This window comes from Pseudaeromonas sp. HNCC25DJ182 (assembly GCF_055413365.1).
This window is the reverse complement of sequence record NZ_JBVAYG010000011.1, coordinates 1-55,867: the sequence shown is the minus strand read 5'-3', so window position 1 is coordinate 55,867 and position 55,867 is coordinate 1. Positions and strand designations below refer to the sequence as shown.

57 protein-coding genes and 1 tRNA gene (1 of these 58 cut by a window edge) are annotated in these 55,867 nt (G+C 57.5%); 31 read left to right on the top strand and 27 right to left on the bottom strand.

Annotated features, from left to right (window positions below):
• From ACZYUB_RS10435 to ACZYUB_RS10425, 3 genes are all read left to right on the top strand, one after another.
• Positions 1-698 carry the 3' end of an AlkA N-terminal domain-containing protein gene (locus tag ACZYUB_RS10435; protein WP_463947691.1) on the top strand. It extends 796 nt beyond the left edge of the window, so only the last 698 of its 1,494 coding nucleotides appear in the window; the start codon falls outside the window, past its left edge; the stop codon is at positions 696-698.
• Positions 695-1,192: a methylated-DNA--[protein]-cysteine S-methyltransferase gene (locus ACZYUB_RS10430; RefSeq protein WP_463947690.1), complete on the top strand. Its 498-nt coding sequence runs from the start codon at positions 695-697 to the stop codon at positions 1,190-1,192. Before ACZYUB_RS10435 ends, ACZYUB_RS10430 begins: the two co-directional genes overlap by 4 nt.
• A 124-nt stretch (positions 1,193-1,316) precedes the next feature.
• Positions 1,317-2,240: a DMT family transporter gene (locus ACZYUB_RS10425; RefSeq protein WP_463947688.1), complete on the top strand. Its 924-nt coding sequence runs from the start codon at positions 1,317-1,319 to the stop codon at positions 2,238-2,240.
• Here ACZYUB_RS10425 and ACZYUB_RS10420 read toward each other — a convergent pair.
• The 8 genes from ACZYUB_RS10420 to ACZYUB_RS10385 all read right to left on the bottom strand — a co-directional run bounded on the left by ACZYUB_RS10420 (position 2,237) and on the right by ACZYUB_RS10385 (position 12,630).
• Complete coding sequence (locus ACZYUB_RS10420) at positions 2,237-2,821, bottom strand: sugar O-acetyltransferase (protein ID WP_463947686.1); 585 nt, start codon at positions 2,819-2,821, stop codon at positions 2,237-2,239. The two genes, ACZYUB_RS10425 and ACZYUB_RS10420, sit on opposite strands and share 4 nt — an antisense overlap.
• Before the next feature lie 319 nt (positions 2,822-3,140).
• On the bottom strand, positions 3,141-5,195 hold the full coding sequence (locus ACZYUB_RS10415) for an exoribonuclease II (protein ID WP_463947685.1): 2,055 nt from the start codon (positions 5,193-5,195) through the stop codon (positions 3,141-3,143).
• 74 nt (positions 5,196-5,269) lie between these two features.
• On the bottom strand, positions 5,270-6,775 hold the full coding sequence (gene menE / locus ACZYUB_RS10410) for an o-succinylbenzoate--CoA ligase (protein WP_463947684.1): 1,506 nt from the start codon (positions 6,773-6,775) through the stop codon (positions 5,270-5,272).
• A 24-nt stretch (positions 6,776-6,799) separates the two neighbouring features.
• Complete coding sequence (menC, locus tag ACZYUB_RS10405) at positions 6,800-7,729, bottom strand: o-succinylbenzoate synthase (protein ID WP_463947783.1); 930 nt, start codon at positions 7,727-7,729, stop codon at positions 6,800-6,802.
• Positions 7,729-8,586 (bottom strand): 1,4-dihydroxy-2-naphthoyl-CoA synthase, encoded by an 858-nt coding sequence (gene menB / locus ACZYUB_RS10400; protein ID WP_463947682.1) that lies wholly within the window; start codon positions 8,584-8,586, stop codon positions 7,729-7,731. The genes menC and menB overlap by 1 nt, the downstream gene beginning before the upstream one ends.
• Before the next feature lie 39 nt (positions 8,587-8,625).
• Positions 8,626-9,474 (bottom strand): 2-succinyl-6-hydroxy-2,4-cyclohexadiene-1-carboxylate synthase, encoded by an 849-nt coding sequence (menH, locus tag ACZYUB_RS10395; protein WP_463947681.1) that lies wholly within the window; start codon positions 9,472-9,474, stop codon positions 8,626-8,628.
• Entirely contained in the window at positions 9,455-11,287 is a 1,833-nt protein-coding gene (gene menD, locus ACZYUB_RS10390) for a 2-succinyl-5-enolpyruvyl-6-hydroxy-3-cyclohexene-1-carboxylic-acid synthase (RefSeq protein WP_463947781.1), read from the bottom strand. The genes menH and menD overlap by 20 nt, the downstream gene beginning before the upstream one ends.
• The gene (locus tag ACZYUB_RS10385) at positions 11,287-12,630 is read right to left on the bottom strand and encodes an isochorismate synthase (RefSeq protein WP_463947679.1); all 1,344 of its coding nucleotides are present in this window, start codon (positions 12,628-12,630) and stop codon (positions 11,287-11,289) included. Before ACZYUB_RS10385 ends, menD begins: the two co-directional genes overlap by 1 nt.
• A 172-nt stretch (positions 12,631-12,802) precedes the next feature.
• Here ACZYUB_RS10385 and ACZYUB_RS10380 point away from each other — a divergent pair, with 172 nt between their 5' ends.
• The 3 genes from ACZYUB_RS10380 (at position 12,803) to ACZYUB_RS10370 (ending at position 15,822) form a co-directional block, all read left to right on the top strand.
• Positions 12,803-13,708 (top strand): 1,4-dihydroxy-2-naphthoate polyprenyltransferase, encoded by a 906-nt coding sequence (locus tag ACZYUB_RS10380; RefSeq protein WP_463947677.1) that lies wholly within the window; start codon positions 12,803-12,805, stop codon positions 13,706-13,708.
• Positions 13,709-14,034: 326 nt separating this feature from the next.
• A complete protein-coding gene (gene rhtB, locus ACZYUB_RS10375) occupies positions 14,035-14,646 on the top strand; it encodes a homoserine/homoserine lactone efflux protein (protein WP_463947676.1) in 612 nt (203 codons plus the stop codon).
• A 6-nt stretch (positions 14,647-14,652) separates the two neighbouring features.
• Positions 14,653-15,822, top strand: a complete 1,170-nt coding sequence (locus tag ACZYUB_RS10370; protein ID WP_463947674.1) for an endonuclease/exonuclease/phosphatase family protein — start codon at positions 14,653-14,655, stop codon at positions 15,820-15,822.
• A gap of 229 nt (positions 15,823-16,051) precedes the next feature.
• Here ACZYUB_RS10370 and ACZYUB_RS10365 read toward each other — a convergent pair whose 3' ends face one another.
• The 4 genes from ACZYUB_RS10365 to ACZYUB_RS10350 all read right to left on the bottom strand — a co-directional run bounded on the left by ACZYUB_RS10365 (position 16,052) and on the right by ACZYUB_RS10350 (position 18,090).
• Positions 16,052-16,654, bottom strand: a complete 603-nt coding sequence (locus ACZYUB_RS10365; RefSeq protein WP_463947673.1) for a pentapeptide repeat-containing protein — start codon at positions 16,652-16,654, stop codon at positions 16,052-16,054.
• A gap of 73 nt (positions 16,655-16,727) precedes the next feature.
• Entirely contained in the window at positions 16,728-17,078 is a 351-nt protein-coding gene (locus tag ACZYUB_RS10360) for a GFA family protein (protein WP_463947671.1), read from the bottom strand.
• Between the two features lie 102 nt (positions 17,079-17,180).
• A complete protein-coding gene (locus ACZYUB_RS10355) occupies positions 17,181-17,654 on the bottom strand; it encodes an ASCH domain-containing protein (protein ID WP_463947669.1) in 474 nt (157 codons plus the stop codon).
• A gap of 97 nt (positions 17,655-17,751) precedes the next feature.
• The gene (locus tag ACZYUB_RS10350) at positions 17,752-18,090 is read right to left on the bottom strand and encodes a hypothetical protein (RefSeq protein WP_463947667.1); all 339 of its coding nucleotides are present in this window, start codon (positions 18,088-18,090) and stop codon (positions 17,752-17,754) included.
• Between the two features lie 200 nt (positions 18,091-18,290).
• On the opposite strand from ACZYUB_RS10350, the gene ACZYUB_RS10345 reads away from it, so the two are divergent.
• Entirely contained in the window at positions 18,291-19,874 is a 1,584-nt protein-coding gene (locus tag ACZYUB_RS10345; RefSeq protein WP_463947665.1) for a M14 family zinc carboxypeptidase, read from the top strand.
• A gap of 57 nt (positions 19,875-19,931) precedes the next feature.
• Here the strand turns inward: ACZYUB_RS10345 and ACZYUB_RS10340 are convergent, their stop codons facing one another.
• Positions 19,932-20,225, bottom strand: a complete 294-nt coding sequence (locus ACZYUB_RS10340; RefSeq protein ID WP_463947663.1) for a YebG family protein — start codon at positions 20,223-20,225, stop codon at positions 19,932-19,934.
• 163 nt (positions 20,226-20,388) lie between these two features.
• Between ACZYUB_RS10340 and ACZYUB_RS10335 the strand changes: the two genes are divergently transcribed.
• Positions 20,389-20,814: a DUF4124 domain-containing protein gene (locus ACZYUB_RS10335; RefSeq protein ID WP_463947662.1), complete on the top strand. Its 426-nt coding sequence runs from the start codon at positions 20,389-20,391 to the stop codon at positions 20,812-20,814.
• 107 nt (positions 20,815-20,921) lie between these two features.
• On the opposite strand, the gene ACZYUB_RS10330 is transcribed toward ACZYUB_RS10335, so the two are convergent.
• The 3 genes from ACZYUB_RS10330 to kefF are packed head-to-tail and all read right to left on the bottom strand — an operon-like array spanning position 20,922 to position 23,820.
• The gene (locus ACZYUB_RS10330; protein WP_463947660.1) at positions 20,922-21,314 is read right to left on the bottom strand and encodes a SirB2 family protein; all 393 of its coding nucleotides are present in this window, start codon (positions 21,312-21,314) and stop codon (positions 20,922-20,924) included.
• Positions 21,314-23,224, bottom strand: a complete 1,911-nt coding sequence (locus tag ACZYUB_RS10325; RefSeq protein ID WP_463947780.1) for a monovalent cation:proton antiporter-2 (CPA2) family protein — start codon at positions 23,222-23,224, stop codon at positions 21,314-21,316. The genes ACZYUB_RS10330 and ACZYUB_RS10325 overlap by 1 nt, the downstream gene beginning before the upstream one ends.
• Positions 23,224-23,820 carry a glutathione-regulated potassium-efflux system oxidoreductase KefF gene (gene kefF, locus ACZYUB_RS10320; RefSeq protein WP_463947658.1) on the bottom strand — a complete coding sequence of 199 codons (597 nt, stop codon included), beginning with the start codon at positions 23,818-23,820 and terminating at the stop codon, positions 23,224-23,226. The genes ACZYUB_RS10325 and kefF overlap by 1 nt, the downstream gene beginning before the upstream one ends.
• Positions 23,821-24,176: 356 nt before the next feature.
• Here kefF and ACZYUB_RS10315 point away from each other — a divergent pair, with 356 nt between their 5' ends.
• The 3 genes from ACZYUB_RS10315 to ACZYUB_RS10305 all read left to right on the top strand — a co-directional run bounded on the left by ACZYUB_RS10315 (position 24,177) and on the right by ACZYUB_RS10305 (position 28,263).
• Complete coding sequence (locus ACZYUB_RS10315) at positions 24,177-26,288, top strand: S9 family peptidase (protein WP_463947656.1); 2,112 nt, start codon at positions 24,177-24,179, stop codon at positions 26,286-26,288.
• A gap of 114 nt (positions 26,289-26,402) precedes the next feature.
• Positions 26,403-26,699 carry a DUF406 family protein gene (locus ACZYUB_RS10310; protein ID WP_463947654.1) on the top strand — a complete coding sequence of 99 codons (297 nt, stop codon included), beginning with the start codon at positions 26,403-26,405 and terminating at the stop codon, positions 26,697-26,699.
• 124 nt (positions 26,700-26,823) lie between these two features.
• Entirely contained in the window at positions 26,824-28,263 is a 1,440-nt protein-coding gene (locus tag ACZYUB_RS10305; protein WP_463947653.1) for an MltF family protein, read from the top strand.
• A 22-nt stretch (positions 28,264-28,285) separates the two neighbouring features.
• Here the strand turns inward: ACZYUB_RS10305 and ACZYUB_RS10300 are convergent, their stop codons facing one another.
• Positions 28,286-28,573 carry a hypothetical protein gene (locus ACZYUB_RS10300; protein WP_463947651.1) on the bottom strand — a complete coding sequence of 96 codons (288 nt, stop codon included), beginning with the start codon at positions 28,571-28,573 and terminating at the stop codon, positions 28,286-28,288.
• A 157-nt stretch (positions 28,574-28,730) separates the two neighbouring features.
• Here ACZYUB_RS10300 and ACZYUB_RS10295 point away from each other — a divergent pair, with 157 nt between their 5' ends.
• From ACZYUB_RS10295 to ACZYUB_RS10285, 3 genes are all read left to right on the top strand, one after another.
• Complete coding sequence (locus ACZYUB_RS10295; RefSeq protein WP_463947650.1) at positions 28,731-30,077, top strand: phospholipase D-like domain-containing protein; 1,347 nt, start codon at positions 28,731-28,733, stop codon at positions 30,075-30,077.
• A 73-nt stretch (positions 30,078-30,150) separates the two neighbouring features.
• A complete protein-coding gene (fabR, locus tag ACZYUB_RS10290; protein WP_463947648.1) occupies positions 30,151-30,762 on the top strand; it encodes an HTH-type transcriptional repressor FabR in 612 nt (203 codons plus the stop codon).
• A gap of 814 nt (positions 30,763-31,576) precedes the next feature.
• Positions 31,577-31,705, top strand: coding sequence for a hypothetical protein (locus ACZYUB_RS10285; protein WP_463947647.1), 129 nt, complete (start codon positions 31,577-31,579; stop codon positions 31,703-31,705).
• A gap of 181 nt (positions 31,706-31,886) precedes the next feature.
• Here ACZYUB_RS10285 and ACZYUB_RS10280 read toward each other — a convergent pair whose 3' ends face one another.
• Entirely contained in the window at positions 31,887-32,042 is a 156-nt protein-coding gene (locus ACZYUB_RS10280) for a hypothetical protein (RefSeq protein ID WP_463947645.1), read from the bottom strand.
• 216 nt (positions 32,043-32,258) lie between these two features.
• Between ACZYUB_RS10280 and ACZYUB_RS10275 the strand changes: the two genes are divergently transcribed.
• A complete protein-coding gene (locus tag ACZYUB_RS10275) occupies positions 32,259-32,501 on the top strand; it encodes a YecH family metal-binding protein (RefSeq protein WP_463947643.1) in 243 nt (80 codons plus the stop codon).
• Between the two features lie 97 nt (positions 32,502-32,598).
• Positions 32,599-33,183: a YhgN family NAAT transporter gene (locus ACZYUB_RS10270; protein WP_463947642.1), complete on the top strand. Its 585-nt coding sequence runs from the start codon at positions 32,599-32,601 to the stop codon at positions 33,181-33,183.
• An 80-nt stretch (positions 33,184-33,263) separates the two neighbouring features.
• Here the strand turns inward: ACZYUB_RS10270 and malZ are convergent, their stop codons facing one another.
• From malZ to ACZYUB_RS10255, 3 genes are all read right to left on the bottom strand, one after another.
• Positions 33,264-35,087: a maltodextrin glucosidase gene (malZ, locus tag ACZYUB_RS10265; RefSeq protein ID WP_463947640.1), complete on the bottom strand. Its 1,824-nt coding sequence runs from the start codon at positions 35,085-35,087 to the stop codon at positions 33,264-33,266.
• A 17-nt stretch (positions 35,088-35,104) separates the two neighbouring features.
• The gene (locus ACZYUB_RS10260) at positions 35,105-35,935 is read right to left on the bottom strand and encodes an HDOD domain-containing protein (RefSeq protein WP_463947638.1); all 831 of its coding nucleotides are present in this window, start codon (positions 35,933-35,935) and stop codon (positions 35,105-35,107) included.
• Positions 35,936-36,046: 111 nt separating this feature from the next.
• Positions 36,047-36,466: an META domain-containing protein gene (locus tag ACZYUB_RS10255; protein WP_463947636.1), complete on the bottom strand. Its 420-nt coding sequence runs from the start codon at positions 36,464-36,466 to the stop codon at positions 36,047-36,049.
• A gap of 753 nt (positions 36,467-37,219) precedes the next feature.
• Between ACZYUB_RS10255 and ACZYUB_RS10250 the strand changes: the two genes are divergently transcribed.
• The 7 genes from ACZYUB_RS10250 to rmuC all read left to right on the top strand — a co-directional run bounded on the left by ACZYUB_RS10250 (position 37,220) and on the right by rmuC (position 43,744).
• Entirely contained in the window at positions 37,220-38,317 is a 1,098-nt protein-coding gene (locus tag ACZYUB_RS10250; RefSeq protein ID WP_463947634.1) for an extracellular solute-binding protein, read from the top strand.
• A gap of 57 nt (positions 38,318-38,374) precedes the next feature.
• Entirely contained in the window at positions 38,375-39,505 is a 1,131-nt protein-coding gene (potG, locus tag ACZYUB_RS10245; protein WP_463947632.1) for a putrescine ABC transporter ATP-binding subunit PotG, read from the top strand.
• 9 nt (positions 39,506-39,514) lie between these two features.
• A complete protein-coding gene (gene potH, locus ACZYUB_RS10240) occupies positions 39,515-40,426 on the top strand; it encodes a putrescine ABC transporter permease PotH (protein WP_463947631.1) in 912 nt (303 codons plus the stop codon).
• Positions 40,423-41,274 carry an ABC transporter permease subunit gene (locus ACZYUB_RS10235; protein WP_463947629.1) on the top strand — a complete coding sequence of 284 codons (852 nt, stop codon included), beginning with the start codon at positions 40,423-40,425 and terminating at the stop codon, positions 41,272-41,274. The genes potH and ACZYUB_RS10235 overlap by 4 nt, the downstream gene beginning before the upstream one ends.
• A 176-nt stretch (positions 41,275-41,450) precedes the next feature.
• A tRNA-Pro gene (locus ACZYUB_RS10230) sits at positions 41,451-41,527 on the top strand.
• 399 nt (positions 41,528-41,926) lie between these two features.
• Positions 41,927-42,373, top strand: coding sequence for an Rrf2 family transcriptional regulator (locus ACZYUB_RS10225; protein WP_463947628.1), 447 nt, complete (start codon positions 41,927-41,929; stop codon positions 42,371-42,373).
• Between the two features lie 30 nt (positions 42,374-42,403).
• Positions 42,404-43,744 (top strand): DNA recombination protein RmuC, encoded by a 1,341-nt coding sequence (gene rmuC / locus ACZYUB_RS10220; RefSeq protein ID WP_463947626.1) that lies wholly within the window; start codon positions 42,404-42,406, stop codon positions 43,742-43,744.
• Between the two features lie 62 nt (positions 43,745-43,806).
• On the opposite strand, the gene ACZYUB_RS10215 is transcribed toward rmuC, so the two are convergent.
• From ACZYUB_RS10215 to def, 5 genes are read right to left on the bottom strand one after another with little or no spacing between them, the layout of a single operon-like run.
• Positions 43,807-45,249 (bottom strand): TrkH family potassium uptake protein, encoded by a 1,443-nt coding sequence (locus tag ACZYUB_RS10215; protein WP_463947624.1) that lies wholly within the window; start codon positions 45,247-45,249, stop codon positions 43,807-43,809.
• A gap of 1 nt (position 45,250) precedes the next feature.
• Positions 45,251-46,627 (bottom strand): Trk system potassium transporter TrkA, encoded by a 1,377-nt coding sequence (trkA, locus tag ACZYUB_RS10210; RefSeq protein WP_463947622.1) that lies wholly within the window; start codon positions 46,625-46,627, stop codon positions 45,251-45,253.
• Between the two features lie 7 nt (positions 46,628-46,634).
• Entirely contained in the window at positions 46,635-47,927 is a 1,293-nt protein-coding gene (gene rsmB, locus ACZYUB_RS10205) for a 16S rRNA (cytosine(967)-C(5))-methyltransferase RsmB (protein WP_463947620.1), read from the bottom strand.
• A 40-nt stretch (positions 47,928-47,967) separates the two neighbouring features.
• Positions 47,968-48,912 carry a methionyl-tRNA formyltransferase gene (fmt, locus tag ACZYUB_RS10200; protein ID WP_463947619.1) on the bottom strand — a complete coding sequence of 315 codons (945 nt, stop codon included), beginning with the start codon at positions 48,910-48,912 and terminating at the stop codon, positions 47,968-47,970.
• A gap of 11 nt (positions 48,913-48,923) precedes the next feature.
• Positions 48,924-49,436 (bottom strand): peptide deformylase, encoded by a 513-nt coding sequence (def, locus tag ACZYUB_RS10195; protein WP_463947617.1) that lies wholly within the window; start codon positions 49,434-49,436, stop codon positions 48,924-48,926.
• 100 nt (positions 49,437-49,536) lie between these two features.
• On the opposite strand from def, the gene ACZYUB_RS10190 reads away from it, so the two are divergent.
• The 8 genes from ACZYUB_RS10190 to ACZYUB_RS10155 all read left to right on the top strand — a co-directional run bounded on the left by ACZYUB_RS10190 (position 49,537) and on the right by ACZYUB_RS10155 (position 55,148).
• Entirely contained in the window at positions 49,537-50,610 is a 1,074-nt protein-coding gene (locus tag ACZYUB_RS10190; RefSeq protein ID WP_463947615.1) for a LysM peptidoglycan-binding domain-containing protein, read from the top strand.
• A 1-nt stretch (position 50,611) separates the two neighbouring features.
• Positions 50,612-51,715: a DNA-processing protein DprA gene (gene dprA, locus ACZYUB_RS10185; RefSeq protein WP_463947613.1), complete on the top strand. Its 1,104-nt coding sequence runs from the start codon at positions 50,612-50,614 to the stop codon at positions 51,713-51,715.
• 2 nt (positions 51,716-51,717) lie between these two features.
• Entirely contained in the window at positions 51,718-52,188 is a 471-nt protein-coding gene (locus ACZYUB_RS10180; RefSeq protein WP_460882261.1) for a DUF494 family protein, read from the top strand.
• Positions 52,189-52,237: 49 nt separating this feature from the next.
• On the top strand, positions 52,238-52,798 hold the full coding sequence (locus tag ACZYUB_RS10175) for a DNA topoisomerase family protein (RefSeq protein WP_463947611.1): 561 nt from the start codon (positions 52,238-52,240) through the stop codon (positions 52,796-52,798).
• A gap of 54 nt (positions 52,799-52,852) precedes the next feature.
• Entirely contained in the window at positions 52,853-53,356 is a 504-nt protein-coding gene (gene purE, locus ACZYUB_RS10170) for a 5-(carboxyamino)imidazole ribonucleotide mutase (protein ID WP_463947610.1), read from the top strand.
• Between the two features lie 65 nt (positions 53,357-53,421).
• Complete coding sequence (gene tsaC, locus ACZYUB_RS10165; RefSeq protein ID WP_463947778.1) at positions 53,422-53,982, top strand: L-threonylcarbamoyladenylate synthase type 1 TsaC; 561 nt, start codon at positions 53,422-53,424, stop codon at positions 53,980-53,982.
• Between the two features lie 84 nt (positions 53,983-54,066).
• Positions 54,067-54,888 carry a shikimate dehydrogenase gene (aroE, locus tag ACZYUB_RS10160; protein ID WP_463947608.1) on the top strand — a complete coding sequence of 274 codons (822 nt, stop codon included), beginning with the start codon at positions 54,067-54,069 and terminating at the stop codon, positions 54,886-54,888.
• Positions 54,885-55,148 (top strand): DUF1488 family protein, encoded by a 264-nt coding sequence (locus tag ACZYUB_RS10155; RefSeq protein WP_463947606.1) that lies wholly within the window; start codon positions 54,885-54,887, stop codon positions 55,146-55,148. Before aroE ends, ACZYUB_RS10155 begins: the two co-directional genes overlap by 4 nt.
• A 33-nt stretch (positions 55,149-55,181) precedes the next feature.
• Here ACZYUB_RS10155 and ACZYUB_RS10150 read toward each other — a convergent pair whose 3' ends face one another.
• Complete coding sequence (locus ACZYUB_RS10150; RefSeq protein WP_463947604.1) at positions 55,182-55,727, bottom strand: gamma carbonic anhydrase family protein; 546 nt, start codon at positions 55,725-55,727, stop codon at positions 55,182-55,184.
• Between the last annotated feature and the right edge of the window lie 140 nt (positions 55,728-55,867).

Below are 55,867 nucleotides of genomic sequence, written 5' to 3'. Positions count from 1 at the left end.
AGTTGCCCGCGCTGCTCTATCGGCTGCGGCGCATGTGGGATCTGGATGCGGATCCGTTGCCGATCCAGGCCCGGCTCTCGGCCTGTCCACGCCTGGCCGAACGCGTCGCCGCGACACCGGGCCTGCGCTTACCCGGTGGCTGGGATGCCTACGAGGTGTTGTTGCGCGCCATTATCGGCCAGCAGATTTCGGTCAAGGGGGCCATCACCCTGCTGGGCCGGTTGGTAGCACGGCGTGCGGCACGGTTTGGGTCTCCGGCGCTGCCGAGCCCGGAGGAGTTGTTGCAACTGGAGCTGGATGGCCTGGGGTTGCCGGGCAGTCGGGTCAAGACCCTGCAGGGGCTGGCATTGGCCTTAGTGCAGGGGATGTCGCTGGAGCGGGTCAGCGATGCGGAACTGTTAGCTCTGCCGGGGATAGGTCCCTGGACTGTGGCCTACTGGCGGCTGCGCTGCGGCGGGGATCCGGATGCCTTTCCGGCCGGGGATCTGGTGTTGCAAAAAGCTCTGGAGCCGGGACTAAGGCTGACGGCGAGCGAGTTGCTGGCGTGCGCCGAGGCCTGGCGCCCTTGGCGGGGATATGCCGCCAGCTGGCTGTGGCATTCGGCCGCAACCAGTGCGGCATCCACGACCAAGAATAAGCGCGAGGCCCAAAATCAGAGCCAAAATCAGACTCACCATCCGAGCAGGAGTACCACATGATCCGCTTTGCTGATTTAGCCACGCCACTGGGGCCCTTGCGTATCGCCATCGATGAGCGCGGTCTGCGCTATGTGGACTTTGTGGCGGGGCAACGACCGCCACCCACCACGGAGGACTGGGATCCGGATCCGCGGGCACTGGCACCCTATCTGGAGGAATTTGCCGCCTATTTCGCCGGCCGTCTGCAGGTTTTTTCAGTGCCCTGTGCCGCTGCTGGTACCCCATTTCAGCAGCGGGTATGGCAGCGGTTGATGGCGATCGGCTACGGTGCGACCCTCAGCTATGGCGAGCTGGCCGCCGAGCTCGGTAACCCGAACGCCAGTCGGGCAGTCGGTGCGGCGGTCGGACGCAATCCTTTGTCGATCATTATTCCCTGCCATCGGGTGATCGGTCGTGATGGTCGCCTCACCGGTTATGCTGGCGGACTCCCCATCAAGGCCGCTCTGCTCCAGCTCGAAGGCGTTGCTGCGCAATCGTTGCGTACACGCCGTTGACGCGGGCTCGCCGCCGCGACTCAGCGGTGGCGAGTGGCCCGGCTATCTCTGTAGTGCGGCAAGGGGTCGATGATTCATCCCCGCCGTGCTATTACTGCGAACGAACCCTTTCTGGAGCCCTATCATGCGTGTTGTGGATTACCTCCGATTGCTGCTGCTGGCGGCGATCTGGGGCAGCAGTTTCCTGTTTATGCGGATCGCCGTACCGGCGGTGGGTGCGGTCAATACCGCCTTTTTACGGGTGGTGCTGGGCGCCCTGGGGCTGGCGATCCTCGTCTGGGGAATGCGGGTTTCGCTGCGGTTCGCGGGCAAATTCCGTTCGGCGCTGGCGCTGGGAGTGATCAATTCCGGGATCCCCTTCTTGATGTATTGCCTGGCGGCGCAGTGGCTTCCTGCGGGCTATTCCGCCACCTTGAATGCCACCACGCCACTGATGGGTGCGGTGATCGGGGTCGCCGCATTTGGTGAACAGCTGACGCGGCGCAAATGGGCTGGGGTAATGCTGGGGTTCCTCGGCATCGCGGTGATCACCACCCGGGGCGAGGTAACGCTGAGTGCCAGCTTGGTGGCCGGAGTGCTGGCGTGTCTGCTGGCGACTAGCTGCTACGGTCTGGCCGGTTTCCTGACCCGGCGCTGGATCCTGGCGCGCGGCGGGCTGGATCCCATGCTGGTGGCGCTGGGCAGCCAGTTGGGGGCGGCGCTGTTTCTGTTGCCATTTTTCGGTGCAAGCCAGGTCTTGGCCCCCGTTGCGGACTGGTGGCAGTGGCAGGCCTGGGTCAGTCTGTTGGCGGTCGGCCTGCTGTGTACGGCGCTGGCCTATATTCTCTATTTTCGCCTGATCGCCGATATAGGTCCGTTGCGCTCGCTGACGGTGACCTTCCTGATCCCGCCGTTTGGTGTGCTATGGGGCTATTGGGTGCTGGGCGAGACCATCAGCCCTGGCTATCTGCTCGGCGCCGCCGTAGTCGGTGTGGCCGTCTGGCTGGTGGTCGGCACCCAACCGGCGTCCCCGCCCGCGGCGACCCTGCCTGTGGATATCCGGCGCTAGCCGTTGTTAGCAGAGGATGCCTCGTGGCTCTGGACTTGGCGCACCACCCGGGCCGGATTGCCGACCGCCACCGAGTCGGCGGGAATGTCGCGGGTCACCACGGCGCCGGCACCTATGATGCTGCGCGGGCCTATGGTGACACCGGGGCAGATGATGGCGCCGCCGCCGATCCAGACATCGTCGCCTATGGTGATCGCCTTGCCGTATACCGCCCAGCTGCGCCGCTGCAGAGCATCTTCATCATGGGTGGCGGTGTAGATCTGGACGTTGGGGGCGATCATCACGTTGTCACCGATGACAATGGGGCCGACATCCAGCAGGGTGACGTTGAAGTTGAGGTAACTGTGAGTGCCGATGCGGATGTTGCTGCCGAATTCGCAGCAAAACGGGGTCGAGACGATACTGCCGGGGCCAATATGCTCGAACAGTTCGCCGCAGATCTCCTGGTGGCGGCTATCTCCGGCCTTGAATTGATTCAGTTCGCGCAACAGGGTCTGCCCCCGATCCCGCAGCGCCATGATCTCGGCATCCCGCCCATCGAACGCCTCGCCACTACGCATCTTGTCCCGTTCACTCATCACGTCACCTCGCCATAACCGCTGGAATATCCGGCAGTTACGTTAACCAAGGCGAGGGCTGGATTCTGTGAGGGGCTTCCCAGCCCGCAATCCGTGGTGCTGATAGCGCTGAGAGGTTCTGCGACGGGTCTGGAATCTGGTCGAACGCAGACACGCCATGAACCCTTCCCTGGGGGCTCGATGGCGGCATCCCTGCCGCCAACGGTCTGCTTTTCGTCCAGCATCCAGCCCTCTGGTTTGCAACACCGAATGGGGACGTCGCCATAAAAATCAGGCCCTGCGAGCAGGGCCTGATGCGAGGAGCAGGGATGAGCGCGGCGACTTAGTCGACGCTGCTATCCACATCGCTACTGGTCAGCTCCAGATCGCTGGCCTGGGCTTCGCGCACTTCGTGCTCCAGCTCTTCCAGGCTTTCGCTCTGGGTGCGGGCATCCAGCGGCTCGGCCAGGGTGGCAACCAGGGAGCGGGTGGCTTCGATGGCATCCTTAAGCTTGACCTGGATCTGCTGCCCCAGCTCGAAGCGTGGCTCCTGATCCAGATAGACACGGCCATCGTCCCAGCTGCAGTTCAGACGCTTCTTGTCGGCGAAGATCTGGCCGGCCGGAATAAAGGCCACGGCACCGTTGTCCAGCAGACGGACCTTGAGGCCACCCCGTACCACATCGATGATCTCGGCGTTGAACGTCTGGTCGGTGCCGACCGCAGATTTCAGGAAGCGCACATAGAGCCAGTCACCGATGTCGCGCTCGGCGAAGCGGTTCTTGCGGCGGGCATCGCTCAGCAGCTGGGTCAGCTCTGGGCTGGATTCGGCCGGGCAATCGCCGCCACGCAGCAGTGCCTTGATGATGCGATGGTTGACCATGTCGCCGTATTTACGGATCGGCGAGGTCCAGGTGGCGTAGGCGCTCAAGCCCAGACCATAGTGCGGACCCGGTTGCGAGGTGACTACAGCAAAGGTCTGGAAGCGACGGATGCGGCTGTCGAGGAACGGGCTCGGCAGGCTGTCCATCCAGCGACGCAGCTGGCAGAAACCTTCCAGGGTGTTGATGCGTTCGTCGGCAATCGGCGCGTTGTGTGCGCTCAGCAGATCGATGGCGCCTTGCAGCTTCTCCGGATCGAACCCCGGGTGCACGTTGAAGATGCCATAGCCCGGCGTGCGGGTCAGGAACTCACCGGCACAGATGTTGGCGGCGATCATCGCCTCTTCCACCATGCGGTTGGCGATGCGGCGCGGCTCGATGTGAATGGCGACCACTTCACCGGCCTCATTCAGCTCGAAGGCGTAGTCCGGCTTGTCCTTGAACACCAGCGAGTGCTCGCTGCGCCAGTTGTGACGGGCGGCGGTGATGGCTTCCAGACCGCGGATCTGCTCGATGATGGTGGCGCTCGGGTTGAAGCCTTCGGCCTGGCCCAGCTCGAGGAAATCGGAGACCTGATCGTAAATCAGACGGCCCTGGGAGCAGATGGTGGCGGCGAAGAAGCGGAAGTCCGGCGCTATGCTGCCGTCGCGACGGATCAGCAGTTCGCAGCACAGGGTGTGGCGCGGCTCACCCTCTTTCAGGGAGCAGAGCTCGTCACTCAGGGTGCGCGGGATCATCGGAATATTGCGGCCCGGCAGATAGACGGTGAAAGCGCGCTTGGCGGCTTCTTCATCGATGGCACTGCCCGGTGCCACATAGGCGGTCGGATCGGCGATGGCGACGGTCAGCAACCAGCCTTCGGCATGGGGCGCCACATGCAGGGCATCATCCATATCCTTGGTCGAGGCCCCATCGATGGTGACGAAGGGCAGGGCGGTCAGATCGGTGCGGGGCAGATCTTCTTCCAGTGGCTGCCAGCTTTCAGCATCCGCCGGCGCGCTGCGCGGCAGATCGTGGCGACGCAGGACGACCCACCAGGGGGCTTCCGGATCTTCGCTGGCGGTGATGTGTTCGCTGATCTCGGCAAAGTGGCTGCCATCGGTCAGGCCGTGACGCTTGAGGGTAGCGATCACCCAGTCGCCTTCGGCGAACAGCTTTTCGTCCAGACCCTTGATCGGGCGGGCCTTGATCACGTCCTTGAGTACCGGATGATCCGGCACCACGTTCAGGCGATCCTTGATCAGCTTGATACGGCCGACGAAGCGGGTCAGAAACGGGGTGATCAGGGTTTCCGGTTCGGCTTGTTCTTTCTCGTTTTCGCTGCGGATCAGGGCTGTGATGCGGTCACCGTGCATCACCTTCTTCATCTGCTGTGGCGGAATGAAATAGCTCTCGCGGTTATCGGTTTCCAGGAAGCCGAATCCACGATCGGAGCCACGCACGACCCCCTCTTTTTTCGGGATATTGTCGCGGAGCTGCTGCTTGAGCTGCGCCAGCAGCGGATTGTCTTGAAACATAGTGATCACCCTGTCGAAGAAACGTGCCGACTATACGGATTTGTGGGGGTAAAACCAAGGAAAACGGCCCGGCCTCACGGACGGGCCAACTGCTGGCGCGCCTGTTCGGCTAGCTGCTGGCGACTGGGTTTCAGTCCGGTGCTCGCCTGTTGGGGCCAGGGTAACCAGTAACGGGGGATGAGATAAGCGGCCAGTCGTTGTCGCAGCCAGGGGGCCAGTTCGGTGAGTGCTTGCTCACTCCCGTGGGCGTGCTCTGCGGTTGGCTGCCAGTCAATAAAGGCCACCGGAGTCATACCCCATTCGGCATCGGCCAGCGGCACCACCAGCGCCTGCTGCACATCGGCATGCTGCAACAAGGCCTGCTCGATGAGCTCAGGCTGGATATTCTCGCCGCCGCTGATGAAGCGGTTATCCCGCCGTCCCAGTACCAGCAGATCGCCGTCGGCGCTGAACTCGCCCAGGTCACCGGTATGAAACCAGCCCTCGTCGTCCAGGGCGGGCTCAAGAGCTCCGGCGCGATAATAGCCGCAAAACAGGGTGGCGCCGCGCACGCAGATCTCGCCATCGACCAGTTTCAGCTCGCGGCCGGGCAGGGGGGTACCCACCGCCGATGAGTCCGTGGCGGCATAGCGGGTACAGACCTGGGTTGCCATCTCGGAGAGGCCATAGCTGACCTGGGGGCTGAGCCCCTGGGCCTGACAGGCGCCCACCAGTGCCTGGGGAATGGGCGCGCCGCCGAGCAGCAGGTGACGCAGGCGGGTCTGGCCGAAGCTGAACCCCGGAGTCTGCAACAGCCGGTACAGCTGAGTCGGCACTAATGAGAGGTGGGTGATGCTCCCCCCCAGTAAGTGCTCACTGAGTGAGCAATCCGGATCCGGAAGTATCAGGCTCGCCCCGGCCAGAAAGCAGCGCCAGGGAATGGCATAGCCGCCGACATGAAACAGCGGCAAGGAGAGCAACCAGCCATCAACCGGTTGTAGCGGGATGGCCTGGGCCGAGCCCTCGGCACTGGCCCAATGGGCGGCCAGGGTATGTGCCACGGCCTTGGGGGCACCGCTACTGCCCGAGGTGAGGATCAGATTGCTCAGCTGCCGGATATCCAGCCAGGCCTCGGTGTTCGCCGCCGGTTCCCAGGGATCCGCCGGGCTGAGCCCCGAGTCCAGCGCCAGGAGTGGGCAGGGCCAGGGCCGGTCCGGCTCGCCATCAGTTGCTGCACCAGGAGCGGCACGCCACTCCGGGGCTAGCCAGCAGGCCTTGGCGTCCAGTTGCTGCAGCTGGGCGTGCAATTGGGCCCGGGGTTGGCGGGGATTGAGCGGGCAGAACACCAGGCCAGCGCGCAAGCAGCCCCAGGCCAGCAGGATCAGCGCCAGCGAGTTAGCCCCTATGCTGGCCAGATGGTCGCCCGGTTGCAGCCCTGAGGCGGCAAGCTGCTGTTGTACCGCGTTGAGCTGACGGTCGAGCTGACGGTAAGTGAGCACTTGCCGGGGTGCGCGGATGGCGATCAGGTCGGGGGTGTGCAGGCTGTGCTGGCGGACCGGGCAGAGTCGCCGCGGTCCGGCCGTGTTCAAGGTTTTTGCCATAGGTTCAACTTTTTGGCCATATGCTCAACTTTGCCATAGCAGTTCCAGCTGCTGTTCATCGACGTGCAGGGTTTCGGCCTTGAGTACATTGGTGGTGAAGTAGCGCAGGGTGTCGAGGCCGGGGGCCTGCTCCGGTGCCCATTCGCTGGCCAGTTGTGCCAGTTGGCGATTGCCAAGCTGGGATTCATAGCAGGAGGAGAGGATCACCTTGAGCCCGGTCGCATGGGCCTTGTCGATCAACGCTTTGCAGCGGCTCAGGGAGCCGATCAGCGTGGGCTTGATGACGATGGCCTTGAGCTGGGGGAAGGGCTCCCAGTGCGGCTCCAGGCTCAGCAGCTCGTCCAGCGCCACCGGGATACCGGTATGGCTGGCTACGGCGCGGATATCCTCCAGCCGGGCGCAGGGATCCTCGATATATTCGATATTGGCGGCGTTGAGGTGGCTCATGAAGGTCCAGGCCTCTTCACGAGTCCAGCCGCAGTTGGCATCCAGGATCAGCTTGAGCTTGGGTGCCATGCGACACAGCTCGCGCACCATGGCCACCTCATCGCGCATCGGATGGCGGGCCACCTTGAGCTTGGCCTTGGCCGGATAGTCATACAGCCACTCGCGCCAGCCCCAGATGATCTCGTCCGGGCTGCCCAGTAGCAGGATATAGGGTGAGTGCGGGGCGTTCATCTTGGCCGGCCACTGCCGTCGGGCGCAGTCGAAACCAAATTGCACCGACGGCAACTGGGGCTCCAGAGGTCGTCCCATCTTCAACGCCTTGAGGCAGAGCAGAGCCTCCTCTTCGGCCTCGGCCAGGGTCTCCTTGGAGAAACCCGGTAGCGGGGCGATTTCGCCCCAGCTGGATTCCCATTTCAACAGCAGTCCCTCACGCACCGAGATCTGCTGATCATGGAACTGGATCGGTTGGCTGAGCGGCAGCCGGTAACGATAGAGACTGGCTTTCATCATGGATTCCGTTTGAATTTGGAGAAGTCGGGGCGACGTTTTTCGTTGAAGGCATTGCGTCCTTCCTGACCCTCTTCGGTCATATAGAACAGCATAGTCGCATTTCCGGAGAGCTCTTGCAGCCCGGCCTGACCGTCACAATCGGCATTCAGGGCTGCCTTCAGGCAACGCAGGGCCATGGGGCTGTGCTGCAGTATCTCCCGGCACCAGCGCACGGTTTCGCGCTCCAGCTCGGCCAGCGGCACCACGGTATTGACCAAGCCCATCTCCAGAGCCGCGGCGGCATCGTACTGACGGCACAGGAACCAGATCTCGCGGGCCTTCTTCTGGCCGACAATCCGCGCCATGTAGGAGGCACCCCAGCCGCCATCGAAGGAGCCGACCTTGGGGCCGGTCTGGCCAAAGCGGGCGTTGTCGGCGGCTATGGTCAAATCACACATCATATGCAGCACATGGCCACCGCCGATGGCGTAACCGGCCACCATGGCGACCACAGGTTTCGGGCAGGTGCGGATCTGGCGCTGGAAGTCGAGCACGTTCAGATGATGGGTACCGGCATCATCCTGATAGCCACCGTAGTCGCCGCGCACCTTCTGGTCGCCGCCGGAGCAGAACGCCAGATCCCCGGCTCCGGTGAGGATGATGACGCCGATCCCGGCATCGAAGCGGGCATCATTCAGCGCCTCCATCATCTCCTGCACCGTCAGCGGCCGGAAGGCGTTGCGCACCTGGGGACGATTGATGGTGATCTTGGCGATCCCCTCTTCAGACTTGTGGTAACAGATATCCTGAAACTCGCCGCTGCAGTCATGCCATTGGGTCGGGGCGTACCAGTGGGCGTCTTGGTTCTCGATCATGGGTGGTGTCATCCAAAAAAAGTAACTAGAAAACTGTGCCTAGCAGAAGGCAGAAAACTGGGGCTGCTGGCGTAACCACGCCTGCAGCCGTGCCGCCATGGCCTCGGGGGCGTCCCGATGGACATTGTGACCGGCATGGGCGATTTGATCTGCCGCCAGTCTGGGGCAGTCGCGGGCCAGCTGACAAGCCAGGGCGCTGAATTTCTGATCCCGGGCGCCGCAGAGCCACAGGGTTGGCAGGACACTGGTGGCCAAGCATGCCCTATGGTCGGGCTGGCGGGCCAGGCTGGTGGCTGCCAGCATCCGGGCGATGGCACGGCCATCCTGCGCACTCCGCAGGGCGATCAGCTGCTGCCGCTGGGCGGCATCCAGCTCGGCAAACACCGGCTGTTGATACCAGTCGGCCAGCACCTCGGTGAAGGGCTCGCGCCAGAAGCGCCGTACCCAGCGCGCATCGTGCCGCGCCCGCAGGCGGCGCTCGTCAATTCCCGCAAGCCCCGGATGGCCGCTCTCGACTATCAGTCCGTGTAATCGGGGCCGGTTCGCCGATGTGGCGGTATCCGTTGTCGCTGAATAGCTTGTCGCAGCATGGACTGTTGCTGAATAGTGCAGCGCCAGACGGCCACCCAGCGAGTAGCCGAGCAGAATAAAATCGCCGACCTGATGGGCCTTGAGTCGTTGATCGAGCCAGGCGGGCCAATGGGCGAAATCGACCGCGGGGCCGGCCGCCGGGCTGTGTCCGGGCAGATCCAGCGCCAGTGCCTGTTGCCGCAGGCAGGCCGGCAGCGCCTGCAGCAGCGGCTGCCAATCCTGAGCCGAGCCGAGCAGACCATGCAGCAGCACCAGACGCGGCGATGGGCCGAGAGCGTCAGGGCTGGGCATCGGCATCCGGCAGCTCCAGCTCCCGACAGGCCTGGGCTAGCTCGCCGAGCTGGCGGGCGACCTCATCGGCCGGGAAGCGGCACTCGATCAGCGTCACGCCGCCCTGGGTCGCCTGTCGGTAGTCGTGGCTAAAGGCCGCCAGATTGTCGGGAGCCCGATAGCGCAGGCCGAACTGGGCGGCGGCATGGGCGAAGTCCAGACCGTGGGGCAGGCGGAAGAAGGCATCCAGCGCCGGGCTTTGTGCCGCACCCGGCAGCAGGGTGAAGATGCTGCCGCCATCGTTATTCACCAGTACCAGCACCAGATTCAGCCCGGGCTGACGCAGCAGCGCCAGACTGTTGAGATCGTGCAGCGCCGAGGTATCGCCAATCAGCAGCGTAGTGGTCGAGGTGGCGGTTTCTGATGTCGCGGTCTGTGGTTGCTGCGCCACCCGCTGTGCCACCCCGAGCGCGATGCCGCAGGCCGTGGCGATCAGGCCATCGATGCCGGAGGCGCCGCGATTACTGAACACCCGGCCAGGCTGATCATCCGCATTCCGTGGCTGGCCCAGCATATCCAGCAGGCGGGCGGGAAGGCTGTTGCCCAGCAGCAGAGGCCCGGGCAGCAGGGCGCAGAGGCGATGGGCCAGCCCCAATTCGCTCCACCGGTCGAGCTGCTGCTCCAGGAGTCGGGCCAGCGGCGCGGTAGATGCAGTGAGCCGATCCCAACGGGGGGCTGCGGGGGTGCAGGCGATGTGCTGCTGACACCAGGCGGCAATCGGGGCGATCAGTCGCCGGTCGAGGCGGTAATCCGGCGCCAGGCGCTCCGTCGAGGCATCCAGTTGCCAGCGCGCCTGCCAGGCATGTTGGCTGACAAACTGGCTCAACCGCTTGGAGATGAGGCGGCCTCCGACTTGCAACACCACGGTGGCCGCGGCCAGTTGCTGCTGGAACCCGGGGTGATGCAGGGCCAGATCGACATGGGTGATGGCCTGCGGGGTGAAGCGCAGTTGCGATTGCACATCGGCCAGCAGCGGCCAACCCAGGTGTTGGGCCAGCGCCAGTACGGCGGCGGCATCCTGGGGGTTGGCGATCTGTCCGGCGACGATGACGCCCGGTTGGCGAGCAAACTCACCCCAGGAGGCGCGTTCGTCATCGGCTGCTAGAGTAGAGGCCAGAGTTGGCGTCTGAGTTGACCCTTGAACAGAAGAGAACGCGTGGTCGTAGCGGGTCAACGGCTGGTCATGGCTCAGCCAGTGGCGGAGCCCGTCAAGATAGTCGTCGGGCAGCGGTTCGCCTTGTCCGGCATACAGCGGCTCGGCATAGGGACAGTTCAGATGGGCCGGTCCCGGCTGTTGCTGCAGGGCATGCCAGAGCTGATCCAGGGTGCCGAGTACAAAGCGCGGATCGATGCGCCGATCCGGGGTCGGCAAGTTCTGGGCAAACACCGGATATCCGGCGAACAGACCCGGCTGGGCGATGGCTTGATTGGCGCCGCAATCGATGAGCTCGGCAGGGCGGTCGGCGCTGAGAATAATCAGCGGTACCCGGGAGAGCCGGGCCTCGATCACCGCCGGATAGAGATTGGCCACCGCCGTGCCCGAGGTGGTAATGACCGCGACCGGTCGATCACTGCTCTTGGCCAGCCCCAGGGCCAGGAAGCCCAGACCTCGTTCATCGAAGTGACAGTGAGTGCGCAGATGGGGATGCTCGCTGGCGGCCAGGGTCAGAGGGGCGGAGCGCGAGCCGGGGGCTATGCACAGATCGCGCACCCCCAGTCGCCACAACTCTTCGAGGATCAGCCGGGCCCAGCCCAGATTCAGGTGGTCGCCCGGGCGCATCATGGCCGCGAACCCTGGCTCAGCAGCCCCAGCAGATTGGCCAGCTTGTCATCCAGCTCCTGCCATTCGGCGGCGGGCTCGGAGCCCGAGACGATACCGGCACCGGCGTACAGCCGCAGGGTGTCGGGGGTCAGCAGGGCACAGCGAATGGCGACGGCAAATTCGGCGACATCCTCGCTGATGAGGCCACAAGCCCCGGCATACCAGCCACGGGCAAAGGGCTCATGCTGGCGGATAAACGCCAGCGCCTTGCGTCTGGGGGTGCCACCGACTGCCGGGGTCGGGTGCAGGGTGGCCAGCAACTGGGCATCGGTGACCTCAGGTTTCAGCTGCGCCGTGATGTCGCGGCGCAGATGCTGCAAGCGCCGCAGCTTGAGAATGCGTGGCGGCGAGAGGGTGGCCTGCTCGGCCAGCCCTTCCAGACGGGTGAGAATATCGGCATGCACCAGCCGGTTTTCCAGCCGGTTCTTGTTATCGGCCAGCAACTGGCTGGCCAGCTCCTGATCGACGGCCTCATCGCCGGTGCGCAGTATGGTTCCGGCCAGCGCCTCGCTCTCCAGATCCCGCTCGTGACGACGATAGAGCCGCTCCGGTGAGCTGGCGAGCAGGCAGGCCTCGGCACTGAAGGCAAAGGCAAAGTGGAAGCAGGCCGGGGTCAGCGGCTGCATGGCCGCCAGCAGATCCCAGGGATTGATCGCCTGGGTCGTGGTGAGCTGACTCTCCCGGGCCAGTACCACCTTGGGCAGCTCGGCCAGATGCTCGCTTCGGGTCACCAGCTCGACCAGCGTGGACCAGGTGGCCTGCTGCGGGGTATCCCGACGTTGGAAATCGATGGCGGGCAGCGAGGTCAGCGCGGCCTCGGGCTGGACCTGATTCAGCGCCGCGCGGCTGGTGTCGATCTCCTGCTGGCGCTGGTGCGGATCCGTTTCCAGCCAGAGGTTGCATACCAGCTCGATCTGGTTGCCCTGCCGGATGAGCTCCAGGCGCGGTAACACGAAGCGGCAGTCACCGAACTCCTGCCAATGGTCGCTGTCGCCCTGGGTGGCGAGCGGATCGAAGGCCAAGCCGCCGTAGTAGCGAGGCCAGCTCCCCGCGACCGGTTTGGGCTGGCCGCTCAGCGCCGCCAACTGTTCGGCATCGCGGATTTCCCGCAGCACGCCCAAGGCGGCAAACTCCCGATCCCGCTCCCGGGCGTGCCAATAGATGCGTGGATAGAGGGTCTGGCCCTTGAGCCAACCGGTAAAGGAGGTGATGTCGATGGGTTCCCGCAGACGAATGAAACCAGTCAGATCCGTCTGTAACAGGCTATCAAGTTTTCTTATGAGTCTTGTCTGGGCCAGCATGGCATGAATACACGGCTGATGATAATGCCCGGCGAGCTGCCGGAACTGCAAAATGAGAGCCAGATCCGTTATAGTACGTCACTTCCTGACGCCTCGGACCGGCCGGCTGGGCCCAGTATAGGGGCTGCCGGACGGGGGGTAAACACATTCGCTGGGGATGCCTCCACTCACCATGACGCGCTCTTCTTTCTCCCGCTGGGTACTGGCGGCCCGCCTGCGGACTCTGCCTCTGGCGTGCTCCACTGTTCTGCTCGGTAGCGGTCTGGCGGCCCACGCCGATGCTTTTCGTTGGCCCCTGTTTGTGCTCTGTCTGCTGACGGCCATTCTGCTGCAGGTGCTGTCGAATCTGGCCAACGATTATGGCGATGCGGTCTCCGGTGCCGATCTGGCCGGACGGGTCGGTCCGACTCGCGCCGTGGCCACCGGTCTGATTACGGCGCGGCAGATGCAAGTCGCCATGGGCCTCACCACGCTTGCCGCCATGGTCAGTGGTCTGGCGCTGCTGTGGTCGGCGTTTGCCGACGATTGGCCCGCCCTGCTGGCGTTTATCGGCTTTGGCGCTCTGGCGCTGGTGGCGGCGGTGACTTACACCGTCGGGCGTCGTCCCTACGGCTATCGCGGTTTTGGCGATCTCTCGGTATTCCTGTTTTTCGGCCTGCTCGGAGTGATGGGCTCCTATTATCTCTACACCCATCAACTGAGCTGGAGCCTGCTGCTGCCCGCCGCCAGTTGTGGCTTGTTGGCCACGGCGGTGCTGAATATCAACAACATCCGCGATCGGGTCAGTGACGCCGCCAGTGGCAAATTCACCCTCGCCGTGCGTCTGGGGGCCAGCCGGGCACGCAACTACCACTGGTTGCTGGTGGGGGGGGCCGGTGTGCTGATCGTGCTGTTTATCCTGCTGCACAGTGCTTCACCCTGGCCCTGGCTGTTTCTACCCGGCTATCTGCCGCTGTTGCGCGCCGCCTGGGTGGTGCAGGTGAGCGAAGATCCGCAATTGCTCAACCAGCAGTTGAAACTGACGGCGCTGGGCAGCCTGAGCTGCAATCTGCTGCTGGCTCTGGGGTTTACCCTCTAAAAGACGGCTCCTCATCATGCGACAGCGATAGGGCGAGATTCTGCTACGGGCCGGAGTCTGGTCGAACGCAGGCACGCCGTGAACCCTTCCATGGGGGCTCGACGGCGGCATCCCTGCCGCCAACGGCCTGCTCGTCGCCCAGCCTCCATCCTCGCTGATGCACACTGTGACCGCGCCCTTGTGAACCGGCTGGTGGGGCTCCCGAACCGGCCGATCTACAGACTGAGCTATAGGCGCTGACTATCGGTGCTTACCATGGTTTCCTTGCCTGCCGTGGCGCGCTACAGTGGGGCTCGGATGTCGAATGGAAGCGCGTGGTAATCCTGATGAGTGTGCATGTCTGGCTGGCCTTTCTGGCTACAACCCTGATCTTCAGTCTCTCCCCCGGGGCGGGTGCGGTGAATACCATCAGCACCGCCATGCGCCACGGCTGGCGCGGCACCCTGCCGGCGATTGCCGGTCTGCAATTGGGGATGCTCTGCCATCTGGCGCTGGTCGGTGCCGGGCTCGGTACCCTGCTGGCGCAATCCAGCGAGGCCTTCACCCTGCTCAAGTGGGGTGGCGCGGCCTATCTCATCTGGTTGGGGTGGCAGAAGTGGCGCGCTCCCGCCCGTTTCGAGCTGGCTCACGGCGGTGAGCGGGCCGAGGCCTTGTTCTGGCCCGCGGTGCTGGTGAACCTGACCAACCCGAAAACTATCCTGTTTCTGGTGGCGCTGTTTCCGCAATTTCTGCACACCGACTACCCGCTATGGTCCCAGACCCTGATCCTGGGGCTGACCTGTGTGCTGGTGGACTGCCTGGTGATGGTCGGCTACGCCCTGGTGGCCTCGCCCTTGGCCCAGCTGGTGACCAACGAACGGCGCATGCGGTTGCAGAACCGGCTGTTCGGCTCGCTGTTTATGGCGGCGGGGGCTGCATTGGCCTCGTCCAGCCGTTAATCCGCGATGTCGGCTGCCGTTCTCTCTTCCGTTGCAGGCCGCCTGCGGGTGGCGACCTTTAATCTCAGTTTTTCCCGTCCGGCGGCTGGTGGGCTGCTGGCCGCATTGCAAGCCGATGAGCTGGCGCTGCACCACTGCGCGGCCATACTGCAGCGGGTGCGGCCGGATATAGTGCTGCTCAACGAATTCGATCACGATGGCGAAGGGCGGGATGAACGGGCTTTGACGCTGTTTTTGCAGCGCTATCTCGGCGTTTCGCAACAGGGCGAAGCGCCGCTGGATTATCCCTATCACCTGCAAATCCCGACCAATACCGGCCTGCTGTGCCGTGCCGATCTGGATGGCGATGGGGTGCCGACCCTGCCGGCCGACGGTCAGGGGTTCGGGGCTTTTCATGGCCAGTACGGCATGGTCGTGCTCTCCCGCTTCCCTCTGCTCCCGGAGGCGGTCCGCTCATTCCGCCAGTTTCTCTGGGCGCAGATGCCCGGTGCGCAGTTGCCGGATCGGCAGCCAGGCTCGGGGCTGGGGGATTACTACTCGGCGGCGGCATTGGCCGAGCTGCGGCTCTCCTCGAAGAATCACCTGGATCTGCCGGTGCGCATTCCTTCCGCCCATGGCGAACGGCTGCTGCATCTGCTGCTGAGTCATCCGGTGCCGCCGGTGTTTGATGGCGCCGAGCGGCGCAATCGCTGCCGCAACCATGACGAGATCCGGCTGTGGTGCGATTATCTCGATGGTGCGGATTACCTGCGGGATGATGCCGGTCGCCTGGGGGGATTGGACCCGGCGGCTTCCTTTGTGCTGCTGGGGGATCTGAATGCCGATCCCCAGGCCGGTGATGGCGATCGACGGGCCATTCGCCGCCTGCTGGCCCATCCACGCGTCCATCCTGCGGTCGCCCGTGGCCGTTGGCGACCCGCCGCGGCCGGAGGGGTGATCCATGGCGCGCGCCGCGCCCGAGCCGTGCCTGCCGCGCAAGCCCGCTACTGGACTCATCTGCGCGGCCTGCGGCTGGATTATGTGCTGCCAAGCCGGGATCTGCAGGTGCAGGGCAGTGGCATCTTCTGGCCCGCCACTGCAGAGCCGGGGCGCGAGTGGCTCGCCGATAGCCAGGATCAGGACCGCGCCGGGCTTAGCTCCGATCACCGGCTGGTATGGGTCGATCTGCAGCTATAAATAAGCCAAGGCTGAACTCAATCAGCGTTCTCAATTATGCCCATCGACTGGGAAGCTCACGCTGACACGCCGTGAATCCATCCATGGGGGCTCCGCCGCGCCATCCCTGGCGCGGAGGGTCAGCTTACTGCTACCCAGACGCTGGGCTGAGTGACCTGCTATTCGGAACAATTATTTAGATTATCCTCCAGCGAGCAATATTCTGCGGTGCGACAGAACTGTTGCTGCCTTAATCCACAAGTTCGATATCCAGGCTGTTTAGCAGGCGAATGGCTTCATCGCGGCTGAATTTAGCTTTGCTGATATTGTTATTAAAAATATCGATATCGTAATCGCTGGCATCGGTGAAATCAGCACCCGAGAGATCGGTTTTCGCAAATAAACTGTGGGTGAAGTCGGTGCCACTCAATATCGCCCGGCGGAAACGACCCTCGCGAAAATCCACATCATGAGCTTTGCACGCGTCTATCGTGATCTCGTCTAGATTCAGCCCGAAAAAGGAAGAGTCATTCAGAATGCACTGCTTGAATTGCAGCGCGACGGAAAAAACCAATTTTGGCCAGGCGGCACGGGTCCAGTCCACGCCCACCAATTTACACTCATTAAAAATAACATCGGTAAATTGGCTCTGGGAGACCTGGACCAGACTTAAATTACAACGAGTAAAGGTGCATTCGATAAAACGACATTTCTTAAATCGAGTCGCGGTGAAATTGCACTCGATAAAATCACAGGCTTCGAATTCCAGCTCGCTCATCTCCTGATCCGTGACCGAGAGATGACTGAAGGTCGTGGATAGATATTCGCTTGCCGAATGAAAAGGGGTCTGCATCGCGCCTCCAGCGGGCTATCAGCAATGGCCTCTATTCGAATGGCATCAATTCCGAACAGAGGCCAGAGTAAGATTAAAGACTGCGACCATCAAACGGTTTAATGGTCAGCTGAGCCGGATCGATATCGCGAATGCAGCGGGAGTTGATCGCAATAATAGGGCGGCCATCCGGAGTGACACCTTCATTATGGGTGGCACAACCGCAGGTGGGGCAGAAGTGATGGCGAATAATATGTCGATGAAAGGTATAGGTGGACATCCGGGCGGGATCGCTCAGCAATGAAAAATGAGCGGGGGCCACGATCCAGTGCAAAGAGCCGTGCATGCTACAAATCGAGCAATTACAAGCCACTACGGTTTGCAGCTCACCGGTTGCCGTAAATTTAATATTGCCGCAATGGCAACCACCTTCATATTGCATCATGGGTAACCTCATTAATCTGTTATTCAATTAACAGGAATATTGTTTTGTGTTCATGATTCCGCATTCATTGAGCTGAAATAATTTATTTATCATCCAGGTTGGTTATGAATCAGGAAATACCTTGGTGAAGTATTCGAGAATTAATTCAGGCTCCTCATCAAATGAAATACCCAACTCATGAGCATCTTGGCTGAAAAACGCCTGATGACTGCTGCGCCAACTGGCATAGGAGCGATCGCCTTCTCCCTCCAATGCGGCAAATTCCGGGGTGACATCTTTAAATTGACAATATTCAATCCGGATCACCTTGATGATGCACACAGGTTGCTGTTGCCAATCCAGCACCACAGTCAATTGCCCAACAACCGGCTCGGGTTCCTGCTCGATGGCATAACAGGCTCTTAAACTGCAGGATGCGGTTTTGATGCCGGCATTAATTAAGCTGGCACAGGTATTGGCATTCCACTCATCGGCGCAGAAGTGTTCCGCATTGATCTGTGGAATGGCCGCTCGCTCTGCGTCATTCAGCGTAGATAAATAACGATTCAGAAAGGCTTGCTGGATATCCGTCATCATAAAGCCATTCCTTTTATAAATTCTATATTTTAAATAATCGAACATCATCATCTTTTTCTGTCGCCGTGGTGAATGTTCGATGATTCGGGAACACAATTTAGGGCGCGATTAAAAATAATGGTGCGCTGACGCCAAGAATAAAGACGGCTATATATGTCACTCTTGAAATCCAATAAGCGGATGTTCTGGATTGCTCTGCGATCCGGATATTTTTGCGCCAGGGTTGAAAGGCGATTATCGCGACCAGACCAGCAGCGATCGGTATGCCAATACCAGAGGGGCAGCCGCTTTTATAAAGGGCGACGCCGGATAGTAGACCCATCAACAGACTGAGCGGCGCTATCATCAGCGGTAATAACCGGCGGGTGGCGGGGTGTTCGACACTGCCTTCTGCGCCCAGTGGCAGGGATAAGAGTTCCAGCGCTTGTTTGAGCATCCTGAACGACTCCATCTTACTTGTCTGTTTGAATCCTGAATCTACCGCAACCGATTCCACAGAGCCATCGCCGTTTGCTGGGCCACCCGGGTCATAGTGGTTTGCCGTGCTCCAGGCTGTCGGGGCGTGACTGCCGCCACAGAATGCCTATAATGCCCGCTGGATCACGTTTATCGTCCTATCCCGTTGAAGGAGTCATGATGAAGTTGCATTGGCTGACTGGCCTGTTGGCGGTTGCTTGTTCAATTCCCGCCTGGGCAACCCTGCCGCTCACCCCGTTCGAGCAGGCCCCCACCCAGCCATTGCCCCATTCGGCGACTATCTCCGCTTACTTGCGTACCCTGGATCAAGAGAGCCAGTTTGCTGCCGTCACCCGGTTGGGGATTTCGGCCGGTGGCCGCCCGGTAGAGGCGCTGCTGGTGTCCGCCGATGCGAGTTTTCTGCAGCAAGGTAAACCGGCAGCGGACAAGCCCACCGTGATGCTGCTGGGATCCCAGCATGGCAATGAGCCCTCGGGCACCGAAGTGCTGCAGATCCTGGCGCGTCGGCTGCTGGATGGCGAACTGACACCCTGGCTGCAGCAGATGAATTTCGTCATCGTGGCGTTGGCCAATCCGGATGGCCGCGATCTCAACCGGCGGCTGAATGCCAAGGATGAGAACCCGAATCTGGACTTTATCGCCGTCGAATCCCCCGAGACCCGCATCTATATCGATGCCCTGGAGCGGTTTCAGCCCGATGTGGTGATGGACTTGCACGAAACCTGGAACGACAAGTGGCCGATGACGCCGAAGGAAGGCTTCCGTACCACCACAGATGCCCAGTTCGAGGTAGGTAATAATCCGAATCTGGACGCGGATCTCAGCCATTACGCCAACCAGGTCTACTTGCCGCGCCTCATCGAGGCGGTGGCCGATGCCGGCATTCCGGCCCAGCGCTATAACGAGATCTATTCACTCAAGGATCCGGTGCGCCGCGGTGGCTTGAGTCTCTCCAATTTCCGCAATTACGCCTCGATGCAAGGCTCGATGACGGTGCTGTTCGAGAATCGCCATGATGGTCAGGGCAAATTCCCGACCCCGCAGAACATAGCCGAGCGGGTGCGCAAGCAACTGCTGAGCGTGGATAAGGCGCTGGAGCTGGTGTTGGCGGATCGGGCGCAGATCCTGACTCTGAGCCGGGATGCGCGCCACCGCTGGGAAGGCATCAAGGGCGAGGCTCGCTTCGTCATGCAGTATGCCTTTGCGCCCAACACTCAGGAGCCCAGTATCGCCGTCACCCTCAAGGATCGGCAGGGCAAGAATGTGGTCAAACCCTTCCGCCTGGAGGATCAGATCGCCATCAAGGATGTGGGCGAGATCCCGCCCGGTTACGTCATCCGCTCCCAGACCCGGCGCTTCCGCGAATGGCTGGATGATCACCACATCGCCTATCAGGTGGTGCAGCAGCCGGAAACCATCCAGGTCACCCAGCAGCGGGTGGCGGATGTGAAAATTGCCGCCCGCACCAGCCCGGGGACCCGGGATTGGCTGGATGTGGTGCTGGACGAAAAAGATCTCAGCGTGCAGCTCAAACCCGGGGATGTGAAGATTTCCACCGCACAACCCCAAGGGGCGCTCATCAGCATCATGCTGGATCCGCGCTCCTCCAATAGCCTGTATCAGGAGCCGAGCTGGCGGGCATTGCTGATGAGTAATCCGCTGCCGACCGCCCCCCTGGCCGAGCCCCATCAGGATCTGGCCAAGGATTTGCCCAAAGCCAGCAAGCCAGAACCCCGCAGCTAAGCGCGCGCGGGTTCGGCCGTTGAGCCCGGGTCTGTGGCTCCAGATCTGACAACAGACTCACTCCTCGGCAGCGGCGCTACCCTTGCGTGCCTTGGGTGCGGGTGCTGCCGCCGGTTCGGCGGCCTTGCCACCCTTGAGGATCTGGCCGAGCGGCTCCCGCTGCTGGGCCAGATAGAGCCCCAGGGCCTCGCACTGGTTTTCATCCAGCGGGACTGGTCCTTGCTGCAACAAGCCACTCAGCTCATCTGCCATATCCAGCATCTTGTCGTAAGCATCGGCCTCTTTCTTGCTGACAAAGGTCATCTTTTCCTCGCCGTTCCGGACTACCACGTATTTGATCTCGACCGCCATCGATGAAATTCCTATGTATAAAGATACAGTTCTCTTATAACGGATCAGTGAGCTGAATGCCAGATTTAACTGTGCTGCCTCGCGGGCGATCGGCAAAAATGGCATAGTGGATCACGCTGTTCCAGGCAGCGGGTTCAGGATATGCGCGGGGCAAGGAGAGGGTATGAGATCCGGGGTTCGAATAGGGTGGCTGTTGCTGTGTTGCGTGATGTTCGCCAGCTCGCCAGTCGGGGCAAAACGGCTCTACAGCTGGGATGATGAACAGGGTGTGACTCACTTCTCCAGCCGTCCGCCGGCCGATCGCACCCGGGGCATTCAGGAGCTGAAAGCCAATAGTCAGGGCACTGTGACGCCGCTGCCGGAGAGTGAACGGCTCTATGCCGATGCTGAGACCCTGTTGCAGGCTGGCGAGAGCGGCAAGCAGCAGGAAACCTGTGCCTACTACCGCTCGCTGTTATCCCGCTATCAGACCAAGGGCGCCACCGCCTTCAACCCGCAAACCGGCAAGGCCGAAGTGCTGCATGGCAAAGCCGCGACCCAGGCGATCCGCCAGGCGCGGGATGCGGTGCGACTTTACTGCCGCCGCTAAGCGTTGCTGGTGCGAGGATGAGGGCTGAGCGCATCAGGCCCCTTCCGATCCGACATGCAGATCAGGCCACAGGTTCGGGCGAGGGAGTCGTTGCTCACCGAGAGGTTTTACAGCAAGGACAGCCAGGGCCAGGTTTGTTTGCTCGCCGCCACCGCCACTATATAGGCAAACAAGACGAGGGCCAGCAGACCGCAGCCGAGCCGTCCACGGGCGCTGGGCGCGCGCTTGATGGCGAAGGTGCCCGCGATTATATACAGCAACAATCCCACCAGTTTGGCACTGAGCCAGGGGCTGTTGACGAAGGGGGTCTGGTGCAGGTGATAGGCCAGCGCCACACCGGAGATCAGCAGCAGGGTATCGATGCAGTGGGGCAGGATCTTCAGCCAGCGCTGTTGCAGTCGGGGATGATTGCGCACCGCGAGCTGCAGACGAAATACAAATAGCGACAGGCTCAACAGGATGCAGAGGATGTGCAACTGCTTGAGGAACAGATAACTCATTACTTTTCTCCGCGACTCGGGGTGTCATGATTCCTGGAGGCAAAGAAGGGGCGCTGGATCTGGGTTTCCGGCTCCTCCTCCTGGGGCGGAGTGTTCTCCCATGCCGACATGATCTCGCTGCGCCTATCCTCCTGATTGGCCTGCAACATCTCCGCCAGAATATGCCGGTACTGCACGCTCTTGGTGATGTACATGCTCTCGTCATCGATGAAGGCGGTCTGCTCGCGCAGCAGCTTCTCATCATGCTGTTTGAAGGTCTGCCCGGCACGCCAGGCCTGATTGGCGCGCACTCCCAGCTCCTTGAGGGCGTTTACCCCCAGATCGACCGCCGAGCCGACTGTTTCCCGGTAGACCATGTCCACCCCTTGCTGTAGCAACTGATGGGCATGAGGGCGATCGATGGCGCGCACCAGCAACTTGAGTTGCGGGAAGTGCTTCTGCGCCAGCTCGCACACCGCCAGGGATTTGGCCGGGTTACCCACGGCCACCACCAGTAACTTGGCCTTGTGCGCCCCGGCTGCATAGAGCAGATCCAGCCGGTCGGCATCGCCGTAGAACACCTTGTAGCCGAATTTGCGCAGCACATCGATATGGCCGGCATCGTTATCCAGAACCGTGGTGCCGATGCCGTGGGCATGGAGCAGACGCCCGACTACCTGTCCGAAGCGGCCAAAGCCGACGATGATGACCGGGTTGTCGTGCTCATCAATCTTGTCGGCTTCCCGCTCTTCCTCCTGGCCCTCGTAGCGGCGCTGCACGAAGCGCTGGTTGAGGATCAGCAGCACAGGCGTCAGCGCCATGGAGAGCGCCACCACCAGGGTCAGCAGGGAGACCAGATGAGCCGACAGCAGTTGACTCTGATAGGCCAGGGTCAGCAACACGAACGCAAACTCACTGCCCTGGGCCAGCGCCAGAGCGAAGGTCCAGCGGTGGGATGCATTCATGCGCGACACGCCGCCCAGCCCTTGCAGCACCAGACATTTGATCAGGATCAGCAGCGCCAGCAGGCCCAGCACCATACCCGGCTCATGGGCCAGCAGGGTAAAGTTGATCCCCGCGCCCACCGAAATAAAGAACAGCCCGAGCAGCAAGCCCTTGAACGGCTCGATATTGGCTTCCAGCTCGTGGCGATACTCGCTCTCGGCCAAAACCACACCGGCCAGAAAGGTGCCCAACGCCGGGGAGAGCCCAACCGACTGCATGGCCAGGGCGATGAGGATGACCAGTAGCAGGGCGGCGGCAACGAAGATCTCGCGCATGCCGGATTGGGCAATGAAGCGGAACACGGGCCGCATCAGATAGTGGCCGCCGAGGATGATGCCGCAGATGACTGCCGCGATCAGCAGACCATCTTGCCAGCCCCCCAGGGTGGGTGTCGTGTCGGGCAGCGAGCCGCGCGCCGCCAGCAAGGGGATGATCGCCAGCATGGGAATGACGGCGATATCCTGAAACAGCAACACCGCAAAGCTGGCCTGACCGGATTCGGTTTTCAGCTGCCGCCGCTCGGTCAGGCTTTGCAGCACTATGGCGGTGGAGGAGAGGGCGAGGATCATGCCGGCGGTGACCGCCTGTTGCCAGCGCAGCTCGAACAGCAGGCTGACGATGGCGATGGCTACCGTGGTCAACAACACCTGGCTGCCGCCCAGGCCGAGCACAGGCCCCTTGAGTTGCCACAGCAGGGCGGGTTTGAGCTCCAACCCGATGAGGAACAGCATCAGCACCACCCCGAACTCGGCGACGTGCATCACATCATCGGTCTTGCCGACCACATTCAACAGATAGGGGCCAATGATGATGCCGGCGATGAGGTAGCCGAGCACAGAGCCCAGTCCCAGTCGTCGGGCAATCGGCACCGACACCACAGCCGCGGTGAGGAAGATGAAGGCGTCAAACAGCACTCCGTCTGTCATCATAGGGCCTCCAGCAGATCGGTCAGATAGGTCGCACGATGCAGCTCATCGGCGGGGAAGCGTTCATCCCGCAGTCCTTCCAGCAACTGCCGGTACTCGCGGGCGGTCTCCCGCAACAGGGTGACATCCTGGATGGTGTGGTAGGAATAGAGCACAAACGGCGGTAAATAACGCATGCCGCACAGCCAGGCGGTCTGCTTGAACGGTAACAGGTATTCGATGACGGCGCGGCGATTATGTCCCTGGGAGGTGTAGGACTCCTGACTACCGCCTGTGGTGATCACCGACAATAGCGCCTTGCCCTTGAGCGCGTGGCCATCCGGGCCGAAGGCGAAGCCGTATTCCAGCACCTGATCCATCCACTCCTTGATAATCGCCGGGCTGGAGTACCAGTACAGCGGGTGCTGGAAGATGATGATGTCGTGCTCCAGCAGCAGCTGCTGTTCCCGCGCCACATCGATAAACATGTTCGGATAGCACTGATACAGATCATGAATGGTCACCCCTTCCATCTTGCGCAATGCCTGCAGCAGAGCCTTGTTGGCATGGGAGCGGTGATAGCTGGGATGGGCAAACAGGATCAGTATCTTTTTCATGCTGGTCACAGGGCTCCGGTAAAACAGCGCTAGCGCAGACGGGAAGGCTCGCTCGTGAGGAGCGACAGATCCGCGCCAGTCTAGGGGCTAGGAAATTGTGAAGCAAATCAATTATCGAGCGCAAGGGCATCCCCGGGGTCAGGGACCGCATCACCGGTTGCCGGGCTCGTCAGCGGCTGATGCTGTCATCTCGCGCGGTCGAGTAGGAAGCTGCTGATCCCTGGTGCTCCAACGGTGGAATCCCCTGTTGTCAGTGTAAGCGGCGAAAGGGGGTTCGTCAGCCCGCTAACGTGCTCCGCAAGCTGCCAGCGATTTGCTAGCATGGCGGCTGCGTCCTTTCCTCATGAGAATTGCCTGTGTCCGAGTCGTTCCCGAGTTCGTCGGTTTCTATCGCTGCTGCGTCACCCGTACCTCCCGTGGCTGCTCGCCATGATCACCTGTTGCTGATGCATGGCGAGCAGCGCTGCGATCCCTACTACTGGTTGCGGGATGACGCCCGTCAGGATCCGGCCGTGCTGGGGTACCTGCAGGCGGAAAATGCGTACTGTCAGCAGGTGATGGCGCCGTTGCAAGGGCTGCAAAAAAAGCTGTACCGCGAGATGCGGGCCCGGCAAAAACCCGATGACAGCTCCTTACCCTACTTCTACCACGGCTACTGGTATGTGACCCGCTATGAGGCCGACGCCGAGTTTCCGCGTTACGAACGACATCCGGGCTTCCTGGAGGCGCCGGTGGAGCTGCTGCTGGATGCCGAGAGTCGGGCGGCGGCGAGTGATTACTACGAGCTGGGAAGTCTGGAGGTCAGCCCGGATGAGCGTTATCTGGCGGTGGCGGAAGATTGGGTCTCCCGCCGTCAGTACCGTATCCAGATCCGCGATCTGCAGCAGGATCTCTGGCTGGAAGAGAGCCTGGACTCCTGTTCGACAGAGGTGGTGTGGGCAGCAGATAGCCGTAGCTTCTTCTATATCCGGCTGGATGAGGAGACGCTGTTGCCCTACCAGGTGTGGAACCACCAACTGGGCAGTCCCATCGAGAGTGATCGGCTGGTGTATGAAGAGTCCGACCCCAGCTTTTATCTGAGCCTGGAGCAGAGCCGCTCCGAGCAGTTGCTGCTGATATCCCTGCAAAGCACTCTGAGCTGCGAAGTCTGGTGGCTGCCGTTAGAGACTCCCGACGGGGAGCCCGTCTGTTTTTTACCGCGGCGACGAGGGCACGAATATCAGCTCGACCACCTGGCCGGTGATTTTTATATCCGCTCCAATGCCCAGGGCAGCAACTTTGGTCTCTATCGTCTGCATGCCGGTGACCCGCTGCAAACTGGCGCCATCGAGTCGGAATGGCAGTGCCTGCTGGCTCCCCGCGAGGCGGTGTTGTTGCAGCAGTTCGAGTTGTTTAATCAGGCGATCCTGGTCGAGGAGCGGCAGGATGGCTTGAGCCGCTTACGGCAGTTGACCCTGGCCGGTGACGAGGTGCGGGCGGTGCAATTTGCCGATCCCTGTTATGTCACCTGGCTGGGTTATAACCCGGATCCGGCCAGCGGCGAGATCCGCTACGGCTACAGCTCCCTGACCACGCCAGTTTCCACCTACGCCCTGGATTTGGCGCTGGGCAGCCAGCGGCTATTGAAGCAACAACCCGTACTTGGCCGCTTCGATGCCCGCGCCTATGGCAGTGAACGGCTCTGGATCCAGGCGCGGGATGGCACCCGGGTGCCGGTCTCGCTGGTGTATCGTCGGGATCTGTTCGTCGCCGGACAAAACCCGCTGCTGATGTATGGCTATGGTGCCTATGGCCTCAGCGAAGAGCCGGATTTTTCCAGCAGTCGTCTGAGCCTGCTGGATCGTGGCTTCGTGTATGCCATTGCCCATGTCCGGGGTGGCGAGGAGCTGGGGCGCCACTGGTATGAGCAGGGGCGGGGCGAGCACAAGCTCAACAGCTTCCATGATTTTATCGATGTCACCCGCGGCCTGGTTGCCGGCGGTTATGCCGATCCCGCGCGGGTGTTTGCCATGGGTGGCAGTGCCGGAGGTCTGCTGATGGGGGGCGTCATCAACATGGCTCCCGAGCTCTATCTGGGCGTGGTCGCGGCGGTACCGTTTGTCGATGTCTTGACCAGCATGCTGGATGAGACCATTCCCCTGACCACCGGCGAGTATGACGAGTGGGGCAATCCCCATCAGGAGGCCGATTACGCCTGGATCCGCCGTTACAGCCCCTATGATCAGGTCCGGGCGCAGGCTTACCCCCATCTGCTGGTAGTGAGTGGTTTGCATGACTCCCAGGTGCAGTATTGGGAACCTGCCAAGTGGGTCGCCAAATTGCGTCATGAGAAGACCGATGATCGCTGGCTGCTACTGCACATGGACATGAGCGCCGGGCACGGCGGCAAGGCCGGACGCTATCACCATCTGCACGATGTGGCCCGGGAATATGCCTTCCTGCTCCACCTGGCGGGGATCGCCGGGTAATCGGCTCTGAACGGACATATTTTCCATACCGTTTTGCCGGTTGGCGGCGTAGACTTGTGGCAGGTATTCATAGTCTGAACAGACCGGCCCGGGCCGGATAAAAAGGAGAAATCCATGTCGGTACAAGAACAGGTTCAAGAGACGTGTGAAGCGTGTGGTTGCGTCGCTGAAATCGGCAGCATCATCAATGAAGGCGATGATCAGGTTACCCTGACGGTCGAGGCTGCTGACGTTGCCACCGCCGAGGCGCGGCTGGACAAATTCGTCGAACTGGCCCGCTCGATCTACAGCGATGTGGTGGTCGCAAAAGAGACTCAAACGACCGCAAGTGGCGTGGTGCTGAACTGTGCCCTGACCTTTAGCTGTACTGCTGAAAAAATCATCTTCGAGATGCGTTCCCGCGCGATCTGAGTCACAAAAAACGGGGGGTTCCGGCCCCCCGCTGTGTATAAAGCTCCCCTCCCGTTCAGCTTCCATTCAGGTACATTAGGGTTTAATGCGGCGTTTTCGATGAACAGATAATCGACAATACGCGATGAGAAACCTAATTCAAGGTCTGTTGTTGCTCTGGTGTCTGGCTGCTTCTGCCGCCCACGCCATGGCCCTGACCGACAAAGCGGCCACCCGTAAAGGCGATTTGGATGAGATGCTCGATGACCGTCTGCTCCGAGTGCTGGTGGTCTATGACAACGCCAATTTTTATCTCCATCAGGGACGTCAGGACGGCTTGAATGTCAGTCTGACCCGTGAATTCGAACGCTGGCTCAACCAACGCTATTTCGCTGGCCAAAAACTGAAGATGAACCTGTTGCTGGTGCCGGTACGCCACGATCAGCTGTTGCCGATGCTCAACGAGGGCAAGGGCGATCTGGTGTTGGCGAACCTGAGCGTGACCGATAGCCGCCGCAAGCTGGTGGACTTCTCGATCCCGGATATGACGGGTCTGCAGGAGTATCTGGTCAGCAGTGACAAGGTGCCCGAGATCCGCAATCTGACCGAACTCTCCGGTAAACATGTCTGGGTTCGCAAGAGCTCCAGCTACTACGAGAGCCTGCAGCTCCTCAACGAGATGCTGGCCACGCTGCATATGACGCCTGTCTATATCGAACAGGCGGATGAATCCCTGCAGGATAGCGATTTGCTGCAAATGGTCAGTGAGGGCGATATTCCTTTCACGCTGGTGGATAGCCATAAAGCCAAGCTCTGGAACCCGGTGTTTAGCGGGTTGCGGGTTCATAACCAGGTTCCGCTGCGTAAAGAGGGGGCCACGGCCTGGGCGTTTCGCAAGAACAGTCCGCAGCTGGAAAGCGAGGTAAATGCTTTCTTGAAAGAGTACCGTGCAGGTACCAGCAAGGGCGAACCGCTCTATCGCCGTTACCTGCAGCAGGCTCCGGGCATCGCCCAGCGCTTCCTGCGTGGCGGTACGGAGCGGATGGGATGGTCGGTGGCCGATTACCAACGCTATGCCCCGCTGTTCCAGCGCTATGCCGAACGCTATCAGCTGGACTGGATGATGCTGTTTGCCCAGGCCTATCAGGAGTCCACTCTGAACCAGAGTGCGCGCTCCAGCCGGGGGGCTATGGGCGTGATGCAGGTGCTGCCGAGTACCGCGCGCGAGCCCTATATCAACGTGCGCAACATTGCGTCTCTGGAGAATAATGTCCACGCCGGTACCAAGTACATGCGCTATATGATGGACAACTATTTTTCCGATGCCGAGCTGGATGACAACAACCGCGCCTTGTTCACGCTGGCAGCGTATAACGCCGGACCGAACCGTATTGCCCAGTACCGCAAAGAAGCAGCCCGACGTGGACTCAACGGCAATATCTGGTTCGACAATGTCGAGAAGGTTGCCGCGACAAAAGTGGGCGCCGAGACGGTGCAATACGTCAAGAATGTATCCAGCCGCTATGTGGCCTATCGTCGCTCCTACGAGCTGAATCAACAGCGCAAGCAATCGCGCCCGCGCTGACTCTGGCGCCCCACTCCGGGCGTCAGGCCCGAGAGGTGACGGCGTCCGGCTCTGGCGACCAGATGCGGGTTGTTAGCTGATCCGGATGGCAAAAGAAGTAGCTTTCGGCCATGGCGCACGCATCCGCCGGATGGTGCTGGCTGGTGGTCAGCCCATCGTCCGGGGCGAACGGATTGCGGGTCCTGAGCCGCAGGGCCAGTCCGGTTACGGACTGGGTATCCTGCTCTACCCAGGCCCACAGTGGCTCCTGCTGATTGCCGGCGAGGCGAGGTCCACCCAGCAACTGAATATGCTCCTGTTGATCGATCATCGGCCGCTCCTCCTATACCCTGCTTGTTCGCCTGCCCATGCTGCAGGGCGTCTATGACGAAACAATGAAACTTCCTGCCTTGATCTAGCAAACCCTATGCCTGTCACACCGGGACCGTTATGCTGGATTTGAGTCGAGTCGACGGAAGGATCAGCCCATGGACCGCCAGGACACCATCCCACCCCTTGCAACCGGTGTTGCCGCCCAGGCCGCCCTGGTGACCGACGGTGAACAGGCTCTGGCGCTGCGGCTGGCGCTGATCCGCGAGGCGCGCTACAGCATCCTGGCCCAGTACTACAGCTGGGAAGAGGATGTCAGCGGCAAGCTACTGTTGGGGGCATTGCTGGAGGCGGCACATCGGGGCGTCAAAGTCCGCATCCTGGTGGATGATCTCTATTCGGGCTCCAACCGCTATCTGGAATCCCTGGCGGTGGAGCCCAATATCCGGGTGCGAGTCTTCAATCCGTTCTGGATCCGGCTAGGGCGCCCCTGGTTCTGGTTGCTGGAGATCCTGTTCAGCTTTCGTCGCCTCAACCACAGAATGCACAACAAGTTGCTGGTGGTGGATGATGACTGGGCCATGGTGGGGGGGCGCAATATCGGCGACGCCTATCTGGGACTACCGGCCGACCATCAGTTCGTCGATCTGGATGTGCTGTTGCGCGGTGCTGTCTGTACCGATCTGGCGCGCGGGTTTCTCAGCTACTGGCGTGGACGTTGGAGCCATGTCTGCCATCGCCTTGGCTGGTTCGGCATTCCCGAGCCGATGGCCATCGCCAACAATGCCTTCCTGCTGGCACTCACAGAGCCCGAGGTGGCTCGCTTGTTCGGTGTCGCCGAGACGCATTTCAACGGCTGCTTGCGTAGCCTGAGCTGGCACACAGTGCGTGCTCAGGTGGTCGTGGACTCTCCCGACAAGGGACTACAGCTGCGGCGTCATCCCTCCGCCGCGACCCGGGCCTTGCTGGATCAACTGGGTGAGGTCACGACGAGCTTGCGAATTGTCTCGCCCTACCTGGTGCCGACCCGGCCTTTTTATCAGAGGGTGCGGCGTTTGTTGCGCCGCGGGGTTGGAGTACTCATGCTGAGCAACTCATTGGCGGGTACCGATATGCCACTGGCATATTCCGGGTACCGTACCCGCCGCAAGCGGCTGCTGAATGCCGGGGTTCGCCTGTTCGAACTGCGCCCCGGCAACCAGCGTTGCCTGCATGCCAAGCTGGCGCTGTTTGATGACAGCCATCTGTTGGTAGGCAGTCTGAACCTGGATCCGCGCTCTTCCTACCTGAATACCGAGATCGCGCTCTTGTTGCATGGCGAAAGTCTGGCTGCTGAGGTGCAGTCGTGGCTGGATCACATCCTGACAGCCGATTCGGCTTGGCCCTTGTGTCTGTGCCAGGGGGAGGTGCGGTGGCCACAGAGTAACGTCGAGCCACAAACCAGCCGTTGGCAACGCTTCTGGGTGACTCTGGTCAGTTATTTGCCGCTGCGCGGCTTGCTGTAGCGCTCCGGCGCCGGTTTGGCGTGCTTGCAACAACACGGTATGATGCAGAACTTTGGTTTATCCGGGAGCGATTGTGGGGATCCGTGCACAGCAAAAAGAGAAGACCCGTCGTTCGGTGATCGACGCCGCGTTCAGCCAATTGAATGCCGAACGTAGTTTTTCCAGCCTCAGTCTGCGTGAAGTGGCACGGGAAGCCGGTATTGCACCGACTTCGTTCTATCGGCATTTTCGCGATATGGACGAGTTAGGTTTGACGATGGTGGACGAAGGCGGGTTGACGTTGCGTCAACTGATGCGCCAGGCCCGGCTGCGGATTGCCAGTACCGGCGGTAGCGTGATTCGCACCTCGGTGCTGACCTTCATGGAGTTCATCGAGAATAACCCCAACGTCTTCCGTCTGTTGCTGCGTGAGCGTTCCGGTACTTCGGCTGCTTTTCGCCAGGCCGTCCAACGGGAGATCCAGCATTTCATCGCCGAATTGGCCGATGACCTGCAAAAGAAATCCGGCTATACCCCCTATGATGCCAATGTGCAGGCCGAGGCGATGGTGACCATAGTGTTTCATTCCGGGGCGGATGCTCTGGATCTGGATCCGGCACAGAGAACCGAATTGGCTGAGCGGATTATCTATCAGCTGCGGATGATTGCACGGGGGGCGGATTTTTATCATAAACCCAGGAGTTGAGCTGTTTCCGGTACTGTTCCTCTTTCGGAATCTGGCTGGGCTGGGTGTGAGATATTTGCTCTATCCTCTGTAGGTGGGTAAGGCTGAAAACTGCCGGAATCTGACGGGCAACTTTGAAATTATCATTTTAATTCAAGTGGTTAATTTTTTTTAGCCTGAGGAGCTGTGACGGAGTTCCTAGGTTGTGCGTTGGTGTCTACTTGTTCGTAACTGCTGCTCCATTACTATGTATCTATACCGCTGCCACATCAATCCAGGATGGATGATGCAGGACCCTGGCAGGGGTAGTCACAGGAGTGACGCATGGATAATGGATTCAGGAATCATGAGCAGGCTCGAGGATGAGCTCGCCGACAGGATGTCATAGGGACGGGTCCGGAGTGACCAGGGTCAGGGAGTGGCAGGGAGCAAGACTGGCTCAGGGAAGTGCGCAGTAGACCGAACAGACCTTTGAGGGGCGACGCTAGTCGCCCTTTTTCTTTTTTGCGTTCATTGCATTTTTTTTCATTTTCTATGATCAGCTATTCATTTTGAGTGAAAGGGTTTTCAGCTAATATGCGCTGCCACATGATGACGACCAGCGACGGGAGGCTCACCCATTCCGCTTCCAGAATGACTACTCATCGTGTGAGATATTTGCCATACCCTGCGTAAGGGAAAACGTTTTTCTTTCGTGCGTCAGATGTGTTGTCTCTATTTAACTATTTGATAATAAACAAATAATTATTCAGTCTCATGCGGGGAGTGAGAAAAGATTTAATCAATGGCATTGCTGATCCAGCCAGGATCCTTAGTATTAACAGTGCAGGACGCAATGAAGTTGACCAAGAAGGTTGGCTGCCAAGGTAAGGCGCAGGAATCCCCACAGGATGTGGGCAAGGACACCTCCCAGGAGGGAGATAGCACAGCGAGTACGGATGACTCGTTATGCCAGGATGGCTAAAGGACACCCCAAAGGATTTGGGAAGTGGAAAGCCTAAAGGACGAGCTTAGTCAGGGATTGCAGGGAGCAATACTGTTCAAGGATTCGGACAGCTAAGACCTAATGGGGGCGACGAAAGTCGCCCCCTTTTCTTTGTGGCCGCCACACGGCTGGAGGCAATCTGACGCCCGATCCGGATGAACTATTCCGGGGTTCGTACTTTTTCCTGCAGTGCGGCCAGACGGCGACGCTCCTGGGTACTCAGCCCCAATTCATCGCAGGCTTCATCAAAACTCTTGCCTAAATGACACATGATCAGCTCGATGGCTGGTAGGTAACTACTCAATCCGCTATCCATCGCAATATCCCATTGTTGATTATTTATGCTGATTTTTTAATTTATTATTAAGGCGTGGTCGATGGCAAGCCATTCTCTCCCGGCTCTGGAGCGAATGTGATCCAGGCTGCACTTTCTTGGTTGTGCAAAAAATCCGCTTCTTCTTGATCATAAACAGGATCTATTAGCTTATAAGATGCTTTACTCTGGCATGTTATAACTTTCTGGAGATAAGTAATGGCGGAATCCATTCACGGTCACGAAGTGATGCATTTGATGTTAGAGCTGGGCGGTACCTTCACTCGCGAGAGCCTGAAGCTGGCGATCCATGAACGGTTTGGTTCCACGGCGCGTTTTCACACCTGCAGTGCCAGCGATATGGACGCCGAGACCTTGATTGAATTCTTACGCGAACGTGGCAAGTTCGTCGAGCAGGAGAGTGGCTTCAATACCGAAGCCGAACGTATTTGTAATCACTAGGCATAATGATTGCGATAGCCCGCTCTGTCGCAATCTAACCTCTGCTCTGCTATATTCCGGCCAGAATTTTGTTCTGTAATTAACCGGATGCTCCGCTATGGATATTATTACCGCTGCCGTCATGTTGTTTCTAATTATGGACCCGGTCGGCAACCTTCCTGTGTTTCTGTCGATCTTGCGTCATTTACCCGCCGAGCGTCGTCGCAAAGTCATGATCCGGGAGTTACTGATTTCGCTGGTCGTGCTGTTGTTGTTCCTATTTGCCGGCCAGGAAATTCTCAATCTATTGAATCTCAAGCAAGAGGCGGTGAGTATCTCCGGTGGTATCGTGCTGTTCCTGATCGCTATACGGATGATTTTCCCCGGCGAAGGTGGGGTAACCGGCTTACCGGAAGGAGAGGAGCCGCTGATTGTACCCATGGCGATCCCGATGATTGCTGGCCCTTCTATCCTGGCGGCATTGCTCTTGTTAGCCCATCAATATCCCCATCAGATGACTGACTGGACTCTGGCTCTGTTGTTGGCCTGGAGCGCCAGCTCTATCATTCTGATGTTTTACGAGCAGATTAATCGCATACTCGGTGATCGGGTATTGCAGGCGCTGGAACGCCTGATGGGTATGCTACTCGTCATGATTTCGGTACAAATGCTGCTGGATGGTGCCTTGAAGTACCTTTCCTGAGCTACTGCCTTGGTGATGAAACACAACAGGCCGGTCTTAGACCGGCCTGTTGTGTTTCAGTGGCGACTCACATCCGTTGTCTAGGTCGCCAGTAGAACCCGTGCCGTCTTGGCCGGAATGGTCAGTCGAATTTCCCCTTTGACCACTTCGAACTTTTCCCGGGTTTCCGGGTCGGTGAAACGGTTGGCCAGTGAGGCTGTTTGCCAGATGGGCAGGGTGATTGTTCGTGCCTTGGTCGGATGACGATTCAACGCAGTAATCACCACATCACTCTCCAGAGTCCGGGCAAAGACAAAACTGTGTTCGCCCGCATACAGGGTATGAATATCGCCACGTCTCAGTGCCGGGTGGGTCTTTCGTAAACGGATCATGCGACGATAGTGGTCGTGCAGCATGTGATTCCATTCGGTGCTATCCCACGGGAAGCAGCGGCGGCAATCCGGGTCCTGGCCACCTTCCATCCCGACCTCGTCGCCGTAATAGATACAGGGAGTGCCGATATAGGTAAACAGTAGGGTCACGGCGGCGCGCATCAGCGCTTCATCGCCTTCGAGGATCGACAAAAAGCGGGCGGTATCATGACTGTCCAGCAGGTTGAACTGGGCCAGTTGATTGGCAAAGGGAATGCTGCAGCGGGCCTGTTTTAGCCACTGATCAAACTCTTCGGCGGTGATCTTGACCGGGTGGTAGGCTATATCCTTGCCTGCCAGGAAGGCGCGAACCGGGTGGGCAAACCCGTAGTAGTTCATGGCGCCATCTTCCTGATCGCCTTGTAGCCACTGGCTGGCTTCAAAGAAATGCTCGCCCAGCACGTAAGCATCCGGATTTTCTTGCTTCATGCATTGCCGCATCTGGCGAACGTGATAGGCATTGCCAGCTGCGGAACCATGCTCCCCCAACATATGGATGACATCGAAACGCCAACCATCGATAGCATAGGGTGCTCGCAACCAGTGCCGCAGAATGGCATCTTCACCGCGATATACAACTTCCTGTACTTCCTGGCAGGAGAAATCCAGCTTCGGCAGATGAGACATCCCCTTCCAGCCGACATAGTTTCCGGTCTCGTCGAAGGTATAGAAACGGCGGGCACTGGCATGGGCCTGACTGGCAGCGGCAAACCAGGGGTGTTGATCCGAAGTATGATCCACGACCGCATCCAGCACGATGCGCATACCGCGCTGGTGCAAGTTATTGGTCAACTCCGCGAGCTGCTGATTACTCCCCAGATGGGGGTCAACCTGGTAGAAGTCGATGGTGTCGTACTTGTGGTTGCTGGGGGAGGCAAAGATGGGATTCAGATACAGGGCCGAGATCCCCAGCGATTGTAGATAATGTAATTTGCTCTGGATCCCGGCTAGATCGCCGCCATAAAACTCGGATGCCCCCGTGGTGTTATGGCTGGTAGCAACCGGCTCACCCCATTGCTTGGCAATCACAGGATGTGTGGTATCACCATATTGATACTCGCCACTCTGCACGCTGATGCTGGGATCGCCATTGCAAAATCGGTCGGGGAAAATCTGATAGAACACCTGATCCTGGACCCAAACCGGCGGTTTCTGTTGTGGATTGAAATGGAAATGGGATTGTCTGGGTGGCATGGCGGAAGCGACCCCCGCGGCATGAACCCACCATTGTTCCTGTTGCCCGATCGCCTTGAAGGTATAGAGGATGGTTTCCGAATCAGGGTGGAGTGGCAATTCGCCACGCCAGATCAGCAGCTCACCCTGTTGACCACAGGGCTTCATCGGGATCAATTGCTCTTCGTTATCCGGCTCATGACGAATGAAGAGCTGGCTCAATTCCAGCTCTTTGTGCACAAACAGGGTCAGTTGCAGTTGGGTATTACTGGCTTTGAGCCAGGGCGTCACTTGGGAGTGGCAGAAAAACGGGTGTGGCATCAGGACTACTCGTACTCTCAGTTAGTCAGCATGGCGGCAAGTTCATTACCGTGCTGATGCAGCTCTTCCAGCCGATTGGCCAGACAAGCGGCATCAATACCGAGATGCTGGGCCAGAGGCGTCGGGAAGCGTGCCACTATCACTTGGGGCGGTACACCCGCATTCCAGGCGAAAGAGACAAACATGGCCAAACGGATGAGCACGGCCTCTTGGCTGATGGGCTCAAAGTTCAGGGGATCCAGTTGCTGGGCGATTGCGCGAACAAAGGTATCCGATAGACTCCAACGTCGCGCCAGTTCAGCACCGACCTGACTGTAATCATACCCCAGCATCTCGCGTTGAGCATCGATTCGACTGCTGCCTCGGCTGATCGACATATTGATCAGACTCGCCTCTTCGGGCAACGCCGACTGGATCAGCAACTCGCCGATGTTGTGTAACAGGGCGCAGGTAAAGGCCGTTTCCGGTTCGATATTTCGGCAATCGCCAGCTAGAGCCTTGGCGATGGTGGCGACCTGGAAGTTGTCGACCCAGAATTTATTTTTGTCAAAATTGGCCGGGGTCCGAAAGCTGGTCATCAAGCCTGAAGCGACGACTAGAGAGCGCAAGGCGTTGAAACCCAGGCGGATCACGGCCTGCTCGATGGATGTAATTTCGGCCCCGCGCCGATAGGCTGCAGAGTTGGCCATTTTCAGCACTTTGGCACTGATAACCTGATCCATCGCGATTTTCTTGGCAATATCTTCAATTCGCGAATTGTCATCGGAAAAGTTTTGCATCAATTCATGCAATAGCTTGGGGATGACGGGTAATTGCTTAATCTTGCTGAAAATCAGATCCATTGACATGGTAGATGCGGTCTCCCGACTATCTGGGTATGAGTTATTTTGCCATAAACGAGCCGGATCTGATAATCACGACATCGACTGGATAATGTCCCCTGCTTGCGTTGCCGACGATCAGTTAATCCAGTCGGCAAGTTGATAGACAAGGGTATGACGTGAGCCTTTCAGTGTCAGCTGCTGTTGGGTCAATTGTAGCTCGCTACCTTCGCGTAAGGTGCTCAGGATGGCATTTTCGATCCAGCGCCGATCTGCGGGACAGGCTTGCTTGGTGGTGCCGAGGCCATTGATCTGCAGCTGTTGCTGTCGTAACACGCCCTGACCGAAAAACTGGTTGCAACCGGTATGCCCGTTCACCATCAGACGTTCACCGATCTCGAAATCAACCGGCTGACGTTTGTTCTGCACAATGTGTTGCTGATCGATAGACTCCAGCCGCCAGTGATGGTGCATCAGATGTTCTGCTGTGATGTCCGATGCACCCTGACAGGCACACAGCAAGGCGCAGCAGAACGCAAGTGGATAACGCAAGGCCATATGGGCTCCCAATCAGAGTTCCTGGCTCGAGGATAGTAACGGATCAGTTGTGGGCGAGCCTAACATGTTTATTACACCGGGAATGCGACATGGCTTAATGAAATGTGAAGGCTTTCAAGCAGTTCTTTTCTCTCTGCGCATTGCCAGTCGGGGAGTGATGACGGTGTAGAGGCCACTTGGCGGCTGGAACACGCCATACATACTATTGGTACACAAATTGCTTGAAACTAATTCGGCGCAGAGGTGTTGCCCCATGATGGTGCGCAACGATCCGTAGGCGTTGAACAGGTCTGTTGAGTGCAGAATAGGATCACTTTAATCTCCGATGAAGATCGTCATGCTAGGGTTATCCAGATGTGGTTGAGCTGATTGGCTGCTGGATCGCAATCTTGGGTCTTCATGCGATGGGTTTGGCATGAGTTTTCCGAGCGAAATGCTGGCAAAGATGACGCTGAAATCCCTTTCGAAACTGGATTTACATGCAGTAGCCAACCAAGGGGTGTATTTCAGGGTAATCCTATGACAGACAAGGGATTGCCAGACGAAAACTCCTCCGGCTATACAGCAGATTTCATGCATACATTTTCATTTTTTCGGAATATACTGCGCCGGTAAGTCATAATTTTGGTCAGGTTGTTGGCGCGAGGTGATGAGTCTGTCGCCTGCGTGGGCCGAAAGCCGACTTCAGATGAATCAATTGGCGCAGTTGACTGCCGCTGATTGGGATCCCGGTACTTGGTAAGGAGACGCTCTATGTTGAAAAAAGGAATCGTCACCCTCTCTCTGATGGCCGCGTTGGCAGCCGGAAGTGCGGTGGCTCAGGAAGAGAAAGTACTGCACGTCTACAACTGGAGTGACTATATCGCTGAAGATACGGTCGCCAGTTTTGAAAAAGAAACAGGCATCAAGGTTGTCTATGACGTCTTTGATAGCAACGAAGTCCTGGAGGCCAAACTGCTTGCCGGCAACACAGGTTTTGATGTGGTCGTGCCAAGTTCCGACTTTCTCGCGCGCCAAATCCAGGCGGGCGTCTTCATGACACTCGACAAGAGCAAGCTCCCCAATCTGACCAACATGGACAGTGAAGTCATGAAGCTGTTGCAGGACAAGGATCCTGACAACGCGCACTCTATTCCTTATCTGGGTGGTACCACCGGGATTGGCTTCAATCCGAAAAAAGTGGCCGAGGTCATGGGGCCGGATTTCAAAATGGACAGCTGGGACGCCGTGCTGAAGCCGGAAAATCTCTCCAAGCTGAGCAAGTGTGGGGTTTCGTTCCTGAATGCACCGACCGAAATCTTCGCGACGGTTCTGCATTACACCGGCAAGGACTCCAACTCCACCAATGTGGCGGATTACAAAGAAGCCGGAAAATTGCTGACCACCTTGCGTCCGTATATTACCTACTTCCATTCATCCCAATACATCAACGATCTGGCTAACGGTGATATCTGTGTCGCTATTGGCTGGTCCGGTGATGTGATGCAGGCTGCTGCCCGTGCCCAAGAGGCCAATAACGGTGTCACTGTGGATTACGTGATTCCGAAGGAAGGTGCGCTGATTTTCTATGACATGCTGGCCATTCCTGCGGATGCCAAGCATGTGGAAAATGCCCATGCGTTCATCAATTACCTGATGAAGCCTGAGGTCATCGCCAAGGTGTCGAATTATGTTTCCTATGCCAGCGGTAACAAGGCCTCCTTGCCACTGGTTGACGCCGCGATCCGCAACAACCCGAATATTTATCCGACGGATGAGATGAAGCCGAAGATGTTCACCCTCAAGGTGCTGCCGCAAAAGGTCAACCGTGAACTGACTCGAGTCTGGACCAAGGTTAAAACCGGTAAGTAATGTCACTCTAATGGGGGCGCACAGGCGCCCCCTGATTGTTCAGGGAGAAAGACGGCCGTGGTAGATAAATTCGACAAGCCTTCCAGTGTTACCAAAGAGCAGCAACCGCTGCTGGAAATTCGCAACGTCACCAAGAGCTTTGATGGTGCCATTGCCGTTGATGACGTCAGTCTGACCATCAACAAGGGCGAAATATTTGCGCTGTTGGGTGCCTCAGGCTGTGGCAAATCGACCTTGCTGCGTATGCTTGCCGGGTTTGAACGCCCCACCAAGGGCAGTATTATTCTGGATGGTCAGGATCTGGCAGACATTCCGCCCTACAAGCGTCCCATCAACATGATGTTCCAGTCCTATGCCTTGTTCCCCCATATGACGGTGGAACAAAACATAGCATTTGGACTCAAACAGGATGGTCTGCCGAAGGCGGAGATCGAGGCGCGGGTGCATGAGATGCTGAGTCTGGTGCACATGGAGTCCTTTGCGCGCCGTAAGCCTCATCAACTCTCCGGTGGTCAGCGTCAACGGGTGGCTTTGGCTCGCTCCTTGGCCAAGCGTCCGAAGTTATTGCTGCTGGATGAGCCCATGGGGGCCCTCGACAAGAAACTGCGGGAAAAGATGCAGTTGGAAGTGGTCGATATCATCGAGCGCGTCGGCGTAACCTGCGTGATGGTAACCCATGATCAGGAAGAAGCCATGACCATGGCCGGACGCATTGCCATCATGGACCGGGGCGAGTTCGTGCAGATTGGTGGGCCGGAAGAGATCTATGAACATCCCAACTGCCGTCTGAGCGCCGAGTTTATCGGCTCGGTGAACATCTTCGAAGGCGTATTAGCCGAGGGTGGGCCGGATTATATGGTGATCCGTTCCGATTCATTGACCCATCCCATCCATGTCAACCATGGTGCCTCGGTCGCGGATGGCGTGCATCTGACTGTTGCGCTGCGACCTGAGAAGATCTACTTCAGCAACGAGATCCCCAGCGACCACTTTAACTACGATGTGGGTGTGGTCGAGAACATTGCCTATATGGGCGATATCTCGATTTACCATGTCCGTTTGCCTAGTGGTCAAAAGGTGATAGCCACTCTGCCCAATGTGGATCGGTTCCGGAAGGGACAACCCACCTGGGACGATGAGGTCATCCTGCACTGGGAACCCGATTCTTGCGTCGTGTTGACTATCTAAGGGGTTAAGATGAAACGTTCTGCCCTGAGACACTGGCTCCCCCGCGGTCGGCATCTGGTAATTGCCTTTCCGTATGCCTGGATGGTGCTGTTTTTCCTGATCCCGTTTGCCATTATCCTGAAAATCAGCCTGGCAGAGACACAGGTCGCAATCCCGCCGTACACCTCGTTGGTGGAGTATGCAGAAGAGAAGCTGACCTTCGTCCTGAACTTGGGTAATTATCTCTATCTGCTGCAGGATGAGATGTACTTTGACTCCTATCTGCAATCGTTGCAGGTGGCGACCATATCGACCCTGTTGTGTCTGCTGATTGGCTATCCGATTGCCTGGTCGATTGTCCACTCCAGCCCCTCAATGCGTAATGTGCTGCTGATGCTGGTGGTCTTGCCCAGCTGGACATCCTTCCTGATCCGGGTCTATGCGTGGATTGGTATCCTCAAAAACAATGGGTTACTCAATAACTTCCTTATTTATCTCGGTGTTATTGATGAGCCCCTGCAGATGTTGCATACCGACTTTGCTGTGTATATCGGTATCGTCTATGCCTATCTGCCGTTTATGATTTTGCCACTGTATACCGCCTTGATGCGGATGGATTACTCCTTGATCGAGGCCGCTTCCGATCTGGGGGCCAAACCCTGGAAGACCTTCCTGACGGTGCTGTTGCCACTGACCAAGAGCGGTATCGTCGCGGGCTCCATGTTGGTGTTTATTCCTGCGGTGGGCGAGTTCGTGATCCCGGAATTGCTGGGTGGTCCGGATTCGCTGCTGATTGGTCGGGTGTTGTGGCAGGAATTCTTCAACAACCGCGACTGGCCCGTGGCTTCGGCTGTGGCGGTGGTGATGTTGACCTTGTTGATGATTCCCATCATCTGGTTCTACCGCTATCAACGCCGTGAAATGGAGGAGGGGAGAGCATGAGTACGCCGATTCCGCAGATCAAATCACCTTGGCGCACCCTGAGCCTGTTGCTGGGCTTTGGTTTCCTCTATGCGCCGATCCTGATCCTGATTATTTACTCCTTCAACGAGTCGCGTCTGGTGACGGTCTGGTCCCAGTTCTCGATCAAATGGTATTACGAGCTGTTTCAGGACAAGCAGATGATGGACGGTGTCGTGCTGTCACTGACCATCGCCTTTATGTCCGCCAGTATGTCCGTCGTGGTCGGCACTCTGGCGGCCTTCGTGTTGACCCGGGTGGGTAAATTCCGCGGCGAAACCGGCTTTGCTTTCCTGATCACGGCTCCCATGGTGATGCCGGAAGTGATCACCGGTCTGGCATTACTGCTGCTGTTTGTCTCGCTGTCGAACGTGTTCGGCTGGCCAGCACAGCGGGGAGCTATGACCATCTGGATTGCTCATGTCACCTTTACCGCGGCCTATGTCACCGTCATTATCCGTTCCCGCTTGCAGGAGCTGGATCAATCGGTGGAAGAAGCGGCTCAGGATCTGGGAGCGACTCCGTTCAAAGTTTTCTTCCTGATTACTCTGCCGTCGATTGCTCCGGCTATTGCTGCGGGCTGGCTACTGGGCTTTACCTTGTCGGTGGATGATTTGGTTATTACCAGTTTCGTCTCTGGTCCGAATGCGACTACCCTGCCGATGGTGGTGTTTTCCAGCGTTCGTCTGGGGGTTAGTCCCAAGATCAACGCCTTGGCGACCCTGATTATTCTGGTGGTCTCGGTTGCAACCTTTGTTGCTTGGTGGATGATGGCGAAGGCTGAGCGTCGTCGGCGTCAAGAGATGGCTATGGCGGCGCGAACGACCTGAGGCTGCGTCAGGAATATCCTGCTAAAAAGAGCGCTGCGGCGCTCTTTTTTCTTTCTGGAGCCAATTAGTTAGCGAGTTGATTGGAATTTCAGCATCTGGTCGTTGCAGTACTGCTATAAGGGAAAAAACACTTGCATTGACAAGGGCATTTCGGTAGATTCTCGCCCCGCAGACATCGGCGTGTAGCGCAGCTTGGTAGCGCACTTCGTTCGGGACGAAGGGGTCGGAGGTTCGAATCCTCTCACGCCGACCAGATTCTAAAAAGGCCACTCCAATGAGTGGCCTTTTGCTTTTTGGCGAACAAACAGTCGTTGAAATAAAAAACGAGACGCCGCTAGCGGCGTCTGCGGAGTTTAAGAAAATCCAGCATCAGCAATAACAATAGCAAGACCCCGGAAATGGCCGGGCCGTAATCGAGGTAGGCTTGCCCGTATCCTGCGGCAAACAGTGCAAGCGGTAACCCGATGACAAGCAATAAAACACTGGTCAATAAAAACAACATGATGAAAGCAGAATGGTTAAGGAATATGTCGCTGGGATGATTATAAAAATAAACTTTGTGATATAAAACCACTCCGAGCACTGTGGCCAGCCGTTAATAAGAATATTCTTATACGGCACCTGTTTACGCATCGATGAGATTATACACGCCATGCAGCTAACTCTGTTTACTGATTATGCCCTTCGTACCTTGACTTACCTGGCTCTGCAGCCGGATCGGCGTTTATCGACCATTACTGAGGTGGCCGCGAAGTTTGATATCTCTAGAAATCATGTGGTCAAGATCGTGCATCAGTTGGGGGTCCGAGGGTATATCGAAACAGTACGGGGCAAACACGGCGGCATCCGTTTGGCTCGGAACAGTGAGGAGATCAACCTGCGCGATGTGGTCTCGGATATGGAGAATGTCAGCTGTCTGCTGGACTGCCAGCGGGAAGGTTGTCTGTTAAGCTCGGGCTGTCGCTTTCAGGGCATATTGCGTAAAGCGATGCGTGCCTTTCTGGATGTGCTTGGCGAGTTTACCCTGGCCGATTTGGTCAAGGATCGGGATCGGATGTGTGGCCTGCTCGGACTCGGTATTCCGACCCAAACGCTCTAGCCCCAAATGTTTCGTTGAGTGGAGTTCACCATGCAGCTCACCCTGGTTCCGTGGCAGCTGGTGCTGTTGTTTGTCTGTGTATGTATCCCGCTGATACTGTTTTTTACTCGCTGGCGGCAATGGGAGTTACTGGCGCGGATCGCCCAGGCTCGGCAGGCGGATCTGGAGTCGCAGCTGACGATGCTGATGACGGAACGTCAACAACAGCAAGAAAAACAGGAACAACAGCAGTTGCTGATGGTCAAGCTCAATGGCCGTCTTAAAGAGTACGAAACCTTGCTCCATGCTGAACGAGCCGCCTCGGCGGATAAATCCAGGCAACAGCAAGAAGCTGAATCTCGTCTGGGTCAACAATTTGAAAATTTAGCTCACCGGCTCCTGGAACAAACCTCGCTCAGTTTCCGCGATCTCAACCAGCAGCATCTGGATGTACTCTTGTCCCCATTGCGCTCCCAACTGGAAAGCTTCCGTCAGCAGATCGGCGAAACTCATGCTGAAGAAAGCAAGCAACGACATAGTCTGCAGTTTGAATTACAACGGCTGGCTACTCTGAACCAACAAATCACCGCTGAAGCGGCGGCACTGACCAAGGCGCTAAAAGGCGATAGCAAGCAGCAAGGCAATTGGGGAGAAATTGTTCTCTCCCGCATTCTGAGTGAATCCGGATTGCGCGAAGGGCACGAATATGAAACCCAGATCCCGCTGAATGCCGAGGATGGTCGCCGCTATCAGCCTGATGTGTTGGTGCATCTTCCGGGTGACAAAGAGATCATCATCGATGCCAAGGTGTCATTGACGGCGTATGAGCGCTACTTTAATGCCGAGGATGGGTTGGCCCGCGATATAGCCCTCAAAGAGCATGTGGCATCGCTGCGCAATCATATCCGCGAGCTGGGACGTAAGGGCTATCAGCACCTCCCTGCCATCAAGACCCTGGATTACGTGCTGATGTTTGTCGCTGTCGAGCCGGCGTATCTGCTGGCGATGGAGGCCGATCCAGGCCTGACCAAATATGCACTAGACCATAATATTCTGCTGGTAAGTCCGACCAATTTGCTGGTGGCGTTGCGGACCATCGATAATTTATGGCGGCAGGAGCGTCAGCAGCAGAATGCTCGTCTGATTGCCGAGCGAGCCGGACGTCTGTATGAGAAGCTCCGGCTATTCGTCGAGGAGATGCAGGCCATTGGTCAGACACTGGGTAAAACCCATGAAAGCTATGAACGAGCGATGGGGCGTTTATGCAGTGGCCGTGGAAATCTCATTGCACAGGCCGAACAACTGCGCGAGCTGGGCGTTGAAGTCAATAAACCGCTACCTGATGCTATTTTGGCGCGAGCCACATTGGGCGATGAGAGCGCCGATTCTTAATTAAGATATCGACATAACAAAACGGCTGCCCTGGGCAGCCGTTTTGCGTTACGCATGGCACGTTAGTTTTTCCAGAACGAGGGGAAGAATAAGACGGCTACCGTCAGGATCTCCAGACGCCCCAACATCATATCGAATGACAGGATCCACTTCGCCGCATCCGGTAAGGTCGAGAAGTTGCCAAGCGGTCCTATCAGCGGGCCTAATCCTGGGCCGACATTGCTGATGGCGGTGATGCTACCGCTGATCGCCACCAGAGGTGACAGTCCTAACAATCCCAATAGAGCGGAACTGACGATGATCACGGCGATATAGCTCAACACGAAGGCCACAATCGAGCGGACGATATGATCGCTGACCGGACGGCCGTTGTATTTCTGCGGGAACACCCCCGAAGGATGCATCAGTTGGCGAGCCTGCTTTTGGAACAGCGCAGTCGCAACCTGGATCCGGAATAGCTTGATCCCGCCCGAAGTTGAACCCGAACAAGCGCCAAACATCATCAGGAAGATAAACAACACGGTCGTGAAGTGACTCCAGACGCCAAAGTCGGTGAGGCCATATCCGGTCGTCGTCAGCACTGACACGATATTGAACATACTGATGCGGATGGCATCCTGCAGCGGGAACACTCCCTGATGCCAGATCCAAAGGCTCATCAGGGTGGTCACCACCAGAACCAACCAGAAAAAACCACGAACCTGGGCATCACGGAACAACACCAGTTGCCGCCGCCGCAGAGTTTGCACATAGAGTAGGAAAGGCAGGCCACCCAGAAACATGAATGCTGTTGCTATCCATTGCGCAGAATTGGAAAAGTGCGACATGGAGGCATCCGAGGTAGAGAAGCCGCCGGTACTCAGAGTGGTCATGGCATGGTTGATCGCTTCGAAGATCGTCATGCCGGACAACCAGTAGGCAAGACCGCAGAGCAGGCTCAAGACTAGATAGACGATGACGATATTCTTGGCGACGGTCGCGGCGCGTGGGGTATCTTTTTCTGACTTATCCGAGGATTCGGTCTGGAACAGCTTCATCCCGCCGACGTTGAGTGCGGGTAGTACCGCAACGGCCAGCACGATGAAGCCGACGCCACCCAGCCACTGCAGCAAGGAGCGCCACAGCAGGATACTCGGCGCCATGGTATCCAATCCGGACAACACGGTTGAACCTGTGGTGGTCACCCCGGACATGGTTTCGAAATAGGCATCGGTGAAGCTGATCTGGTTGATAAAGACAAAAGGCAGGGCGCCGAAGATACAGGCGACGATCCAGACCGAACTGGTCAGGATGAACATATCGCGGACCCCGAGCCGGAATTGGGCCTTATGACCAATGTGCAGACAGAAAAAAGCCGCAATGTGAGTCAGGATCACCGCCGCCAGAAACTCGGCCAGCCCCGGCGTCCCGGTGAAGAATGCCAACAAGGTTGGCATCCACATGAAGAGGGCTAGTTTGGACAACGTCAGCCCGAGGGTGAAGAGGATCGGTTTGAAGTTAATCATGTCATAAGAAGAACGGGCTGGGTTGGAAGAGACGCTCGACTTCCTGGATGTGCTTCTTATCCACCAGGAACATCACCACATGATCATCCTGCTGGATGATGGTTGTATCGTGCGCGATCAGCACATCGTCGCCACGAACCACGGCACCTATGGTTGTGCCAGGCGGCAGCTTCAGATCGCCAATCGCACGACCGACCACCTTGGAGGTGCTTTCGTCGCCGTGGGCAATGGCTTCGATGGCTTCGGCTGCACCGCGTCGCAAGGAGTAGACATTGGCTATATCGGCGCGACGCACGTGGGTCAACAGGGCGGAAATGGTCGCCTGCTGCGGCGAGATCGCAATATCAATGGTGCCACCTTGTACCAGATCGACGTAGGCGGCGCGCTGGATCAGGACGATGGCCTTACGGGCGCCCAGCTTCTTCGCCAGCATGGCGGACATGATGTTGGCTTCATCGTCGTTGGTGACGGCGATGAAGACATCAATCTGATCGATATGCTCTTCCAGTAACAACTCCTGGTTGGCCGAGTCGCCGCAGAAGACGATGGTCTCTTCCAGAAATTCGGAAAGTTGTTCGGCTCGATCTGGATTCCGCTCGATGAGTTTGACGCTATAGCGCTTTTCCAGCTGACGTGCCAGGCCGGCACCGACATTACCGCCGCCGACGATCATGATGCGTCGATAGGGGTTTTCCAGGCGTTGTAGCTCGGACATGACGGCACGAATATGGCCGGCGGCGGCGACGAAAAATATTTCATCATCGGCTTCGATAATCGTCGTGCCCTGTGGCCGGATGGCTTTTCCCTGACGGAAGATGGCGGCAACCCGGGTTTCGACATTGGGCATGTGCTCTTTGAGGGTTGCCAGAGCATTCCCGACCAGTGGGCCACCATAGTAGGCTTTAACGGCGACCAGACCAACTCGTCCGCCAGCAAAATCAACTACTTGTAGTGCACCAGGATATTCAATCAACCGGCGGATGTAATCCGTGACCAACTGCTCCGGAGAAATAATATGGTCAACTTGTAAACCTTCGTCGCCGAATAGATTTTCTCGCTCCGAGAGGTAGGCTTGCGCCCGGATCCGGGCCACCTTGTTGGGGATATTGAACAAGGCCGCGGCAACCTGGCAGGCAATCATATTAGTTTCATCACTGTTGGTGACGGCGACCAGCATATCGGCATCGTCGGCTCCGGCTTCGCGTAGAATGCGCGGATGCGAGCCAGGACCGGTAATCACCCGTAAATCATATTTATCTTGCAGCTCACGCAACCGCTCGACATTGGTATCAATCAGCGTGATTTCGTTATTTTCGCCGACCAGATTTTCGGCCAGCGTGCCACCGACTTGCCCGGCACCAAGAATAATGATCTTCATTGTCCACTCACTGCTTGGTTAGTTTGGCGTAATAGAAACCATCCATGTTGCCATCGCCCGGAAACAGTTGTTGTCCCGGTGTTTGCTCAGTATCGCCAGCATGCAGAGGTACCAGTCGTGCGTCGGGGTGACTGCACAGGAACGCCCGGATCTGTTCGCAATTCTCTTCGGGTAAGACAGAACAAGTTGCGTACAGCAGGGTACCGCCCCGTTTCAATTTGCACCAGAGGGCCGACAGGATTTTGGCTTGTAGTGCCACCAGCTCGGCAATGTCTGCTGGGCGCCGCAGCCACTTGATATCGGGATGACGGCGGATCACGCCGGTTGCCGAGCAGGGGGCATCCAGCAGAATGCGATCAAACTCAGGACCTGACCACCAGGTATCTGGCTGAGAGGCATCGCCATGGAGTACCTGGGCCTGTAGTTTCAACCGTTGCAGGTTTTCGCTGACCCGGTGCAGGCGCTGGGCATCGGCATCGACGGCGATGACTCCGGCGAGCTGCGGTTCTTGCTCCAGCAAATGGGCCGTTTTCCCCCCCGGTGCGGCGCAGGCGTCGAGAATGAGATCGCCGGGCTGTGGGTTCAGTAACCAGGCGGCGCGTTGAGCTGCCGCATCTTGTACCGAACAATCGCCATCAACAAAGCCAGGAAGCTGCTCGACATCACAGGCCTGAAGCAAGCAGATACCGGACCCTGCCTCATCGACCTGCGCCACGGCAATTTGCGCTGCCTCCAGGCGTTGCAGATAGTGTTGACGATCCTGGTGACGGACATTCACGCGCAGCCACATGGGGGGACGCTGGTTATTTTGCTCGAGGATCTGTTGATAGTGGCGCGGGTAGGCAGCCTGTAATTTCTTGATCAACCATGCCGGATGGGCATAACGACTGGGATCCTGCTGGTCGACTTTCGACAGGAGTTCCTCCTGGCTACGTTGTACATTACGCAGTACCCCATTGAGCAGGCCGCGAAAGCTCTCGCCTTTCAACAGGCGGCAGGCGTTGACAGTTTCCGAGAGTGCGGCATGAGCGGGAACTCGGGTATAGAGCAACTGGTACAAACCGACCAGTAACAAGAAGTGCAGAGGACGCTGTTTGCCCTTCAGGGGGCGGCTCATTAACTGACCGGCGATGGCCTCAAGACGAGACAACCAGCGTAAGGTGCCAAAACACAATTCCTGAAGCAGGGCTCGATCCCGCACTGCCACTTGTTGTTGGGCAGTAGGTAATACGGTGGAGAGCGATTGCCCCTGATCCACAACCAGGAACAAAACCTGTGCGGCATTGGCTCGAGTTTTCATTGGATATTTCCTGACAAAACCGGGCCTAAGCCCGGTTGATTCATGAGAGTTGAGAGCCGATATGGAACCATTCCCGACGAGAGTTTAGCAGTTCGTGGGCCTGCATTGGCTTTTTACCGGGCGGTTGCAGGGTCAATAAGCGCAAGGTGCCATCAGCCGTCGCAACGTCGATCCCCTCTTTGTCCGCCCGCAGTAGAGTCCCTGGGGCGACAGGGTGTTGTTCTGCTAATGCCATCGCCGCCCATACCTTGATACTTTGCTCGGCAACCACCAAGTAACTGACAGGCCAAGGATTAAAAGCGCGCACCGAACGTGCCAGCTGAGCGGCGGGCTGCGTCCAGTCGAGACGAGCCTCTTCTTTGCTCAATTTCTGGGCGTAATTGGCCTGGCTATCGTCTTGGTGCTGGCTGGGCAAGGTCCCGGCGGCTAATTGCTCCAAGGCCTGCAGGAGCGCTTGTGGGCCAAGGGTCGCCAGTTTGCCGTACATGCTGGCCGAGGTATCGTCAGGCGTGATGGGACAGGAGACCTTGAGCAGCATAGGACCGGTATCCAGCCCTTCATCCATCTGCATGATGGTGACTCCGGTCTCGGCATCCCCGGCCCAGATGGCGCGTTGGATCGGAGCTGCACCGCGCCAGCGGGGCAACAGGGAGCCATGCACATTGATACAGCCCAGCCGCGGAGCATCCAGAACTACTTTGGGTAACAACAGTCCATAGGCCACGACGATCATCAGATCGGCTTGCAGGGCCTGAAGTTGTGCTTGCGCATCTGCGTGGCGCAAACTGACTGGTTGGATGACAGGCAATTGGTATTGTTCAGCCAATACCTTCACCGGGCTGGCGGTCAGCTTATTGCCGCGACCAGCCGGACGATCGGGCTGGGTATAAACGGCAACAATATTCAACCCAGCATCGATTAAAGCTTGCAGATGTTGGGCTGCAAAATCGGGTGTGCCAGCAAAGATAATCTTCAGGTTATGCAAGCGACGGCCTCTTACAGTGGATGGCGTTCAATTTTGTCCATTTTCAGCATCTTCTGACGAATACGCTGCCGCTTGAGGGGTGACAAATAATCGACGAACAGCTTTCCAATCAGATGATCCATCTCATGCTGAATACAAATAGCCAACAGGCCATCAGTTTCCAGCTCGAAGGATTCACCGTCCTGATTGCAGGCGCGAATTTTGACCCATTCAGCGCGAGGAACCAGCGCCCGACACTCGGGAACGGATAAACAACCCTCCTCGATACCTGTTGAACCTCTCTGTTCGAGAATCTCTGGGTTGATTAATACCAGACGTTCAGTACGATCTTCCGAGGTATCAATGACTATAATTTGCCGGTGAATGTTGACTTGTGTCGCAGCCAGGCCAATCCCCTCTTCTGCGTACATGGTTTCAAACATATCATCAATAATTTGGTGGATCGTGGAATCAAACGACACTACGCTGCGAGCAACTGTTCGCAGGCGTTCGTCGGGGAAACGTAATACTTCTAAAACCGCCATAATTCGCTTTACTTGATACAGTTAGACAGGGTACTGACGCAATTCTAATCATTTGCGTCGGCAATTAATAGTTTGATAGGTGGCGCGTGCAGGGACAGCTATGAGATATCGTCAGATTGGTTTTTTCTTCGCCAGTTGGTTGCTGATTTCAGCTGCTATGGCGGATGTATTGCAGCTCAAAGAGGGCCATCCCGAGAGTTACGTGGTTCAAAAAGGCGATACGCTGTGGGACATCTCGGGGCATTTTCTCAAGAGCCCGTGGCTATGGCCCCGCTTGTGGCAGGTCAATCCGCAAGTTAAGAATCCACACTGGATTTATCCTGGTGACGTTTTAAGTTTGACATGGGTCAATGGTGAGCCCCGCTTGACACAGAAACATACCATCAAGTTGTCACCTGCGGTGCGCATTGAGCCGAAACTGGAGCCAGTGCCGACTATCAAACTTTCAGCCATTTCAGCTTTTTTACGTAGCGACCACATCTTCCCTGCGGGTAGCCAGCTCGACGACATGCCGTATGTCCTCGGTAATAATCTCAACGATAAAGCACTGCTGGAAAAGCAGCGCTTGTTTGTCAAAGGTCAACTCGTTGAAGGGCGGCAGTATGGCGTGTACCGACCAGGTGCGATCTATAAAGATCCGCAGACTGGTGAGGTATTGGGGCAACGCGCTATCTTGGCAGGCATCGTCACGGCGGGTATTCGTCACCCAGATGATGTCGTAGAGGTCCTGTTATCCAAGAACGTGCGGGAGGTGTTACAAGGTGATCGTGTCTTGCCACTTCCGGACCAGGAACAACTGGATGCCTATTTTTCTTTGCAACCCGCCCAATTGACGGCTTCGGGAGCCATCATTGATACCGATAGCAATGCGTCAGTTGCCGGTAAATATGAAGTGGTCATGGTGAACAAGGGAGCAAAAGACGGGGTTCATGCTGGCGATGTTCTGGCTATTTTACGTCCTGGGGTGGAGGTGACAGGAAAGAGCGCAGAAAAGTTGGCTTATAAGTTAATCAGTACGGAAGGCCAGAAATTGATGGATAGTAATGCCCAGCGGTTACCCGAAGAGCAAGTGGGGCAAGCTATGGCGTTTAAGGTGTACGAACGAATCTCGCTGCTGTTGATTCTGAAAGCCAGCGATACGGTGCGGGTTGGTTTCTTGGTTGGCAACCCCTAACATGTTAACGGGAACCCTGGCTGAACTGACCGCATGGTTGTGTTTGGATGGGGTTCCCGGTATTGGCCCAGTCCGGGCACAGCGAATTCTCTCCCGCGTTTCCCCTCTTCAGCTTTCTCAACTGGACTTGCCATCGTTGCAGATGTTGGGCTTATCTCTTGCCCAGGCTGAGGCGTTGAAAAAACCTGATCAGCACCGGATTGAGCATGCTTTAACTTGGGCAGATCAGCCGGGACGGCACATTATCTCTCGGCTAAGTGAGTTCTACCCTCTCTGGTTACGCGAGATTAGCGCAGCCCCGACCTTACTGTTCGTCGAAGGGAATCTGGATCTGCTGGCTTCCGCGCAAATTGCGATGGTTGGCACACGTAATCCAACCTCCTCTGGCAGAAGCATGGCCACTGTGTTGACGAAGGATTTGGTGTCATCGGGGCTGACGATCACATCGGGTCTAGCACTGGGGATCGATGGTGTCTGTCACCAGACGGCATTGCAGTGCCAAGGACAAACCGTCGCGGTCCTGGGCTCAGGCCTTGACCACTATTATCCGCAACGGCATAGCTCTCTGGCGGCTGCAATTGTTGCGCAGGGAGGGGTTCTGCTGTCCGAACTGTGGCCTGATGTTCCACCTCGAGCCGAAAACTTTCCGCGCCGCAACCGGATCATCAGTGGGCTGTCGCTCGGAACTGTAGTTGTGGAAGCGGCGGCAAAGAGTGGTTCCCTGATTACGGCGCGCTATGCACTGGAGCAGGGACGGGAGGTGTTCGCCGTTCCTGGCGCCGTACAAAATCCAACTGCGACTGGATGTCTGCATTTAATTCAGCAAGGGGCAAAACTTGTTTGCAATGCGGCCGATATACTGGAAGAGATAGATGTGCATTTTGCTAATCCCAGATCGGTGTCACAAGAAACGTTATCTCTCGATGCGGGTTTGCCAAGTTCATCATTGTTGGATAACGTAGGTGACGAAACCACAGCAATAGATGTTGTAATCCAGCAAAGTGGTCAACCGGTTGCCAAGGTAATGGCAGAGTTGCTGGAGCTTGAGTTGGCGGGGTGGATTACATCTGTTCCCGGCGGCTACGTGAGGACGAGGAGGGACTGACGATGTTTGATGTACTGATGTACCTGTTCGAAACCTATGTCCAAAGTGATGCTGATCTTATGGTTGATCAGGACGAACTCGCTGAAGAGTTAAGCCGTGCCGGATTTCATCAGGATGAAATCTACAAGGCGCTGGATTGGCTCGAGCAATTAGCGGTATTGCATGATGATGAACGTGCTGCCCGTCCAGTCTGCGCTTCTGATTCGTTTCGTATCTACGCACCTCAAGAGATGGAGAAGCTGAGCTCCGAGTGTCGAGGCTTTCTACTGTTTCTCGAACAAATCAGTGTCTTGAATTGTGATACCCGAGAGATAGTCATTGAGCGCCTGATGGAGCTGGATACTCCAGAAATTGAGCTTGATGATCTGAAATGGGTGGTCCTGATGGTTCTGTTCAATGTGCCCGGCAGCGAAAATGCGTGTCATCAAATGGAAGAGTTACTCTACGACGAGCCCGAAGGGCTCATCCACTGACAGGGGACTGGCTCGCTGTTACACTCAACGTTGTTGATTGGAGGCGAGCATGTCCAAAATTGATCCAACGCTTTTTTCGGCCCATGAACACGCACTCGAACGAGAACATCATTTGTGCCCTCTTTGTGGCGGCAGCCTGAGTGTTCGCTATGGAAAACATGGTCCTTTTCTTGGTTGTTCAGCCTATCCCGCATGTGACTATATTCGTCCGCTAACATCACACAGTGTTGAGTTGCAAAAAGTGCTCGAGGGCTCGGCCTGTCCGGCTTGTGGGCAACTCTTGGCTATCAAGAAAGGGCGTTATGGGCTGTTCATTGGTTGTACCCAATATCCGCAGTGTTTGCATGTTGAATCGCAGGATGAGCAAGGTCCGAGTGATGTCCTTTGTCCTGCATGTGGCCGTGGGCATCTGGTAAGTCGAACTTCCCGTTACGGCAAGACCTTCTACGCCTGTGACGGCTTCCCGCACTGTAAGTATGTGGTCAACGATAAGCCGGTGGCGAAATCCTGTCCACAATGTGGCTGGCCCCTATTGATCGAGCGACAAACTCGGCAGGGCCATAAGCTCTGCTGTCCGCAAAAGTTGTGTGATTATCAAACTGACTTATAATGCCGGTGCCTCAGGGCTTTGACTTAAATCAAGTAAAGAGAAGGATGCCTTACCATGTCAAAACCATTTGTTGCCATTTTGATGGGCTCAGATTCTGATTTTCCAGTCATGCAGTCGACTCTGGAAGTTCTCAAAACATTCGGAATCACTGCCGAAGTAAAAGTGACATCCGCTCATCGGACGCCTGCGGCAACTCATGCCTATGTGAAGGATGCCGAATCCCGTGGTTGCAAGGTCTTCATCTGTGCTGCAGGTTTGGCTGCTCACCTGGCCGGTGCGGTCGCTGGCATCACGACTCGCCCGGTCATCGGCGTGCCGATCGATGGCGGCCCGCTTAAGGGGATGGACGCCTTGCTTTCAACCGTGCAGATGCCGGGTGGTGTTCCCGTGGCGACGGTGGCAATCGGTAAAGCGGGTGCTAAAAATGCCGGCTACCTGGCAGCGCAAATGTTGGCGGTTGCCGATGACGAACTTGCCGCGAAGGTGCTGAGTGAGCGTCAAAAAAACGCTGAAGAGGTTATGGCAAAAGACGCGGCATTGCAGGCCCAACTCAAGTAATCACTTTAGGCGGATTTTGGGATCCGCCTTCATCTCTATATTTAATACAGTCGGTTAACCAGATGATTTTATCTTCCCTTCCTGATGCTGTTCAGCAGCTGCGCACTGGACAGGTCATTGCCTATGCCACCGAGGCGGTGTTTGGATTAGGTTGTGACCCTGATAATGAACAAGCCGTGATGCGACTGCTGGATATTAAACAGCGTCCTATGGCCAAGGGACTGATTCTGGTGGCAGCCAATTGGCAGCAGTTACAGCCATATCTTGATACAACGCAGGTGCCTGCGGCCAATATGGCAATTGCTTTGGCGTCTTGGCCGGGTCCTTTCACCTGGGTGATGCCAGCGGCACGGCATACTCCACACTGGCTGACGGGACAGTTTGATTCGTTAGCGGTTCGCGTTTCGGCACATCCACAAGTTCAGGCTTTATGTCAGGCATTCGATAAGCCAATTGTTTCGACTAGTGCGAACCTGACAGGAGCGCCGCCGTGTCGTAACGCCCATGAGGTCGAGCAGCAGTTGAAGGATCTGGTCCCGTTTATTTTGGCTGGAACAGTCAGTGGCGCTACCAATCCTTCACAAATTCGAGATGTCATCACGGGTAACACCCTAAGACCAGGCTGAGCGCACGGCTTGGTTGTTAAACTTGTCGTCACCCGCTAAAAGGCGTTAAATCAATCTCAGTTGGGCGAGTCTGCAGGATTAAACATGGATCGTTATGCCGTTTTCGGGAACCCGGTTGCACACAGTAAATCCCCTTTTATTCATACGCTGTTTGCTCGACAGACACAGCAACCGCTAACCTACGAGCGTATTGAAGCGCCACTGGATGGGTTCGCCGCTGCAATTGCTGATTTCTTTGCTAATCAGGGTAAGGGTTGCAATGTAACAGTGCCGTTCAAAGAAGAGGCATTCCAACTGGCGCAGCAATTATCCCCTCGGGCAAAAATTGCCGGTGCAGTCAATACACTCAAAATGACTGATGATGGGGTATTGCTGGGGGACAATACGGATGGTGCCGGTCTGGTTCAGGACTTAAAGTTTCATGGCATGCAGCTACGAGAACGGCGGATCCTGCTGCTAGGCGCTGGTGGCGCCGCGCGCGGTGCCATTGGGCCTCTTCTCGATGAACATCCACTTGAGCTGACGATCGCCAATAGGACGGTAGAAAAAGCGGAACTTCTTGCGGGCATCTTTGCCTCTGCAGGGCCCATTCGTGCGATGGCATTCGGTGAGTTACAGGGGCCATTTGATCTCATCATTAATTCAACGTCCGCCAGCCTATCTGGAGCTATTCCAACGATATCTGCGGATCTTATTCATCCACATATTGCGGTTTACGACATGATGTATGGCCAAGGCGATACGCCGTTTAATGAGTGGGCTCGAAAGCTTGGTGCTCAAAAAATCATGGATGGATTGGGGATGTTAGTGGCGCAAGCCGCCGAAAGCTTCGCGATTTGGCGTGGCATACGCCCAGGAACCAAGCAGGTGATCTCGGAGTTGAGACGAAGTCTGGGGATGCGATGAACCAATCAATTCTGTTTAATGATGGGGTGGTGTGGCAAGAAACTCAGCAGCGTTTGATGTTTTCTGCCCAGATGATGGGAGCTACTGTACCGTGCTACATCAGCCGCCATTACCTGGAGCAATTGGCGGCCCGCCCTTTACTGCGCCCGGCTGATTTGCTGCAAACGTTTGAAGCGCTGCGCTTTGATATTGAAGAGTTGGCTGAACAGAAGATAGAAGAGCAAGAGTTTGCTGAAGATGGCTCTATATATTTGTATTGATGCTGTTGCTGTGCGACCAGATGAGTAAACCAATCATCCTTGACCGCTCTCGGCAAGGTATTCGTTCTTCAGGCGCACATAGTTGTCTGCCGACTGTGATAGGAAAGCTAGCTCTTCGGCGCGAAGCGGTCGAACTTTACGAGCAGGATTGCCTATATATAGGTAGCCTTGTTCCAGATGTTTGCCAGGGGAGACTAGACTTCCTGCTCCAATCATGACATCACTGTCAACCGAGGCGCCGTCAAGAATGATGGCGCCCATTCCGACCAAGACTCGATCTCCGATCTTGCAGCCATGTAGCATAGCCTTATGGCCAATAGTGACCTCATCACCAATCAACAAAGGGTAACCGTCCGGATTTGCCACCGATTTTCGGCTGACATGAAGCACGGATCCATCTTGCACATTGCTGCGAGCACCAATCACGATTCGATTTACATCACCACGGATAACTACCATAGGCCAAATTCCCACATCGCAGCCCAATGTGACATTGCCGATCACGCAGGCATGAGGGTCTATGTAAACACCTGCGGCTAATGATGGGACAATCCCTTGATACATACGTAATGACAACATGCTGACCTCCGGCGTTTTCACAGATTTTACCCCAGAGATGGGCTCGTGAAAGCCTCGAGTAGCAATAAGTTGTGGGTAAGCTGTTAACTAGGAATGAATAACAACGGTGACCGCGATTAAATGCGTTTTTTTGTAAAAAC

Bases quoted from the DNA above. Each gene is read 5' to 3' on its own strand.
- ACZYUB_RS10355 (WP_463947669.1), bottom strand. From the start codon at position 17,654: ATGATGACGGATATCCAGCAAGCCTTTCTGAATCGTTATTTATCTACG.
- menB (WP_463947682.1), bottom strand. From the start codon at position 8,586: ATGATCGAGAACCAAGACGCCCACTGGTACGCCCCGACCCAATGGCAT.
- def (WP_463947617.1), bottom strand. From the start codon at position 49,436: ATGGCGGTTTTAGAAGTATTACGTTTCCCCGACGAACGCCTGCGAACA.
- ACZYUB_RS10365 (WP_463947673.1), bottom strand. From the start codon at position 16,654: ATGCAGACCCCTTTTCATTCGGCAAGCGAATATCTATCCACGACCTTC.
- ACZYUB_RS10380 (WP_463947677.1), top strand. From the start codon at position 12,803: ATGACGCGCTCTTCTTTCTCCCGCTGGGTACTGGCGGCCCGCCTGCGG.
- ACZYUB_RS10150 (WP_463947604.1), bottom strand. From the start codon at position 55,727: ATGTTGTCATTACGTATGTATCAAGGGATTGTCCCATCATTAGCCGCA.
- ACZYUB_RS10340 (WP_463947663.1), bottom strand. From the start codon at position 20,225: ATGGCGGTCGAGATCAAATACGTGGTAGTCCGGAACGGCGAGGAAAAG.
- ACZYUB_RS10385 (WP_463947679.1), bottom strand. From the start codon at position 12,630: ATGCTGGCCCAGACAAGACTCATAAGAAAACTTGATAGCCTGTTACAG.
- menH (WP_463947681.1), bottom strand. From the start codon at position 9,474: ATGCCGATGCCCAGCCCTGACGCTCTCGGCCCATCGCCGCGTCTGGTG.
- ACZYUB_RS10300 (WP_463947651.1), bottom strand. From the start codon at position 28,573: ATGATCGATCAACAGGAGCATATTCAGTTGCTGGGTGGACCTCGCCTC.
- ACZYUB_RS10175 (WP_463947611.1), top strand. From the start codon at position 52,238: ATGTCCAAAATTGATCCAACGCTTTTTTCGGCCCATGAACACGCACTC.
- malZ (WP_463947640.1), bottom strand. From the start codon at position 35,087: ATGCCACACCCGTTTTTCTGCCACTCCCAAGTGACGCCCTGGCTCAAA.
- rsmB (WP_463947620.1), bottom strand. From the start codon at position 47,927: ATGAAAACTCGAGCCAATGCCGCACAGGTTTTGTTCCTGGTTGTGGAT.
- ACZYUB_RS10255 (WP_463947636.1), bottom strand. From the start codon at position 36,466: ATGGCCTTGCGTTATCCACTTGCGTTCTGCTGCGCCTTGCTGTGTGCC.
- ACZYUB_RS10250 (WP_463947634.1), top strand. From the start codon at position 37,220: ATGTTGAAAAAAGGAATCGTCACCCTCTCTCTGATGGCCGCGTTGGCA.
- menC (WP_463947783.1), bottom strand. From the start codon at position 7,729: ATGAAAGCCAGTCTCTATCGTTACCGGCTGCCGCTCAGCCAACCGATC.
- ACZYUB_RS10310 (WP_463947654.1), top strand. From the start codon at position 26,403: ATGTCGGTACAAGAACAGGTTCAAGAGACGTGTGAAGCGTGTGGTTGC.
- ACZYUB_RS10260 (WP_463947638.1), bottom strand. From the start codon at position 35,935: ATGTCAATGGATCTGATTTTCAGCAAGATTAAGCAATTACCCGTCATC.
- ACZYUB_RS10325 (WP_463947780.1), bottom strand. From the start codon at position 23,224: ATGACAGACGGAGTGCTGTTTGACGCCTTCATCTTCCTCACCGCGGCT.
- ACZYUB_RS10305 (WP_463947653.1), top strand. From the start codon at position 26,824: ATGAGAAACCTAATTCAAGGTCTGTTGTTGCTCTGGTGTCTGGCTGCT.
- ACZYUB_RS10270 (WP_463947642.1), top strand. From the start codon at position 32,599: ATGGATATTATTACCGCTGCCGTCATGTTGTTTCTAATTATGGACCCG.
- ACZYUB_RS10345 (WP_463947665.1), top strand. From the start codon at position 18,291: ATGAAGTTGCATTGGCTGACTGGCCTGTTGGCGGTTGCTTGTTCAATT.
- ACZYUB_RS10370 (WP_463947674.1), top strand. From the start codon at position 14,653: ATGTCGGCTGCCGTTCTCTCTTCCGTTGCAGGCCGCCTGCGGGTGGCG.
- rhtB (WP_463947676.1), top strand. From the start codon at position 14,035: ATGAGTGTGCATGTCTGGCTGGCCTTTCTGGCTACAACCCTGATCTTC.
- trkA (WP_463947622.1), bottom strand. From the start codon at position 46,627: ATGAAGATCATTATTCTTGGTGCCGGGCAAGTCGGTGGCACGCTGGCC.
- ACZYUB_RS10280 (WP_463947645.1), bottom strand. From the start codon at position 32,042: ATGGATAGCGGATTGAGTAGTTACCTACCAGCCATCGAGCTGATCATG.
- ACZYUB_RS10415 (WP_463947685.1), bottom strand. From the start codon at position 5,195: ATGTTTCAAGACAATCCGCTGCTGGCGCAGCTCAAGCAGCAGCTCCGC.
- purE (WP_463947610.1), top strand. From the start codon at position 52,853: ATGTCAAAACCATTTGTTGCCATTTTGATGGGCTCAGATTCTGATTTT.
- kefF (WP_463947658.1), bottom strand. From the start codon at position 23,820: ATGAAAAAGATACTGATCCTGTTTGCCCATCCCAGCTATCACCGCTCC.
- ACZYUB_RS10180 (WP_460882261.1), top strand. From the start codon at position 51,718: ATGTTTGATGTACTGATGTACCTGTTCGAAACCTATGTCCAAAGTGAT.
- ACZYUB_RS10350 (WP_463947667.1), bottom strand. From the start codon at position 18,090: ATGCTCAAACAAGCGCTGGAACTCTTATCCCTGCCACTGGGCGCAGAA.
- ACZYUB_RS10360 (WP_463947671.1), bottom strand. From the start codon at position 17,078: ATGATGCAATATGAAGGTGGTTGCCATTGCGGCAATATTAAATTTACG.
- menE (WP_463947684.1), bottom strand. From the start codon at position 6,775: ATGGCAAAAACCTTGAACACGGCCGGACCGCGGCGACTCTGCCCGGTC.
- dprA (WP_463947613.1), top strand. From the start codon at position 50,612: ATGTTAACGGGAACCCTGGCTGAACTGACCGCATGGTTGTGTTTGGAT.
- ACZYUB_RS10285 (WP_463947647.1), top strand. From the start codon at position 31,577: ATGAAGTTGACCAAGAAGGTTGGCTGCCAAGGTAAGGCGCAGGAATCC.
- ACZYUB_RS10295 (WP_463947650.1), top strand. From the start codon at position 28,731: ATGGACCGCCAGGACACCATCCCACCCCTTGCAACCGGTGTTGCCGCC.
- ACZYUB_RS10275 (WP_463947643.1), top strand. From the start codon at position 32,259: ATGGCGGAATCCATTCACGGTCACGAAGTGATGCATTTGATGTTAGAG.
- aroE (WP_463947608.1), top strand. From the start codon at position 54,067: ATGGATCGTTATGCCGTTTTCGGGAACCCGGTTGCACACAGTAAATCC.
- ACZYUB_RS10430 (WP_463947690.1), top strand. From the start codon at position 695: ATGATCCGCTTTGCTGATTTAGCCACGCCACTGGGGCCCTTGCGTATC.
- rmuC (WP_463947626.1), top strand. From the start codon at position 42,404: ATGCAGCTCACCCTGGTTCCGTGGCAGCTGGTGCTGTTGTTTGTCTGT.
- potH (WP_463947631.1), top strand. From the start codon at position 39,515: ATGAAACGTTCTGCCCTGAGACACTGGCTCCCCCGCGGTCGGCATCTG.
- ACZYUB_RS10190 (WP_463947615.1), top strand. From the start codon at position 49,537: ATGAGATATCGTCAGATTGGTTTTTTCTTCGCCAGTTGGTTGCTGATT.
- ACZYUB_RS10235 (WP_463947629.1), top strand. From the start codon at position 40,423: ATGAGTACGCCGATTCCGCAGATCAAATCACCTTGGCGCACCCTGAGC.
- ACZYUB_RS10225 (WP_463947628.1), top strand. From the start codon at position 41,927: ATGCAGCTAACTCTGTTTACTGATTATGCCCTTCGTACCTTGACTTAC.
- ACZYUB_RS10155 (WP_463947606.1), top strand. From the start codon at position 54,885: ATGAACCAATCAATTCTGTTTAATGATGGGGTGGTGTGGCAAGAAACT.
- ACZYUB_RS10215 (WP_463947624.1), bottom strand. From the start codon at position 45,249: ATGATTAACTTCAAACCGATCCTCTTCACCCTCGGGCTGACGTTGTCC.
- ACZYUB_RS10335 (WP_463947662.1), top strand. From the start codon at position 20,389: ATGAGATCCGGGGTTCGAATAGGGTGGCTGTTGCTGTGTTGCGTGATG.
- ACZYUB_RS10330 (WP_463947660.1), bottom strand. From the start codon at position 21,314: ATGAGTTATCTGTTCCTCAAGCAGTTGCACATCCTCTGCATCCTGTTG.
- ACZYUB_RS10425 (WP_463947688.1), top strand. From the start codon at position 1,317: ATGCGTGTTGTGGATTACCTCCGATTGCTGCTGCTGGCGGCGATCTGG.
- menD (WP_463947781.1), bottom strand. From the start codon at position 11,287: ATGCGCCCGGGCGACCACCTGAATCTGGGCTGGGCCCGGCTGATCCTC.